Origin of the sequence: Providencia sp. PROV205 (assembly GCF_028479505.1) — a bacterium.
In the GTDB taxonomy this organism is placed as follows: domain Bacteria; phylum Pseudomonadota; class Gammaproteobacteria; order Enterobacterales; family Enterobacteriaceae; genus Providencia; species Providencia huaxiensis.
In genome coordinates this window covers 57,672-105,576 of sequence record NZ_JAMPNU010000023.1, presented here as the reverse complement: position 1 = coordinate 105,576, position 47,905 = coordinate 57,672, and the positions used below count along the sequence as shown (strand labels likewise).

General features: G+C 42.2%; 42 protein-coding genes and 8 tRNA genes (1 of these 50 running past the window's edge). 19 read left to right on the top strand and 31 right to left on the bottom strand.

What is annotated here, in order from left to right; all coding sequences use genetic code 11:
- Window positions 1-6: 6 nt before the first annotated feature.
- From PR800_RS14720 to sdhC, 21 genes are all read right to left on the bottom strand, one after another.
- Window positions 7-82, bottom strand: a tRNA-Lys gene (locus PR800_RS14720).
- 31 nt (window positions 83-113) lie between these two features.
- Window positions 114-189: transfer RNA gene (locus tag PR800_RS14715), tRNA-Lys, on the bottom strand.
- A gap of 196 nt (window positions 190-385) precedes the next feature.
- Window positions 386-1,177, bottom strand: coding sequence for a cell division protein CpoB (cpoB, locus tag PR800_RS14710; RefSeq protein ID WP_166266340.1), 792 nt, complete (start codon window positions 1,175-1,177; stop codon window positions 386-388).
- A 22-nt stretch (window positions 1,178-1,199) separates the two neighbouring features.
- Entirely contained in the window at window positions 1,200-1,697 is a 498-nt protein-coding gene (gene pal / locus PR800_RS14705; RefSeq protein WP_004909091.1) for a peptidoglycan-associated lipoprotein Pal, read from the bottom strand.
- Between the two features lie 44 nt (window positions 1,698-1,741).
- A complete protein-coding gene (tolB, locus tag PR800_RS14700) occupies window positions 1,742-3,034 on the bottom strand; it encodes a Tol-Pal system beta propeller repeat protein TolB (protein WP_102138337.1) in 1,293 nt (430 codons plus the stop codon).
- Window positions 3,035-3,180: 146 nt separating this feature from the next.
- The gene (gene tolA, locus PR800_RS14695) at window positions 3,181-4,299 is read right to left on the bottom strand and encodes a cell envelope integrity protein TolA (RefSeq protein ID WP_272531092.1); all 1,119 of its coding nucleotides are present in this window, start codon (window positions 4,297-4,299) and stop codon (window positions 3,181-3,183) included.
- A 51-nt stretch (window positions 4,300-4,350) separates the two neighbouring features.
- Window positions 4,351-4,773 carry a colicin uptake protein TolR gene (tolR, locus tag PR800_RS14690; protein WP_102138335.1) on the bottom strand — a complete coding sequence of 141 codons (423 nt, stop codon included), beginning with the start codon at window positions 4,771-4,773 and terminating at the stop codon, window positions 4,351-4,353.
- 17 nt (window positions 4,774-4,790) lie between these two features.
- Window positions 4,791-5,474: a Tol-Pal system protein TolQ gene (gene tolQ, locus PR800_RS14685; protein ID WP_004256787.1), complete on the bottom strand. Its 684-nt coding sequence runs from the start codon at window positions 5,472-5,474 to the stop codon at window positions 4,791-4,793.
- Window positions 5,471-5,866 carry a tol-pal system-associated acyl-CoA thioesterase gene (ybgC, locus tag PR800_RS14680; RefSeq protein WP_004256789.1) on the bottom strand — a complete coding sequence of 132 codons (396 nt, stop codon included), beginning with the start codon at window positions 5,864-5,866 and terminating at the stop codon, window positions 5,471-5,473. Before ybgC ends, tolQ begins: the two co-directional genes overlap by 4 nt.
- A 134-nt stretch (window positions 5,867-6,000) precedes the next feature.
- Complete coding sequence (gene ybgE / locus PR800_RS14675) at window positions 6,001-6,288, bottom strand: cyd operon protein YbgE (RefSeq protein ID WP_102138334.1); 288 nt, start codon at window positions 6,286-6,288, stop codon at window positions 6,001-6,003.
- 5 nt (window positions 6,289-6,293) lie between these two features.
- Window positions 6,294-6,407: a cytochrome bd-I oxidase subunit CydX gene (gene cydX, locus PR800_RS14670; RefSeq protein ID WP_004909083.1), complete on the bottom strand. Its 114-nt coding sequence runs from the start codon at window positions 6,405-6,407 to the stop codon at window positions 6,294-6,296.
- A gap of 11 nt (window positions 6,408-6,418) precedes the next feature.
- Window positions 6,419-7,558 carry a cytochrome d ubiquinol oxidase subunit II gene (cydB, locus tag PR800_RS14665; protein ID WP_102138333.1) on the bottom strand — a complete coding sequence of 380 codons (1,140 nt, stop codon included), beginning with the start codon at window positions 7,556-7,558 and terminating at the stop codon, window positions 6,419-6,421.
- Between the two features lie 13 nt (window positions 7,559-7,571).
- Complete coding sequence (gene cydA / locus PR800_RS14660; protein WP_102138332.1) at window positions 7,572-9,140, bottom strand: cytochrome ubiquinol oxidase subunit I; 1,569 nt, start codon at window positions 9,138-9,140, stop codon at window positions 7,572-7,574.
- Window positions 9,141-9,969: 829 nt separating this feature from the next.
- The gene (gene sucD, locus PR800_RS14655; RefSeq protein WP_102138331.1) at window positions 9,970-10,842 is read right to left on the bottom strand and encodes a succinate--CoA ligase subunit alpha; all 873 of its coding nucleotides are present in this window, start codon (window positions 10,840-10,842) and stop codon (window positions 9,970-9,972) included.
- Window positions 10,842-12,008 carry an ADP-forming succinate--CoA ligase subunit beta gene (gene sucC, locus PR800_RS14650; protein WP_004909077.1) on the bottom strand — a complete coding sequence of 389 codons (1,167 nt, stop codon included), beginning with the start codon at window positions 12,006-12,008 and terminating at the stop codon, window positions 10,842-10,844. Before sucC ends, sucD begins: the two co-directional genes overlap by 1 nt.
- A 132-nt stretch (window positions 12,009-12,140) precedes the next feature.
- The gene (odhB, locus tag PR800_RS14645) at window positions 12,141-13,352 is read right to left on the bottom strand and encodes a 2-oxoglutarate dehydrogenase complex dihydrolipoyllysine-residue succinyltransferase (RefSeq protein ID WP_102138330.1); all 1,212 of its coding nucleotides are present in this window, start codon (window positions 13,350-13,352) and stop codon (window positions 12,141-12,143) included.
- Window positions 13,353-13,366: 14 nt separating this feature from the next.
- On the bottom strand, window positions 13,367-16,180 hold the full coding sequence (gene sucA, locus PR800_RS14640) for a 2-oxoglutarate dehydrogenase E1 component (RefSeq protein ID WP_102138329.1): 2,814 nt from the start codon (window positions 16,178-16,180) through the stop codon (window positions 13,367-13,369).
- 496 nt (window positions 16,181-16,676) lie between these two features.
- Window positions 16,677-17,393, bottom strand: a complete 717-nt coding sequence (locus PR800_RS14635) for a succinate dehydrogenase iron-sulfur subunit (RefSeq protein WP_004256824.1) — start codon at window positions 17,391-17,393, stop codon at window positions 16,677-16,679.
- Window positions 17,394-17,428: 35 nt separating this feature from the next.
- Window positions 17,429-19,195, bottom strand: a complete 1,767-nt coding sequence (gene sdhA / locus PR800_RS14630; RefSeq protein ID WP_102138328.1) for a succinate dehydrogenase flavoprotein subunit — start codon at window positions 19,193-19,195, stop codon at window positions 17,429-17,431.
- Window positions 19,196-19,540 (bottom strand): succinate dehydrogenase membrane anchor subunit, encoded by a 345-nt coding sequence (gene sdhD, locus PR800_RS14625; protein ID WP_004256832.1) that lies wholly within the window; start codon window positions 19,538-19,540, stop codon window positions 19,196-19,198.
- Window positions 19,534-19,923 (bottom strand): succinate dehydrogenase cytochrome b556 subunit, encoded by a 390-nt coding sequence (gene sdhC / locus PR800_RS14620; protein ID WP_004909059.1) that lies wholly within the window; start codon window positions 19,921-19,923, stop codon window positions 19,534-19,536. Before sdhC ends, sdhD begins: the two co-directional genes overlap by 7 nt.
- 671 nt (window positions 19,924-20,594) lie before the next feature.
- Between sdhC and PR800_RS14615 the strand changes: the two genes are divergently transcribed.
- On the top strand, window positions 20,595-21,881 hold the full coding sequence (locus tag PR800_RS14615) for a citrate synthase (protein WP_004909058.1): 1,287 nt from the start codon (window positions 20,595-20,597) through the stop codon (window positions 21,879-21,881).
- A gap of 81 nt (window positions 21,882-21,962) precedes the next feature.
- Here the strand turns inward: PR800_RS14615 and PR800_RS14610 are convergent, their stop codons facing one another.
- Window positions 21,963-22,724 carry an AraC family transcriptional regulator gene (locus tag PR800_RS14610; protein ID WP_102138327.1) on the bottom strand — a complete coding sequence of 254 codons (762 nt, stop codon included), beginning with the start codon at window positions 22,722-22,724 and terminating at the stop codon, window positions 21,963-21,965.
- A gap of 130 nt (window positions 22,725-22,854) precedes the next feature.
- Between PR800_RS14610 and PR800_RS14605 the strand changes: the two genes are divergently transcribed.
- Window positions 22,855-23,982, top strand: coding sequence for a multidrug effflux MFS transporter (locus PR800_RS14605; protein WP_102138326.1), 1,128 nt, complete (start codon window positions 22,855-22,857; stop codon window positions 23,980-23,982).
- 180 nt (window positions 23,983-24,162) lie between these two features.
- Here PR800_RS14605 and PR800_RS14600 read toward each other — a convergent pair whose 3' ends face one another.
- Window positions 24,163-24,906, bottom strand: a complete 744-nt coding sequence (locus PR800_RS14600; protein WP_102138325.1) for a type 2 GTP cyclohydrolase I — start codon at window positions 24,904-24,906, stop codon at window positions 24,163-24,165.
- A gap of 232 nt (window positions 24,907-25,138) precedes the next feature.
- A complete protein-coding gene (locus PR800_RS14595; protein WP_036957942.1) occupies window positions 25,139-25,345 on the bottom strand; it encodes a YbfA family protein in 207 nt (68 codons plus the stop codon).
- A 440-nt stretch (window positions 25,346-25,785) separates the two neighbouring features.
- On the opposite strand from PR800_RS14595, the gene kdpF reads away from it, so the two are divergent.
- The 7 genes from kdpF (at window position 25,786) to PR800_RS14565 (ending at window position 34,151) form a co-directional block, all read left to right on the top strand.
- Window positions 25,786-25,875 (top strand): K(+)-transporting ATPase subunit F, encoded by a 90-nt coding sequence (kdpF, locus tag PR800_RS19680; RefSeq protein WP_102138324.1) that lies wholly within the window; start codon window positions 25,786-25,788, stop codon window positions 25,873-25,875.
- A 1-nt stretch (window position 25,876) separates the two neighbouring features.
- The gene (gene kdpA, locus PR800_RS14590; protein ID WP_210844584.1) at window positions 25,877-27,580 is read left to right on the top strand and encodes a potassium-transporting ATPase subunit KdpA; all 1,704 of its coding nucleotides are present in this window, start codon (window positions 25,877-25,879) and stop codon (window positions 27,578-27,580) included.
- Between the two features lie 13 nt (window positions 27,581-27,593).
- Entirely contained in the window at window positions 27,594-29,657 is a 2,064-nt protein-coding gene (kdpB, locus tag PR800_RS14585; protein WP_102138322.1) for a potassium-transporting ATPase subunit KdpB, read from the top strand.
- Window positions 29,658-29,667: 10 nt separating this feature from the next.
- Window positions 29,668-30,261 (top strand): potassium-transporting ATPase subunit KdpC, encoded by a 594-nt coding sequence (gene kdpC / locus PR800_RS14580; protein ID WP_272531091.1) that lies wholly within the window; start codon window positions 29,668-29,670, stop codon window positions 30,259-30,261.
- Between the two features lie 8 nt (window positions 30,262-30,269).
- Complete coding sequence (kdpD, locus tag PR800_RS14575; RefSeq protein WP_210844583.1) at window positions 30,270-32,957, top strand: two-component system sensor histidine kinase KdpD; 2,688 nt, start codon at window positions 30,270-30,272, stop codon at window positions 32,955-32,957.
- 15 nt (window positions 32,958-32,972) lie between these two features.
- Window positions 32,973-33,659 carry a two-component system response regulator KdpE gene (gene kdpE, locus PR800_RS14570; protein WP_102138319.1) on the top strand — a complete coding sequence of 229 codons (687 nt, stop codon included), beginning with the start codon at window positions 32,973-32,975 and terminating at the stop codon, window positions 33,657-33,659.
- A 204-nt stretch (window positions 33,660-33,863) separates the two neighbouring features.
- Window positions 33,864-34,151 carry a DUF5329 family protein gene (locus PR800_RS14565; protein ID WP_272531090.1) on the top strand — a complete coding sequence of 96 codons (288 nt, stop codon included), beginning with the start codon at window positions 33,864-33,866 and terminating at the stop codon, window positions 34,149-34,151.
- Window positions 34,152-34,383: 232 nt separating this feature from the next.
- On the opposite strand, the gene glnS is transcribed toward PR800_RS14565, so the two are convergent.
- The 7 genes from glnS to nagE form a co-directional block, all read right to left on the bottom strand.
- On the bottom strand, window positions 34,384-36,051 hold the full coding sequence (gene glnS, locus PR800_RS14560; protein WP_148241592.1) for a glutamine--tRNA ligase: 1,668 nt from the start codon (window positions 36,049-36,051) through the stop codon (window positions 34,384-34,386).
- A 169-nt stretch (window positions 36,052-36,220) separates the two neighbouring features.
- Window positions 36,221-37,036 carry a sulfite exporter TauE/SafE family protein gene (locus PR800_RS14555; protein WP_272531089.1) on the bottom strand — a complete coding sequence of 272 codons (816 nt, stop codon included), beginning with the start codon at window positions 37,034-37,036 and terminating at the stop codon, window positions 36,221-36,223.
- Between the two features lie 173 nt (window positions 37,037-37,209).
- Window positions 37,210-37,977 (bottom strand): SEL1-like repeat protein, encoded by a 768-nt coding sequence (locus PR800_RS14550; protein ID WP_166266316.1) that lies wholly within the window; start codon window positions 37,975-37,977, stop codon window positions 37,210-37,212.
- Window positions 37,978-38,012: 35 nt separating this feature from the next.
- The gene (locus PR800_RS14545) at window positions 38,013-39,266 is read right to left on the bottom strand and encodes a hypothetical protein (protein ID WP_166266313.1); all 1,254 of its coding nucleotides are present in this window, start codon (window positions 39,264-39,266) and stop codon (window positions 38,013-38,015) included.
- 182 nt (window positions 39,267-39,448) lie between these two features.
- A complete protein-coding gene (locus PR800_RS14540) occupies window positions 39,449-39,583 on the bottom strand; it encodes a colicin E3-like toxin immunity protein (RefSeq protein WP_256372929.1) in 135 nt (44 codons plus the stop codon).
- Window positions 39,580-39,675, bottom strand: a complete 96-nt coding sequence (locus PR800_RS14535) for a colicin E3-like toxin immunity protein (RefSeq protein ID WP_256372928.1) — start codon at window positions 39,673-39,675, stop codon at window positions 39,580-39,582. The genes PR800_RS14540 and PR800_RS14535 overlap by 4 nt, the downstream gene beginning before the upstream one ends.
- 263 nt (window positions 39,676-39,938) lie before the next feature.
- On the bottom strand, window positions 39,939-41,966 hold the full coding sequence (gene nagE / locus PR800_RS14530; RefSeq protein WP_102138315.1) for an N-acetylglucosamine-specific PTS transporter subunit IIBC: 2,028 nt from the start codon (window positions 41,964-41,966) through the stop codon (window positions 39,939-39,941).
- Between the two features lie 417 nt (window positions 41,967-42,383).
- On the opposite strand from nagE, the gene nagB reads away from it, so the two are divergent.
- From nagB to PR800_RS14480, 10 genes are all read left to right on the top strand, one after another.
- Window positions 42,384-43,187, top strand: a complete 804-nt coding sequence (nagB, locus tag PR800_RS14525) for a glucosamine-6-phosphate deaminase (RefSeq protein WP_102138314.1) — start codon at window positions 42,384-42,386, stop codon at window positions 43,185-43,187.
- 74 nt (window positions 43,188-43,261) lie between these two features.
- Window positions 43,262-44,425, top strand: a complete 1,164-nt coding sequence (nagA, locus tag PR800_RS14520) for an N-acetylglucosamine-6-phosphate deacetylase (RefSeq protein WP_272531088.1) — start codon at window positions 43,262-43,264, stop codon at window positions 44,423-44,425.
- Between the two features lie 11 nt (window positions 44,426-44,436).
- Window positions 44,437-45,660 carry a DNA-binding transcriptional regulator NagC gene (nagC, locus tag PR800_RS14515; RefSeq protein WP_102138312.1) on the top strand — a complete coding sequence of 408 codons (1,224 nt, stop codon included), beginning with the start codon at window positions 44,437-44,439 and terminating at the stop codon, window positions 45,658-45,660.
- 370 nt (window positions 45,661-46,030) lie between these two features.
- Window positions 46,031-46,107: transfer RNA gene (locus tag PR800_RS14510), tRNA-Met, on the top strand.
- 7 nt (window positions 46,108-46,114) lie between these two features.
- Window positions 46,115-46,199 (top strand) — tRNA-Leu (locus PR800_RS14505).
- A gap of 30 nt (window positions 46,200-46,229) precedes the next feature.
- Window positions 46,230-46,304, top strand: a tRNA-Gln gene (locus tag PR800_RS14500).
- 32 nt (window positions 46,305-46,336) lie between these two features.
- Window positions 46,337-46,411 (top strand) — tRNA-Gln (locus PR800_RS14495).
- A 48-nt stretch (window positions 46,412-46,459) separates the two neighbouring features.
- Window positions 46,460-46,536 (top strand) — tRNA-Met (locus PR800_RS14490).
- A gap of 11 nt (window positions 46,537-46,547) precedes the next feature.
- Window positions 46,548-46,622: transfer RNA gene (locus PR800_RS14485), tRNA-Gln, on the top strand.
- Window positions 46,623-47,209: 587 nt separating this feature from the next.
- Window positions 47,210-47,905, top strand: the 5' portion of a protein-coding gene (locus PR800_RS14480) for a dicarboxylate/amino acid:cation symporter (protein ID WP_242685803.1). It continues 648 nt past the right edge of the window; 696 of the gene's 1,344 nt are visible here — the first part of the coding sequence; the start codon lies at window positions 47,210-47,212; its stop codon lies beyond the right edge, outside the window.

Sequence of the window (47,905 nt, the reverse complement as noted above, 5' to 3'; positions counted from 1 at the left end):
TTGAGATGGTGGGTCGTGCAGGATTCGAACCTGCGACCAATTGATTAAAAGTCAACTGCTCTACCGACTGAGCTAACGACCCATCTTGGAATTCTGATTTTATACTGCTTAGATGGTGGGTCGTGCAGGATTCGAACCTGCGACCAATTGATTAAAAGTCAACTGCTCTACCGACTGAGCTAACGACCCATCTAAAACAACATTTCTAACTAAATTTCTTTTTGTATCTCGAGATTTTTGGCTAACCACATTCTCGTCTCAACGGCGGCCTATATTACTGATTTCTGACGAGGGTGCAACGATTTTTTTAAAAAAAAAGTTTAAATGCACACTTATCATACTGATAACCCCGAAATATTCGGTAATATTGCTTCGGGGCTATAAATTAAAGTGTACTCAGCTTTTTTTCGGCTAATTTTGAACCAGCACTGTTTGGATATTGTTTCAATACCTGTTGGTAAACAGCTTTTGCTTTATCTTTTTGTCCCTTATCTTGCATGATCAGCCCAACTTTATATAAGGCTTCGCTGCTTTTTTGGGATTTAGGATACTGCTTAACTACAGTGGCAAAATAAAAAGCAGCATCGTCTTTGCTACCTTTGTTGTAGTTTAACTGCCCCAACCAATAGTTGGCATTAGATTGATACCCAGACTTAGGGTAGGCTTTAATAAAACCTTGTAATGCACCGATTGCTTGGTCAATTTGAGCTTTGGATTTGCTTTCCATTGCTAATTTGACTGCCGCATTGTAATCATCTTTCTCATTTCCACCCGTATTGGCCGCTGCCGTAGGTGTCGTAGAGGAAGATGTTCCATTTGATGCGCTAGTGTCTGGTGTTGCTGTATCGCCTGAGGTTGCTGAATTACCACCGCCTGCATTGTCTAATTGCATGTATAAATCTTTCTGGCGCTCAATGACTTGATTCAATTTGTATTCACTTTCTTGAATCTGGCCACGTAACATATCGATGTCGCGTTGGTTGTCAGCGAGTTGCTGTTGGATTTGATACATAATTTGACCTTGAGAGCTAACTGCTGTCTCAAGTTGGGTAAGGCGGTCTGTTGTTGAACCAGATCCGACATTGTTGATTGGCGCTTGGGCAATAGCGGCCCAAGGGGCCGCTACGCCAACCAATAACGACAGACCGACTAGTAAGTGTCTGAAGTTACTGTTCATAATAGATAATTTCGCTTATCTATTAGTATGCAATGACTGCACGACGGTTTTTCGCGTAGTCTGCTTCAGTGTGACCTAACACAGCTGGTTTTTCTTTACCGTAAGAAACCAGTGAAACTTGGTCACCAGAAACACCTTTGCTTTGCAGGTACATTTTAACTGCATTAGCACGACGCTCGCCCAGCGCGATGTTGTATTCTGGAGTACCACGCTCATCCGCATGACCTTCAACAACAACACGTACAGATGGGTTGCTACGCAGGAATGCTGCGTGTGCATCTAACATTTCAGCGTACTCTGGAGATACGTTGTATTTGTCAAAGCCAAAGTAAACAGTGTTGTTTTGTTGCAGCTGTTCCATTTGCTGACGTGCCAGCTCTTCCGCAGACAGACCAGTGTTAGTTTGGTTAGTAGAAGTATCTACGCCATCTTGGTCATTGTTTTTGTTAGAGCTACAAGCTGCGACTGCCATGATTGGTAACGCGATCATCAGCCCTTTAAGCACTTTATTCAGTTGCATCGTTTTGATCCTTAATATTTTTTGCCACACATTATTATTATGCATCACAGATACGGCGACCAGGCAGGGAATTTAACCTGTCCATCGGTAGCCGGAAGACGCGCTTTGAAACGCCCGTCGGTCGAAACTAGCTGCAATATAGTCCCCAAGCCTTGAGAGGAGCTATAAATTACCATAGTGCCGTTAGGTGCGATACTCGGCGTTTCATCTAGGAACGTTTTCGTTAAAAACTCAACGTTATTCGTTGCCAGATCTTGTTTGGCGACATGTTGCTGACCGCCGCCGGAGCTGACCATCACTAAGAAAGTACCATCCGGGCTAACATCAGCGTCCTGATTTTGTGTTCCTTCCCAAGAAACACGTTCAGGACTGCCACCATTAATATTGATTTTATAAATCTGCGGACGTCCCGCCTGATCTGAAGTATAGACTAAAGTTTGGCTATCTGGCATCCAACTTGGCTCGGTATTGTTACTACGACCATCGGTTACCTGACGAATTTGCCCACTCGCTAAGTCCATTATATATAAGTTCAAGCTGCCTGTTTTAGACAATGCAAATGCCAGTTTAGTCCCATCAGGAGAGAATGCAGGTGCCCCATTGTGACGTGGGAATGATGCTACCTGACGAACTGCTCCTGTCGATAAGGTTTGAATGACAAGTGCTGAACTACCGCTTTCAAATGTAACGTAAGCCAGTTTTTCACCATCTGGTGACCAAGCTGGCGACATCAAAGGTTCTGGTGAACGGTGAACCGTAAATTGGTTAAAACCGTCATAGTCAGAAACACGTAATTCATATGGATACTGACCGCCTTTGTTGACAACAATATAAGCAATACGTGTACGGAATGCGCCACGAATACCTGTCAATTTTTCAAAGACTTCATCACTTGCAGTATGCGCTGCATAGCGTAACCATTCTTTTGTTACTTTATATTGGTTCTGAGATAAAACAGCACCTGGGTTAGCCGCGACATCAACTAACTGATAGCTAACGACAAAGCTGCCATCTGCAGCAGGCTGCACCTGGCCCACAACCACTGCGTTAATACCTAACGCTGTCCACGCTTCAGGGATCACTTCAGAAGCGGTACCCGGTTGTTGAGGCATACGGCTTGGCTCAATAGGGTTAAATTTTCCGCTATTGCGTAAATCAGCGCCTACTATTTGGCCAACTTCTTGTGGTGGAGCACCCGCACCTGACCATTTAAACGGCACAACACCAATAGGTTGAGCTGAGTTAACACCTTCAGTGATCTCAATACGTATTTCAGCCTGAGCCACTGTCGCCCATAGCATTAGGAACCCTAAAACTACTTTAAAAGCCTGCTTCATTCTTATCTCCCTTACTGCGGATTATTTACTACCGCAATAATTCGCTGAATTTTAACAAAGGTATAATAACAAAACTAGATACCACACAAACTATTTATTCTATTGCCTTAATAATATCAATACAGACTGGTCTGAGTTATTGAAAATTAAGGTTTAAACACAACTGTGCTACCTGCTTTATTAAACGTATCATAGACTTCTCTGCTAGGTGGTTTAGGCATCGTTGCAAGTTTTGCTGCTCGGATTGCGGCGTCACAAAGCGCTGCGTCATTGGCTGGGCTATTTTTTGGTGTAATACTCACTAATAGCCCATCAGGTGCGAGCTTCAATTGAAGTTCACAAGTACGCCCACGAAAAGTATCTGAATCATAAAACTTACTTTGGATAGCCGCTTTCACCTTACCAGCATAGCTGTCTACATCAGCATTCGATGCGCCCGATTTTTTACCGCCACCTTTTCCAGCTGCAGCTTCGCCACCTTGCTTGCTAGGGCCTGATGCCGTTAAATCGCCGAGTAAATCGTCAACAGAAGCGGCATTTTTTGCTGCCTCAGCTTTGGCTTTTGCTGCTTTTGCTTTCGCTTCTTTGTCAGCCTTTTCTTTGGCTTCTTTATCGGCTTTAGCTTTAGCTTCTTTTTCAGCTTTTACTTTCGCGTCCTTTTCTGCTTTTACTTTCGCGTCCTTTTCTGCTTTTTCTTTAGCTTCTTTTTCTGCTTTGGCTTTCGCTGCTTCCGCTTCTTTCTGAGCTTGCGCCTCAGCTTTCGCCTTTTCAGCAGCCTGCTCTTTAATTAATTTTTCTTTTTCTGCTTTCGCTTTCGCGGCAGCTTCTTCGGCTATTTTTTGCTCTTCCTTCGCTTTTTTAGCCGCTTCTAATGCTATTTTCTGTTGTTCTTCGGCTTGCTTTTGTTGCTCCGCCGTTGCACGCTCAGTTTTAATACGCTCTTCTTCAAGCTGCTGAAGACGCTTTTGTTCCTTTTCTTGCTGCTCTCTGAGCTCAGCCTCTTGCTTTTGTTCTTGCTCTTTGCGCTCTTTCGCCGCTTGTCTGACGTTATTTTGCTGCCTTTGCATTTCTTCATACTGCTCAACAACCACGCCCGGGTCAACCATCACCGCATCGATGACAGTTCCCTCTTCCCCGCCACCACCAAGTTTGACGACGGAAACTAAAGAGCCTATAACAATCAACCCAATCAATAGGATGTGCAATACGATTGACATCACTAACGAGCGATTTAAGTTATCTTTTTTCTCTTTTGTCTTTCCCACTCTGGTATCCAAAAAAAGAATTGTGACTTATTCAAACGACAATAACCCAGCCTATATAGGCTGAGTCATCAAGCCAACTGATTTTATCCCTGCGCTGTGTAATATATTCAGCGCTTTAATCACTTCTTCATAAGGGACTTCTTTTGCTCCACCAATCAAGAAAACTGCTTTGGGGTTTTTCTCTAATTGAGATTTTGCCTCTGCAGCAATTTGCTCTGGTGGTAGCAATTCTAAAACCTCACCATCAAGGCGCATGTTATATTGGCCAACCCCCGACACTTCTAAAATAATCGGTGGGTTATCACTTGATGATACGGTTTGTGTATCTGTTGCATCCGGCAGCTCAACTTCCACACTTTGAGAAATAATCGGTGCTGTTGCCATAAATATCAGCAACAGTACCAACAATACGTCCAGTAATGGAACTATGTTGATTTCGGATTTCAGCTCACGTCTGCGACTTGTGCGCGCCATTCGCTTATCTCCCCGTCTTATTTCTTATCAGCAGAGAAGGCTTGACGATGCAAGATGGCCAAAAACTCTTCCATAAAGTTATCGTAATTTTGCTCTAATTTGCTAACACGTAAGTTCAAACGGTTGAATGCCATAACGGCAGGGATCGCTGCAAATAAGCCAATTGCGGTTGCAATAAGTGCTTCGGCAATACCCGGTGCAACCATTTGTAATGTTGCTTGTTTTACCGCTCCCAATGCAATAAACGCATGCATAATCCCCCAAACGGTACCAAATAAACCAATATATGGGCTAATTGAACCAACAGTACCTAAAAATGGGATATGCGCTTCAACTGATTCAAGCTCACGATTCATTGAAATACGCATTGCTCGAGAAGCACCTGTCACGACCGCATCTGGTGCATGAATATTCGCTTGGTGTAAACGAACAAACTCTTTAAAACCAGAATGGAAAATTTGTTCGGCACCACTCAATTCATCACGGCGAGCTTGGCTTTCTTTATATAAGCGCGATAGCTCGATACCTGACCAGAACTTATCTTCAAATGCTTCCGCCTCACGCGTTGCCGCATTTAAAATTTTCGTTCTTTGAATAATGATCGCCCATGATGCGATAGAAAAACCGATCAAAACGAACATAATGAGCTGAACCAAAAGGCTCGCTTTAAGGAATAAATCCAGGATATTCATGTCAGTCACTGTTTAAACTCCGCGACAATAGACTTAGGAAGCGCAATCGGCTTCATTTTTGATGTGTCCACACAAGCAATAAGGGCATTTGCCCCACAAAGCAGGTTACCTTGCGAATCAACTAACCTTTGCTGAAAAGTGAGTGAAGCACGTTTCATTTCAATAATTTGTGTTTCAACTTCCAGCAGGTCATCCAGCTTCGCCCCTTTGACAAAATCAATTGTCATGCTTCGCACAACGAAGCCAAGGTTCTCAGCAAGCATACTTTGTTGATTGATACCTTTATTTCGCAGCATTTCGGTTCTTGCTCGCTCAAAAAAGGCTAAATAGCGTGCATGATAAACAACACCGCCCGCATCTGTATCTTCATAATACACGCGAACAGGCCAGCGAAATAACATAACAATCACTCCGTCTTAGGTTAAATTAATTAACGGTGCCACTATACGCAAGACAGTGCCAGTTTGGAATCACTTTGAAAGTAAAGATATCAAAAATAATTATGGGTCCATTGACCCATAATTAGCAATTAGAATTATCTAAAGACCTGAAAAAGTCCCCAAATAAGAATGATGGCAGCAGGTAATGGGTGAAAAATTGCACGAAAGATAACTTTTTGGGGTTTAAAACCAACACCAAAAATCATCGCGGTACACGTTGCCCATATTAATAATAACCCTTGCCATATTTGAAATGAGCTGGTCTTCGCAGCAAATAGGGTTGGATCCCACATGACTGCACCTGCTGTGACTAAAGCTAAAATAAGGATAAGGGCCCTTATCGGCCCCTTATCCAATAGCTGATAGGTTTTATCCACCAGCATTTTTATTACTCACCATCTTTAGCGGCTTTAGAGTCTTCAGAGTGCTCTAACGCTAATGCTGCAATCACTGCAAAACTACAAGCTAACAGCGTGCCGAGGATCCAGGCGAAATACCACATAGTTATGCTCCTTAATACAGTGAGTGCTTGTTGCCTTCGATGAAGTTTTTGTCCAAACGACCGAACATTTTGTAGTAACACCATGCGGTGTATGCCAGTACGATTGGTACAAAGATAATAGCAACAACAGTCATCACTTGCAGAGTAAACAGGCTAGATGTTGCATCCCACATGGTCAAACTTGCGTTTGGCATGATGCTTGAAGGCATGATGAATGGGAACATTGCTACACCACAGGTTAAAATGATACAAGCGATAGTTAATGAAGAACTCACAAACGCCCAACCATTTTTGTCTGCTTTACTAAACAGCATTGTGATTAACGGCAATCCTACACCCAGAGCAGGCAATGCCCACAGGATTGGGTAAGTATTGAAATTAGTCAACCAAGCACCTGATTCAACTGCAACTGTTTTGTTCAGTGGGTTTGACACCGCCAGAGTATCAATAGTTGAAGTGATAACATAACCATCAATGCCCATGACTAACCAAACACCTGCACCCGCAAACGCTAACAATGTAACTAACGCACAGATATAGGTTGCTTTACGCACACGTAAGTACAGTTCGCCAGTGGTACGCATTTGCAGATAAGTTGCACCTTGGGTAACAATCATCATTAAGCCAACGACACCCGCCAACAGACCATATGGGTTTAGCAGACCAAACAGGTTACCCGTGTAGGTCAAATACTGTTGGTTATCAATTTGCAGTGGAACACCTAATAACAGGTTACCAAACGCAACACCGATAACTAATGGTGGAACGAAACCACCGATGAACAGACCCCAGTCCCACATATTGCGCCATTTTTGGTTCTCCAGTTTTGAACGGTAGTCGAAACCAACCGGACGGAAGAACAATGCTGCTAGCACTAAAATCATCGCGATATAGAAACCGGAGAATGATGCAGCATAGACCTGTGGCCAGGCAGCAAACATCGCACCACCAGCTGTGATTAACCAAACTTGGTTACCATCCCAGTGAGGTGCAACAGCGTTAATCATGATACGGCGTTCAGTATCCGTTTTACCTAAAATAGGTAATAAGAAGCCAACGCCCATGTCAAAGCCATCTGTGACAGCAAATCCAATCAGTAATACACCGATAAGGATCCACCACACAAACCGAAGAACTTCATAATCAAACATAAGTGGCTCCTATTTACTGAACGTCGTGTGCAGAAGGGTTTTTCTGTTCAAAGTGATAGCGGCCAGTTTTCAGGCTGCTTGGCCCTTTACGAGCGAATTTGAACATTAAGAACATTTCAGCAATTAAGAACAGTGTGTACAGACCACAGATCAATACCATAGAGAAGATCAGGTCATGAGTCGTCAAGTTGGAGTGTGCAACCGAAACAGGTAACACTTCACCGATTGCCCATGGCTGACGACCATACTCCGCAACGAACCAACCTGATTCAATTGCAATCCATGGTAGTGGAATACCGAATAGTGCAATACGCAGCAATAGTTTATTTTGACCAATACGGTTACGAACTACTGACAGGAATGCCCAGCCAATAATCAACAGTAATAGGAAGCCAACACCAACCATGATACGGAATGCCCAGAACAGCGGCCCAACGTTAGGAATACTATCTTTCACTGCTTTTTGGATTTGAGCTTCAGTTGCATCAACAACATTTGGTGCATATTGTTTTAACAGAAGGCCATATCCGAGATCTTTTTTGTTTACTTCAAATGCCGAACGCAGTTCAGGATCTTTATTACCTGCAAGAAGCTCTTGTAACTGACCGTATGCAATCATACCGTTACGAATACGAACTTCGTGCTGTTTCATTAAGTCTTTCAGACCTAATACAGGCGTATCGATTGAACGGGTTGCAATAATACCCATCGCCCAAGGAATCGAGATAGCAAATTTATTTTCTTGCTTTTCAGTATCCGGCCAAGCGATTAAGTTAAACGCAGCTGGTGGAGCATGGGTTTCCCACTCTGCTTCAACAGCAGCCAGTTTGGTTTTCTGAACGTCACCCATTTCGTAACCTGATTCATCACCAAGAACGATAACAGACAGAACAGCAGCAATACCAAAGCTTGCAGCAATAGCAAAAGAACGTTTAGCAAAAGCAACATCACGACCTTTAAGCAGGTAGTAAGAGCTAATACCAAGGACAAACATTGCACCGGTACAATAACCCGCAGCAACTGTGTGGACGAACTTAACCTGCGCAACTGGGTTTAAGACTAGCTCAGAGAAGCTAACCATTTCCATACGCATTGTTTCGAAGTTGAAATCAGCAGCGATTGGGTTTTGCATCCAACCGTTCGCAACCAAGATCCACAAAGCAGAGAAGTTAGAACCTAAAGCAACTAACCATGTTACAGCTAGGTGTTGTTTTTTGCTTAAACGATCCCAACCAAAGAAGAATAAACCGACAAACGTTGATTCTAAGAAGAACGCCATCAGACCTTCGATTGCAAGAGGTGCACCGAAGATATCTCCAACATAGTGCGCGTAGTAAGACCAGTTAGTACCGAATTGGAACTCCATGGTCAGACCCGTTGCAACACCCAGAGCAAAGTTAATACCAAATAACTTACCCCAGAACTTAGTCATATCTTTATAAATTTGCTTGCCTGACAGTACATATACCGTTTCCATGATCGCAAGCAAAAACGCCATACCTAGCGTTAATGGTACGAACAGGAAGTGATACATCGCAGTTAAGGCAAACTGTAATCGTGACAGTTCGACAATATCAAACATCTTGACTCCTTGCTCCTAGCAGGAAGACACCGACTTGCGGCAACCCAGCTTCCAGTTTTAAATACTTAGAAAGCCTCTTAACTACCAGCAAAAAATGCCTCAAAACAACAAAAAATTAACAAAATTAAAAGAACAAACGTTACCATAATAATAGTACGCTTATCTTCACACACAATAAACTTCTTTTACGTGACTCAGATTTGAATTCTGAATTTACATCAATAATTATACCCTTTAATAGAAAATCGAGTATTTGATCGAGCACCAATTTAAGCAATTTGAACAAATAAAGCCAGAGGCAATGAATTGATTTGCGTCAATTTTTTTCCTGTTGTTAATTGCTATACCTGTCAGTCAATTAATGGTTATTTACTTGTTAAATTGCTGTTATTGATAATGATATAAATGTTCTTAATTTTTCCAAAGATTAACAAAAAATATAATCATTGAATTAACGACTCGAAAAAAGAATATTTAATTTGTAATAGTATCTTATTTTAAACTTATTATGAATTTTATTAATATAGCCGTTTTCTCAACTAAACTGTTATATTGGCTTAATTGAATTACCGTCAATATTATAAAATTGATATGCCGCAATTTCGCTTTTTTTTGCATAAAGTGCTATTAGCACTACCCTGCTCACCTAAATTGCCTTTTTATTATCAATTTTCCTTCATATAAGCCTATAGAACGCACTTTTAAGTATAGACACACATTTCAAAAAACCGCATAACCCTATAAAAATATTTAAAAGGCATAAAAAAACCCGTGCTCACATGAGCACGGGCTTTCGTCTCTTACTCTTGCTAGTTGCCTAGCGAATTACTTATTTATTCAGCAGAGATTTGACTGCATCACCGATGTCTGCAAGGCTACGAACGGTTTTCACGCCAGCAGCTTCTAATGCAGCAAATTTCTCATCAGCAGTCCCTTTACCACCTGCGATGATTGCACCTGCGTGGCCCATACGTTTGCCTTTTGGTGCAGTTACACCTGCGATATAGCCTACAACAGGCTTAGTAACATGCTTTTTAATATATTCAGCTGCTTCTTCTTCTGCGTTACCACCGATTTCACCGATCATCACGATAGCTTCAGTTTGTGGATCTGCTTGGAATAACTTCAGGATATCAATGAAGTTTGAACCTGGAATTGGGTCACCACCGATACCTACACAAGTCGATTGGCCTAAGCCTGCATCTGTTGTTTGTTTAACTGCTTCATAAGTCAACGTACCTGAACGTGAAACGATACCGACTTTACCTGGCATATGGATATGGCCAGGTTGGATACCAATCTTACATTCACCCGGCGTGATAACACCAGGGCAGTTAGGGCCAATCATACGAACGCCTGCTTCGTCTAATTTCACTTTAACTGTCAGCATATCCAGAGTTGGAATACCTTCAGTGATAGTGATGATCAGCTTAATGCCAGCATCGATAGCTTCTAAAATAGAATCTTTACAAAATGGTGCTGGAACATAGATAACAGAGGCTGTTGCGCCCGTTGCTTCTACAGCTTCACGAACAGTGTTAAATACAGGCAGACCTAAGTGAACAGTGCCACCTTTACCTGGCGTCACACCACCGACCATTTGCGTGCCATAAGCAATCGCTTGTTCTGAGTGGAATGTACCTTGGCCACCAGTGAAACCTTGGCAAATTACTTTGGTGTTTTTATCGATTAAAATAGACATTATTTAGCCTCCGCTGCTGCTACTGCTTTCTTAGCTGCATCAGTCAGGCTGTTTGCAGCGATAATATTCAAGCCGCTATCTGCCAGTTTTTTAGCACCTAACTCTGCATTGTTACCTTCTAAACGCACAACGACTGGTACATTTACGCCAACTTCTTCTACTGCACCAATGATGCCGTCTGCAATCAGGTCGCAGCGAACGATACCACCAAAGATGTTAACAAAAACGGCTTTCACGTTTTCATCAGAAAGAATGATTTTAAATGCTTCAGTTACACGCTCTTTTGTCGCGCCACCGCCAACATCTAAGAAGTTAGCCGGTGCACCACCGTGCAGCTTAACGATATCCATAGTACCCATTGCAAGGCCCGCACCGTTAACCATACAGCCGATGTTGCCGTCTAACGCAACGTAGTTCAGTTCCCACTGAGCGGCTTGTGCTTCACGTGCATCTTCTTGTGATTCATCACGTAGTTCACGGATCTCTGGTTGACGATATAACGCGTTGCTATCGATACCTAATTTACCATCTAAGCAAACTAAATCACCCGCAGTGCTGATAACCAGTGGGTTGATTTCCGCTAATGCTAAATCGCGTTCTAGGAATAATGTAGCCAGACCCATGAAAATTTTCGCGAATTGACTAACTTGTTTGCCAGTTAAGCCTAATTTAAATGCTAACTCACGGCCTTGGAAAGGCATTGGGCCAGTCAGTGGGTCGATAATCGCTTTGTGAATTAACTCTGGAGTCTCTTCTGCGACTTTCTCGATTTCCACGCCACCTTCGGTAGATGCCATGAATACAACGCGGCGAGTACTACGGTCTACAACCGCACCTAAATAGAGTTCTTTAGCAATATCAGTTGCCGTTTCAACCAGAATTTGGTTAACAGGCTGGCCGTTTGCATCTGTTTGATAGGTAACTAAGTTTTTACCTAACCAGTGTTCTGCAAATGCTTTCACTTCGTTGATATCACTAGTGACTTTTACGCCGCCAGCTTTACCACGTCCACCTGCGTGAACTTGGCATTTAATTACCCAAGGGCCGTCACCAATTTTTTTAGCAGCATCGACGGTTTCAGCGACTGATGAACAGGCATAACCTGTCGGTGCAGGCATCCCATAACGTGCAAACAACTGTTTTGCCTGGTACTCGTGTAAATTCATGATGTTCTATCCATAATTGAGTCTGAAGAGGCGTTTATTCGCCTCCTGCAATTGTTACTGATTTAGCAACCCGCGAACGGGTTGCATCGGTTACTTCAGACCGGGCAAGTTGTACCCTGCCCTGTTATGTTGCTATACGTCCAGCAGTAAACGAGTTGGATCTTCCAGCATATCTTTGATAGCGACTAAGAAGCCAACTGACTCACTACCATCGATTAAACGGTGGTCGTAAGACAGTGCTAAATACATCATAGGAAGAATCTCTACCTTACCATTTACAGCCATAGGGCGGTCTTTAATGGCATGCATGCCTAAAATCGCGCTCTGTGGTGGGTTAATGATAGGTGTAGACATCAGAGAACCAAATACGCCACCGTTAGTGATAGTGAAGTTACCACCACTTAAGTCTTCGACAGTTAATTTACCGTCACGACCTTTAACAGCCAGTTCTTTAATTTTCTTCTCGATATCTGCCATGCTCATTGCATCGACATCACGCAGAACTGGTGTTACCAAACCACGTGGTGTTGAAACCGCAATACTGATATCGAAATAGTTATGGTAAACCACATCATCGCCATCAATAGAAGCATTCACTTCTGGGTAGCGCTTCAGTGCTTCAACCGCAGCTTTCACATAGAAAGACATAAAACCTAAACGAACACCATGACGTTTTTCGAATACTTCGCCATATTGTTTACGTAAGTCTTTGATTGGTTGCATATTGACTTCGTTAAAGGTCGTCAACATGGCGGTCGTGTTTTTCGCTTCTAACAGGCGCTCAGCAATACGTTTACGTAAACGCGTCATTGGAACACGTTTTTCGCTACGGTGTGCTAAAGGCGCTTGTGGAGCCGCTGGGGCTTTCGCCGCAGGTGCCGCAGATTTATTTGCAGCTAAATGTTTTTCAACATCTTCACGCGTTAAACGACCACCAACACCCGTACCTTTGATGTCAGCTGGATTTAAGTCGTGCTCTGCAATCAAACGACGGATCGCAGGGGTCAGAGCATCATTGCTTTCAGTTTCTAAACTTGCCGTTTGACGCTGTGCAGGTGTTGACTCTTGTGCTTCTTTCACTTCAGCAGGAATACCTGTGCTATCGCCTAAACGAATGCGACCCAGTAATTGCTTAGACAATACCGTTGCACCTTCATCTTCAACGATAGCTTCTAATACACCAGCTTCACTTGCAGGAACTTCTAATACGACTTTATCTGTTTCGATCTCAACCAGTACTTCGTCACGCTGAACACTGTCACCTGGTTTTTTATGCCATGTGGCAACCGTAGCATCTGCAACGGACTCAGGAAGATCGGGAACAAGAATTTCTACGCTACTCATTTTCTATCCTTTAATTATTCAATGTTCAAAGCGTCATTAACCAGGGCTTTCTGTTGTTCCTGGTGTACGGACGTATAGCCAACTGCTGGAGATGAAGAAGCAGCTCGACCTGCATAACGTAAAGTTGCCCCTGTTGGGATAGCTTCACGGAAGTTATGTTGACTGCAATACCAAGCACCTTGGTTTAATGGCTCTTCTTGACACCATACAAAGTCTTTTACATCAGTAAATTGCGCCAACGCTTTTTGGATATCTTCGTGTGGGAACGGATATAACTGTTCGATACGCACGATAGCCACGTCAGTTTGTTCATTTTTACGACGTTGTTCTAACAGATCGTAATAGACTTTACCTGAACACATAACGACGCGTTTCACATTTTTCGGATTGATATCATCTATTTCACCGATAACTGGCTCGAATGTACCGTTTGCCAATTCTTCCATGCTAGAGACCGCTAATGGGTGACGTAGCAGAGATTTTGGTGACATCACAATCAGAGGACGGCGCATGCCACGTAAGGCTTGGCGACGCAACATGTGATAAACCTGAGCAGGTGTTGACGGCACACACACTTGCATGTTTTGGTCAGCACACAGTTGCAGGTAACGTTCTAAACGTGCAGATGAGTGCTCTGGCCCCTGACCTTCATAACCATGAGGCAGTAGCATTACCAGACCACACATACGACCCCATTTTTGCTCACCAGAGCTAATAAATTGGTCGATAACCACTTGAGCACAGTTAGCAAAGTCACCAAATTGGGCTTCCCAAATAGTCAGTGCACGAGGCTCAGTAGTGGCATAGCCATATTCGAATGCTAATACCGCGTTTTCAGTCAGAACAGAGTCCCAAACATTAAAGACGCCTTGGCCGTTATGGATATTTTGCAGTGGAACGTAAACTGAACCATTTGTTTGGTTGTGAATAACTGCATGACGGTGGAAGAATGTACCACGGCCTGCGTCTTCACCGGACAAACGCACAGGAATACCTTCATCAACTAACGTTGCGTACGCTAAAGTTTCAGCCGCGCCCCAGTCGAGTAATTTCTCACCTTTTGCCATTTCGGCACGGTCGGTATAAATTTTCTCAACACGAGATTGCGCAACCACGCCTTCTGGGATAGTGCTGACTTTAACAGCCAGATCCGTTAAGCGTTTAATATCAACTGTTGATTTATAGGATGCATCCCATTCATGGTTTAAATATGGAGCCCATGTATATGAGTTCAGCCCCATTTCACGGTACTCTTCAACCACACAGTTACCTGCATCTAACGCATCGCGATACAGATTAACCATTTCAGTAACATCATTAGCACTTAATACGTTTTCTGCAATTAAACGATCTGCATAAATTTTACGTGGTGTTGGGTGCTGTTTGATTTTTTGATACATCACAGGCTGAGTTGCACTTGGCTCATCCGCTTCGTTATGGCCATGGCGGCGATAACAGACTAAATCAATCATAACATCGCGTTTGAACGTGTTACGGAAATCAAGCGCTAAACGAGTCACGAAAGACACTGCTTCTGGGTCATCCGCATTCACGTGGAAAATTGGTGCCTGCACCATCTTCACGATATCTGTGCAGTATTCTGTTGAACGTGTATCTTTTGGATTTGAAGTCGTGAAACCAATTTGGTTGTTAATCACGATACGCATCGTACCGCCAACTTCATAACCACGAGCTTGAGACATGTTCAGTGTTTCTTGTACAACACCTTGGCCAGTTACTGCTGAGTCACCATGAATGGTAATTGGCAGAACCATGTTGCTGCGGCCTTCATCCAGACGGTCACGACGTGCGCGCACTGAGCCGATAACCACTGGACTAACAATCTCAAGGTGAGACGGGTTAAATGCTAACGCTAAGTGAACACGAGAGCCTGCGGTTTCAAAGTCAGAGGAGAAACCTTGGTGATATTTAACATCACCCGCGCTTGAGTGGTCTTTATGTTTACCCGCGAACTCATCAAATAATTCGCCCGGTTTTTTACCTAAGATATTAACTAGAACGTTTAAACGACCACGGTGAGCCATACCCAAAACAACTTCACGGGTATCTTGCTTGCCTGCGTGGTGGATTAAATCTTTCAGCATTGGGATCAGTGAATCACCACCTTCCAATGAGAAACGTTTTGCACCTGGGAATTTAGCCCCGATGTAACGCTCAAGCCCTTCAGCTGCCGTTAATTCAGCTAAGAAGCGTTTTTTCTCTTCTACTGAGAAAATTTTAGAAACATCAACAGACTCAAGACGCTGTTGGATCCAACGTTTTTCTTCTGTATTCGTGATATGCATATATTCTGCACCAATAGAACCGCAATAAATACGTTTCAGGTGGTCATATAGCTCACTCAGCTTCATGGTTTCTTTGCCAATCGCAAATGAACCCACGTTGAAGGTTTCGTTGAAGTCTTCTTTCGTCAGGTTGTGGAATGCTGGGTCTAAATCTGGAACAGATTCACGTTTCCAAAGACCTAACGGATCAAGATTCGCATTTTGGTGCCCGCGGAAGCGGAACGCATTGATTAATTGCAAAACTTTAACTTGTTTTGCGTCGATAGCTGGATCGCTAACAGAGGTGTGATAACGTGTAGAGTCTTTTGCTAAGCGGCGGAAGTAATCGCGCGCTTGGGAGTGGAATTGTTCACCGCTAGTGCCTAGTGCTGCACCAGGAAGTTGCTCAAAAATTGCTTTCCACTCGGCATCGACAGAGTTAGGGTCAGTCAGATAATCTTCATAGAGCTGTTCTATATAAGTCTGGTTCGCGCCTGCCAGAAAGCTTGAATCCAGCCAGTCCTTCATTACGCCGTTCTGCATTGTGATCCCTTAAGCTTTTAAAGCTTTAGTTTTCGCCGTGGTTAACTAATTGCCGCATTTAAGCGACCTCGATAAAGGTTCTCTTGGACGTGCTTTATGCATGTTCTCTCTTTGGGAGGCCCTTTATCAGTAAGGGTTTCCCTTTTAAGGAACCTTTAAAAACTGGCTGCGGTTTTTAAAGGCCCCTATGCTTGGGCTGTCGTCTTCATCTTTTGCAGTTGGCTATTTTTTCTACTTTTTACTGTTACTTTCTTTGCTTTCACTTTTTTACGCTTTTGTAATGACAACGTTTTAATAAGTACTACTTTTTATGGGTGACAATGTTACTTTCTGACGCCCTTTGTTGGTATTTCGTTTTCGTGCTTTTGTGAGCTTCCGCGCATTAAAAACCTATTACTGCTTTTACTTTACGCGTTTCTTTTTACTTATGTTTTTATTTTGTGCTATTTCTCTTTTAACCCACAGCACCTGAGCACTGTGGGTTAAATATGCATAATTAAGCGCTATGTTTTAGTAACATAGATTTAATATGACCGATAGCTTTCGTTGGATTTAGCCCTTTAGGGCATACATTGACACAATTCATGATGCTATGACAGCGGAAGACACTAAAAGCGTCGTTCAGATCATCTAATCGTGAATCGGTTTCAGTATCACGGCTATCAATTAAGAAGCGATACGCTGCCAACAAGCCTGCAGGCCCGATAAACTTGTCTGGATTCCACCAAAACGATGGGCAAGAAGTCGAACAACAAGCACACAAAATACACTCATATAAACCATCGAGTTTTTCACGTTGTGCAGGAGTTTGTAAATTCTCACGCGCTGGTGGGTTCTTGTTATCATTAATCAGATATGGACGAATTTTTTCGTATTGGGTATAGAACTGAGTCATATCGATAATCAGGTCACGCACAACAGGCAGACCCGGTAATGGACGAATGACAATTTTCTTCCCACCACGGATTAAAGCAGATAATGGCGTAATACACGCCAACCCGTTTTTACCGTTCATGTTCAGGCCATCGGAACCACATACCCCTTCACGACAAGAACGACGGAAAGAGAGTGTTGGGTCTTGCTCTTTGATTTGGATTAACGCATCCAGCAACATCATGTCACGCCCTTCAGGAACTTCTAGCGTGTAATCTTGCATACGTGGTGCGTTGTCCACATCAGGATTGTAGCGATAAATCGAAAATTGTAATTTCATAGTTTATTTCTCCGCAACTGGATTAACACCACGCATTAGTAGGTACGAATTTTCGGTGGGAAGGCTTCACGCAGTTTTGGCTGCATGTTGACTTCACGACGCGTCATCGTTTCAGATTGCGGTAAATATAATGAGTGACATAACCAATTCGCATCATCTCGCTCTGGGTAGTCAAAGCGGCTATGCGCACCACGACTTTCTGTACGGAAGTTTGCAGCTTGTGCCGTTGCATAAGCCGTTTCCATCAGGTTATCCAGTTCTAAACATTCGATACGCTGAGTATTAAATTCAGTCGAAGTATCATCAAGGCGTGCATTTTGCAGACGCTCACGGATCACTTTCAGCTCTTCTAAACCTTTCGCCATTGCATCACCCTCACGGAATACCGAGAAGTTATGCTGCATACAGGTTTGCAGTGCTTTACGGATTTCAGTTGGGTCTTCACCCGTACGCGCACCTTCCCAACGGTTAAAACGTGTCATCGCTGCATCAATATCAGATTCAGATGCATCACGCATTGAACCTTGCTCCATAATGGATTCTTTCAAATGCAGACCCGCTGAGCGACCAAATACCACTAAGTCGAGAAGTGAGTTACCCCCTAAGCGGTTAGCACCATGTACTGATACACAGGCAATTTCACCGACCGCAAACAGACCAGGAATGACTTCATCTTCGCCTTTTTCGTTATAACGCAGAGCTTGACCCGTCACTTTCGTTGGAATACCGCCCATCATGTAATGACAGGTAGGAATAACAGGGATTGGCTCTTTGATTGGGTCAACGTGAGCAAAGGTACGAGATAATTCAAGGATACCCGGTAAACGAGATTCCAGAACGTCTTTTCCTAAGTGATCCAGTTTCAGCTTGGCGTGTGGACCCCATGGGCCATCACAACCACGACCTTCACGAATTTCAATCATGATTGAGCGCGCAACAACGTCACGACCCGCAAGGTCTTTCGCGTTCGGCGCATAACGCTCCATGAAACGCTCGCCGTCTTTATTCAACAGGTAACCACCTTCACCACGACAACCTTCTGTCACGAGAACACCCGCGCCAGCGATCCCCGTAGGGTGGAATTGCCACATTTCCATATCTTGCAGTGGAACACCTGCACGAGCAGCCATTCCCACGCCATCACCCGTATTGATGTGTGCGTTAGTGGTTGATTGGTAAATACGACCCGCACCACCCGTTGCTAAAATAGTTGCTTTCGCTTTGAAATAAACCAGTTCGCCTGTTTCCATACAAATTGCAGTACAACCTACAACATCGCCGTCTTGGTTTTTAACTAAATCAAGGGCATACCATTCAGAAAAAATGGTTGTGTGGTTTTTTAAGTTCTGCTGATACAAGGTATGTAACAGTGCATGGCCAGTACGGTCAGCTGCAGCTGCAGTACGCGCAGCTTGCTCACCACCGAAGTTTTTAGACTGACCACCAAATGGACGTTGATAAATACTTCCATCATCAAGGCGCGAGAACGGTAACCCCATATGTTCTAATTCGAGGATAGCTTCTGGCCCTGTTTTACACATGTATTCGATAGCGTCTTGGTCACCAATGTAGTCGGAACCTTTAACGGTGTCATACATGTGCCATTCCCAGTTATCAGGATGCGTGTTACCTAAAGCAACCGTGATACCACCTTGCGCTGATACAGTATGAGAACGAGTTGGAAAAACTTTTGACAGAAGCGCACAAGATAGGCCCATCTGTGAAATTTGAAGTGCTGCGCGCATACCTGCGCCACCCGCACCGATAACGATAGCGTCAAACTCTCTGATTGGCAGATTCATTTATGCACCCCACACAACAATTGTTCCGTAAATTAAATAAGCCAACAGACCTACAACGATAGCCAGTTGCAATACTAAACGAATTGCTAAAGGTTTAACGTAGTCAGTCAGCACTTGCCACATGCCAATCCACGCATGAACAAGAATCGAGAACAACGTGAGGATAGTGAATACTTTCGTCACAGAAGAGGCAAAAAAGCCACGCCAGACGTCATAGGTAATGTCATTAATAGCAACAAAACCAACAATGTAGAGTACGTAGAGCGCGATGACAATCGCAGAACCACGGATTAATAGCCAGTCCTGGATACCAGTACGGCCTAAAGCTGAAGCATTACTTACCATACTAAAATCCCCGCCAGAATTGCTAAAATCACGGTAATGACAAATGTAATTTTTGCAGATGAGTTACCAGCAGCAAGCGTTTCATCAACACAACCGAAATCCATTAGCATATGACGAATACCACCACAGATGTGGTAAGCCAAAGCTGTCAAGATGCCCCAAAGAATGAACTTAGCAAAAAAGCCAGTCATTATTTCAGACGCGTATTGAAAACCTTCTGGAGAGGAGAGAGATGTCCCTAACAACCAAAGCAGAATACCAACTGCGATGAGAGTAATGACGCCAGAGACACGGTGCAAGATCGAAGATATTGCAGTGATCGGGAAGTGAATCGTCTGCAAATCAAGGTTGACAGGTCTTTGTTTTTTCACAATTTTGCCCACACAGCTCTTTATTATTTTCCATCCTCCGGACCTGGGGTGGAAATCAGACAGCGACAGGGGTACAAAATGCAACTTAACACAAACTCTAATCCATCATGTTTAAATAAAGTTGCATACTGATCACGCTGGGAACTCCTACTACAGGGTAATCCGGAGACCTGCCGCTAGTATAAAGTCTTCACAATGCCATTACAATTCCCACACAAAATGTTTGGAGACATTTAGCCCGAACAGTGAGAGGGATCACGATTTAAACATTTTGTATAAATGTGCTTATCTTATTTGACAATGATTCAACATTTATCTTACATATAGGTCTGGCAGAATTATCTTAACGGTGCTGTTGACACTTCATCGTAAAAGAAAAAAACGTGAATGTTGCAATGTTAAGTACTCTTCAATTTGAACTATGATGGGTATTAATAACAAAAGTTATGAAAGTTGTTCCCCTTACCACAAATAATGATATTGTAGGGAAAACAACAAAAAGAACATAACATCTACACACTCATAAACAACCTAATTACATTGTCGTCGGTCTCAGATTTCAGGTTTTATGTGATAGCGAGCTGATTTCCAAAGCATACCGGTAGAACAATGCATGAAGACACAGTATAACGCTGAGCTTCTGGGTTGTTGGGTGTCGATTATCAAGCGCTAAGGAGACCGTAATGGCTGATAACAAAGCTAAGCTAACGACTGGTAGTAAGGGTGATATTGACCTAGATATTTTAAGCCCAACGATTGGTCAAGACGTTATCGATGTCCGAACTTTAGGTTCTAAAGGGTTTTTTACCTACGACCCTGGTTTTACTTCTACTGCATCCTGTGAATCAAAAATCACCTATATCGATGGTGATCAAGGCATCCTGTTGCACCGTGGTTTCCCTATCGATCAACTCGCCACTGAAGCCTCTTATCTCGAAGTTTGTTATATCCTGCTATACGGTGAAGCACCAACTCAAGAACAATATGACGTATTTAAAAATACGGTGACTCGCCATACCATGATCCATGAGCAAATTACTCGCATGCTTAATGGTTTCCGCCGTGACTCACACCCAATGGCTGTATTATGCGGTGTTACTGGCGCACTAGCAGCTTTCTATCACGATGCATTGGATGTTAACAACCCACGCCACCGTGAAATTACGGCTTATCGTCTGCTGTCGAAAATGCCAACAGTCGCAGCGATGTGTTACAAATATTCAATTGGCCAACCTTTTGTTTATCCACGTAATGACCTGTCATACGCGGGTAATTTCTTGCATATGATGTTCTCGACACCATGTGAAGAATACACAGTTAATCCTGTTTTAGAACGCGCAATGGATCGTATCTTAATCCTACACGCTGACCACGAACAAAACGCTTCAACCTCGACTGTACGTACTGCGGGTTCATCCGGTGCAAACCCATTTGCTTGTATCGCGGCAGGTATCGCTTCACTGTGGGGGCCTGCTCACGGCGGTGCTAACGAAGCTTGCTTACGTATGTTGGAAGAGATCCAAACTGTTGAGCACATTCCTGCATTTATCGAGCGCGCTAAAGACAAAAATGACTCTTTCCGCTTGATGGGCTTCGGTCACCGTGTTTATAAAAACCATGACCCACGTGCAACGGTAATGCGTGAAACTTGCCATGAAGTTCTAAATGAACTTGGCTTGAATGACAGCTTGCTGGAAGTCGCTATGGAGCTGGAACGTATCGCATTGAACGACCCGTATTTCATTGAGAAAAAACTGTACCCGAACGTTGACTTCTACTCAGGTATCATCTTGAAAGCAATGGGTATTCCATCTTCAATGTTTACTGTTATTTTTGCCATTGCACGTACCATTGGCTGGATTGCACATTGGAATGAAATGCACGATGACGGCCTGAAAATTGCTCGTCCTCGCCAGCTATATACCGGCTATGACAAACGTGAATTCAACTCTGAATTAGCAAAAAAATAATATTTAATTAAATCTGAACCCTACATATGCTAAGGCCTCGAATTTTCGGGGCTTTTTTCTTTTTTATTAATGTCATTTAGCTTACTGCTGTTGATATTCCCTTGGTGTCATTCCGCTCATTTTGCGGAAAAAACTGATAAACGCGCTATCACTTGTTAGACCAAGCTCTTGAATAATATAGTGATAAGGTTTTTCTTGTGCAAGCAACTCAATCGCTTTAATAAACCGCCATTGTTGTCGCCATGTTTGAAATGTCATGCCTGTTTCTTTCAAGAAAATACGCGTGATTGTTTTCTCACTCGCACCGATAGTCTGCGCTAACTGGTTTAAATTCGGTGGTAATTGCTCGATATCAATCCCTTTAAAGCGTCTATCTTGCGGTAATGGCAACAGTGTTGGCTCTAAAGCTGCACTTTGTAGCTCATCGATAAATACCGGTAATAAGTTGGCCAAACGCCCCTGCTGCCAATCACTCTCAAACGGCGCAATAGCAATACGTTCTAGCACTTCCCTTAGTAATGGGGAAATATTCAAAATAACCACATCGTTCCCGATTTTTTTGGCATATTCTTCTGATAAATAAACCGATCGATACCCCACGGATGCCTGCATTTGTGCCCGATGAAGAACAAATGGAGGGATCCAAGCCACTCTACCAGGGGGAAGCAAAGACAGGCGATTTTCCAGTGAAATTCGTATACACCCTTGTTGTGTAAACAAAAGCTGCCCCATTTCATGTTTATGAAAACCAGAGTCATGCTGCCCCATTTTTGCCGCGATCCCCAATACTGGCGCACGATACCAATGAGTTTGAAATTTATCTGTTTGATTTAGCCAAGCCATAATGTCTCTTTTTTGATATTTATAGTCTTTATTATTGTAATAAGACAATGAAAATAACACTAAACTACCTGCTATTAAATCGTTGTATCTAATTAGACCCTTTATTTTTAGTCGATTGGTAGGAAAAAGTATGAAACACCCTCTTTCATTATGGCTTGCTGTTGCCTTAATGATGTTTCCTCAAATTGTGGAAACCATATACAGCCCCGCACTCACTGATATTGCCAGCGCTTTCTCAGTAAATGCGGAACAAGCTTCACAAACACTGTCGCTTTATTTCTTTGCTTTTGCATTAGGCGTGGTGTTTTGGGGACGTATGTGTGACACCTTAGGGCGTCGCCCGACTATTTTGGCGGGTTTATTGATTTACGGTATTGCGTCTATTGGTGCGTTATTTGTCACACATTTTTATTTATTATTATTAATGAGAATGTTGTCTGCATTTGGCGCTGCCGTCGGTTCAATCGGTACACAAACCGCTATGCGTGATAGCTACCAAGGCCATGAATTAGCAAAAGTTTTTTCTATCATGGGTGTTGCTTTAGCAATCAGCCCCGCGTTGGGAATGTTATCTGGTGCTGGACTCGTCAGTTTTGGCGGTTATCGAACCGTTTTTATCGGCTTAGCTATTTTAGCTGTGGTGCTTTTTCTCTGGTCAGCCTGTCGTTTACCTGAGACCAAGCCTGAAAACGTGACGCAAGTCTCATTTATTGAGACATTTTTACGCATGATCGCTGATAAAGAAATTGCTAGAAATGTGATCTTGATTGCATTTTTCAATATTAATTTATTTAGCTATTATCAGCTGGCTCCATTCAGTTTTGAACAATTAATGCTCACTCAACAACAGTTTGGATTAACAGGGATATTATTAGCGCTTGGGGTTGGTTTAGGTTCGATATCAAATCGCTATTTATTGGCTAAAAAACACACATCTGAGCAGCTTGTAAAACTGTCTAGCGTGATTTCCTTAGTGAGTGGCTGTTTGGTTTTTGTGCTAATGGATTCAATTTGGTTCGTTTTACCCGTTATCGGAGTCGTTATTGGTTACGGAATTGCGATCCCGAACATACTTGCCCATGCATTAAACCGTTATGGTGACAGAAAAGGCACCGCTGGCGCAATTTTAGGTTTATTTTACTACATCGGACTCGCCATCGGTCTAATGGTCGCTGGCTGGAGCCAACACTTAGGTTTAGTGTTAACTATTTCAAGTGCAGTATTAGTTTTCGCATCGTTAAAATACCGAACCCAATAGCTATTTTTATTTTTATTTTTATTTTTATTTTTATTTTTATTTTCAATAGATTATCAATCTTCTAAGTATTTCGAATCACAGCTAGGCGGCAAAAGAGTGAAGCCCTAGGAACATACACAAGTATGTGACTAGGGTTCACGAATGCAGCCAACAATGCTATGGTTTGAAAGACGAAGAAGATTAGGCAGGGTTATCGATATCGATAAATTCGGCATCTAACCCATGTTCATCTACGAGCCACTTAGTCAACGCCTTGATCCCATAACGCTCCGTTGCGTGATGCCCTGCGCTGTAGAAATGGATCCCCATTTCCCTTGCTATATGAATGGTTTGCTCAGAAACTTCCCCTGTTACAAAGGCATCTACACCAAATTCAGCTGCTTGTAGAATGAAGCCTTGCCCTCCCCCTGTACACCATGCGATTTGGCGAATTTCTTCTTTTGCATTATCACCACAATGCAGGACTTTACGGCCAAGACGAGTTTCTAAACGAGACGTTAACTCTGAAGGCGTAATGGGTTGGTCAAAAAAACCAAATGGCATTAATGGGTCGATTTGGCCATTCACCTGCACCCCCATAATATAAGCAAGCTGGGTATTATTACCTAATTTGTGGTGCGCATCTAATGGGAGGTGATAACCATATAGGTTGATATCATTCGCTAATAATGTTTTTAAGCGATTTTTTTTCATCCCTTTGATAATGGCTGGCTCATTTTTCCAAAAATAGCCATGGTGAACAATGATGGCATCGGCTTTCTTTTCAACAGCGGCATCTAGCAATGCTTGGCAAGCTGTCACACCGGTGATGATTTTATGTACATGTGGCCGCCCTTCAACTTGCAATCCATTCGGTGCAAAATCTTGGAACTCACTAACTTTCAATTCATCATTAATGATTTCTTCTAATCTTAAGTTATGCATTATATTGTCCTTTTTACTGCACAGCTAAACTGTTTACCCACCAGTTTGAACGTAATTAACTGATAATCAATAAGCATAAACGGAAACATGATTTTTTTCTGTGTTATTTAGAGCAAATCGCGGGTATTGCCCCATGGAAAATAACTGGCCATGAAATAAAGAATGGAAGATAAAAAACAAAACCCCCACAATTCAACATTGTAGGGGTTATTACTAGGCACTCAACTCTAAATTAGCGATGACTTTCCAGTGTTGTCTCTGAGCGTTCTAACCAAACGGGTTTATCGCTAGTCTTAGCCCAAACCTTATGTAAATGGCTATAAAATTTTGCTCTTTTTGGATAAAAAACCATAACCGGAAACGCAATAATGCCAGCTGTTACAGCAGCAGTGCGGCGTGCAAGTACCTGATTACGGGAATATTCGCGATATGTGGACATCGATATCCTCCTTCAGTTGCCACTTTATTTGTCGATCCCAGCGTTGCTCTATCATTCCCCATTAACACACATTTCCCATTAACACAGTAGTAAAGAGCGACTAAAACCGAGCAGATAATATGAAAAATATTGACTGTGAATAGAATATCGCAAATTGTGTAATAAAACCACTCATCTGACCACTTTAAATGTAAATATGACTAAAAAAACGGACCATTCCGTATTTTTACTACATAATTTAACCGAATTATGTTTTATATAAACATAAAAATCACAATCACATAACAATTGGCAATTCCCTTCAGAGATAACCACGTACTCTTTCAAGCAAATAAATCGTCATTTTTATACTTTTTTTACACCCAGCCCGTGCTTTTTATCAGCTTCTTTACAGTGAACCCTTTAGCCTTATCACATGGAAATAATAAGGAGAAAACACTGTGTCATTACTTTCCATTACTGGGGCAGTTCTCGTCGTTTTACTGCTAGCGTATCTGATTTATGCCCTGCTTAACGCGGAGGATTTCTGATATGGCGACTACCACATTGCTATTTTTAGGTAGCTTTTTACTGATCCTATTCATCTTAGCAAAACCTTTAGGTAATGGTATTGCTCGGTTAATCGACAATGACATTCCCCGTCGATTAGAAGCCAGTGAATCCCTACTTTGGCGTTTAACAGGTGTCAAACAGCCGGGAAGGCACATGGCTGAGATGAATTGGCAGCAATATGCCTTAGCGATCGTATTATTTAATTTTTTAGGTTTTATTCTATTATTCGCTATTTTAATGAATCAAGGCTATTTACCGCTTAATCCACAACATTTTGGGGGAATGAGCTGGGACTTAGCCTTCAATACCGCGGTTAGTTTTATTACTAATACAAACTGGCAAGCCTATAGTGGCGAAAATACATTAAGCTATTTAAGCCAAATGGCAGGACTGACAGTCCAAAACTTCCTGTCTGCTGCCACAGGGCTTGCCGTTGCCTTCGCAATTATTCGTGCTTTTTCACGCCATGGCAGTAAAACTGTCGGCAATGCGTGGTTAGATATTTACCGAATTACGGTGTATTTACTCTTCCCTTTAGCGGTTATTTTTGCGCTCTTTTTTGTCAGCCAAGGTGTTATTCAAAATTTTTCCAGTTATTTACTTATTCATCCTTTAGATAGCAGTGAACAGCTACTCCCTATGGGGCCCGTTGCATCACAGGAAGCGATAAAATTGCTCGGCACAAATGGCGGTGGATTTTTTGGCTCTAACTCATCACATCCTTTTGAAAACCCAACGGCACTCAGTAATTTTGTACAGATGTTAGCGATTTTCCTCATTCCTACCGCGCTTTGCTTTGCTTTTGGCCGTGTTGTTGGTAACAACAAACAAGGCCACACTTTACTCTGGGTTATGGGGATCATTTTTGTAGTTGCTGCCATCGTCGTGGTTAAAGCGGAATATGTGGGAAACCCATTTTTAACCGAACTACACGCAACGAGCTCCGCCAATATGGAAGGAAAAGAGAGTCGCTTCGGTATTGTTGGCTCCGCTTTATTTGCCGTCGTTACCACCGCGGCATCTTGTGGTGCGGTTAACGCAATGCATGACTCCTTTACCGCAATGGGCGGGATGGTACCAATGTGGTTAATGCAAATTGGTGAAGTCGTATTTGGTGGTGTCGGTTCAGGTTTATACGGTATGTTGCTATTTGTGCTACTTGCTGTATTCCTTGCTGGCCTGATGATTGGCCGAACCCCTGAATACCTCGGTAAAAAAATCGAAGTGCGTGAAATGAAAATGGTTGCACTGGCAATTTTGGTCACCCCAACCTTAGTGCTGCTAGGTACAACTATTTCATTAATGAGCGAAGCTGGGCGGGCAGGGATTTTAAATCCAGGCGCTCATGGGTTTAGTGAAGTGTTATATGCTTTTTCTTCTGCTGCCAATAATAATGGTAGCGCTTTTGCAGGTCTCAGCACAAATACCCCGTACTACAATGTGCTACTTGCAATAGCTATGTTTATCGGTCGCTTTGGTGTCATTCTTCCTGTTCTAGCGATCGCGGGGTCTATGGCCAATAAAAAACCACAAGCCCAAAGCCACGCCACTTTACCAACGACAGGCCCTTTATTCATTGGGTTACTGATTTTCACTGTGCTTCTCATTGGTGCCCTAACCTTTGTACCAGCCCTTGCTTTAGGTCCAATTGCTGAACAATTACACATTGGTTTTGCGGGTTGATGAGGAGGAAAATATGAACAATAAAAATATTAAATTATTCGATAATAAGCTAATCAAGCAGTCTATTTTTGAGTCTATCAAAAAATGTACACCACAAGCACAATGGCGTAACCCGGTGATGTTTGTAGTTTTTATTGGCAGTATTATCACTACGTTTCTCTGGTTAGCCATGGTAATGGATTACACACAAGGCAGTGCTTGGTTCAGTGGAATGATCACCCTTTGGCTATGGTTTACAGTTATTTTTGCCAACTTTGCAGAAGCACTTGCTGAAGGGCGAAGTAAAGCACAAGCCCAAAGCTTAAAAGGCGTTAAACAACAAAGTAGCGCAACGCGTTTAGCTTTGCCCTCACTGGATGCGAGCCAAGAAATAGTGAGTTCAGACCAGTTACGTAAAGGCGATATAGTGTTGATCCGTGCAGGAGAAACCATTCCATGTGACGGTGAAGTCATCGAAGGCGGTGCTTCGGTGGACGAAAGCGCAATCACTGGGGAGTCCGCCCCTGTGATCCGTGAATCCGGTGGAGATTTTTCCTCTGTAACAGGGGGAACTCGCGTACTTTCCGATTGGCTGATCGTGGAATGTACCGTTAACCCCGGTGAAACCTTCTTAGATAGAATGATTTCCATGGTTGAAGGTGCGCAACGCCGTAAAACACCCAATGAAATCGCACTCACTATTTTGTTAACTGCACTCACGATAATTTTCGTCCTCGTTTGTGCAACTTTGTACCCTTTTACCCTTTTTGCCGCAGATTATGCAGGTGCTGGCGATGCGGTTTCTATTTTAGTATTGATTGCCCTATTAGTCTGTTTAATTCCAACCACCATTGGCGGCTTGCTTTCATCTATCGGCGTGGCAGGGATGAGCCGCATGTTAGGGGCAAATGTGATTGCCACCAGCGGTCGCGCAGTGGAAGCAGCAGGAGACGTTGACGTTCTATTACTCGATAAAACGGGGACAATTACACTGGGAAACCGCCAAGCCTCCGAATTTTTACCGCTAACGGGTATCACTGAACAGCAACTGGCTGATGCCGCACAATTGTCTTCTTTAGCCGATGAGACACCTGAAGGGCGCAGCATTGTGGTGCTAGCGAAACAAAAGTTCAATTTACGCGAAAGAGACATTCATGCCCTGAATGCAACCTTTGTTCCTTTCTCCGCGATGACACGTATGAGTGGAGTCAATATTGGCGAACGGATGATCCGCAAAGGTTCTGCTGATGCGATCCGCCGTTATATTGAAGCTAACCAAGGTAAATTCCCTGTTGAAGCGGATCAACTGGTCGAAAAAGTAGCTCATTTAGGTGGAACTCCACTTGTGGTGGTTGATAATAAGACGGTTTTAGGTGTTGTTGCATTAAAAGATATCGTCAAAGGGGGTATGAAAGAACGCTTTGCCCAAATGCGCAGTATGGGTATCAAAACTGTGATGATCACGGGGGATAACCATTTAACAGCCGCGGCAATTGCAGCAGAAGCAGGAGTGGATGATTTCCTTGCAGAAGCCACACCGGAAGCCAAACTCGCGTTGATCCGCCAATATCAAACTGAAGGCCGTTTGGTTGCCATGACAGGTGACGGCACCAACGATGCGCCAGCACTGGCGCAAGCGGATGTCGCAGTGGCAATGAACTCTGGTACCCAAGCAGCAAAAGAAGCCGGTAATATGGTGGATTTAGATTCTAACCCAACCAAGCTGATTGAAGTGGTGCATATTGGTAAACAAATGCTGATGACCCGTGGTTCATTAACGACGTTCAGTATTGCCAATGATATTGCTAAATACTTTGCGATTATTCCTGCGGCCTTCGCCGTAACATGGCCACAACTTAACGCATTAAATGTAATGCATTTGCACTCACCTGCCTCTGCAATTCTTTCCGCAGTGATCTTTAATGCATTAATTATTATTTTCCTGATCCCTCTAGCAATTAAAGGGGTTAATTATCGCCCAATGAGCTCACAATCATTATTGCAACGTAACTTAGGTATTTATGGTTTAGGCGGGCTGATCGTGCCATTTATTGGGATCAAGCTCATTGATCTATTTATTAGTCTCTTTGGGATTTAAGGTATTGATTATGAATATGATCCGTTCATCGATTATTATGCTATTAATACTCACTCTTTTTACCGGTATAGCCTACCCATTAATGGTAACGGGCCTCGCTCATGTTTTCTTTCCATGGCAGGCTAATGGCTCTTTGCTCACTCAAGATGAGCGTGTTGTTGGCTCAGCTTTGGTCGGGCAAAATGTGAGTAACGTCCGCTACTTTCACGGTCGCCCCTCCTCAACTATTGATAGCCCCTACAATGCATTAGCTTCTGGTGGAAGTAATTTAGCGGTCAGCAATCCATTATTACAACAAGTTATGACTGAACGCAGTGAACAACTGCGCGCAGAAAATCCCGATGCCAGTCGTGCAATTCCCGTGGATTTACTCACAACGTCTGCCAGTGGCTTAGACCCCAATATTGCTATTGATGCAGCGTTATACCAAGCGCCACGCATTGCAAAAAGCAGGCAAATTCCATTAGATGCGGTAAAATCATTGATAGAAACACATACTGAACAGGCACTGTTACCCTTTTTAGGCGAACCAGTCATTAATGTGCTAAAACTGAACTTAGCACTTGATGAATATCAACAACAAATAAATAGTCAAACTCACTAGGGGCTATGATGAACAATCAGGAACCTCTCCGCCCTAACCCCGATGAACTCTTGGCCAAAGCCAATGAAATTGGACGAGGCAAATTAAAGATTTTTTTCGGGGCCTGTGCAGGCGTTGGAAAAACGTATGCCATGCTCCAAGAAGCACAAAGACTCAGAGCACAAGGGCTAGATGTGCTGATTGGCGTAGTAGAAACCCATGAAAGAGAAGAAACGGCCGCGCTACTTGACGGCCTTTCTCTATTGCCACCCAGACGCATTATTCATCACGGTCGTCGCCTAAATGGCTTCGATATTGATGCTGCAATTGCTAGACATCCAGCCATAATTTTAATGGATGAGTTAGCATTTAGTAACCCCAATGGCAGCCGCCATCCTAAACGCTGGCAAGATGTCGAAGAATTGCTTGATGCCGGAATTGATGTGTTGACAACCATTAACGTTCAACACATTGAAAGTCTGAATGATATTGTTGGAAGCATTACAGGTATTCGTGTACGTGAAACGGTTCCAGATCATATTTTTGATGCTGCTGACGAGGTGGTATTAGTTGACCTTCCTCCTGACGATCTACGACAGCGCCTTAAAGAAGGCAAAGTGTACATACCAGGGCAAGCCGAACGCGCCATTGAACATTTTTTCCGCAAAGGAAATTTAATTGCACTTCGTGAGCTCGCACTTCGCCGTACAGCTGACCGAGTTGATGACCAAATGCGTGAATTTCGCGGCGGTAAAGGCCAAGCACCTGTTTGGCATACCCGCGATGGGCTATTGCTATGCATCGGCCATAATAGGGGAAATGAAAAGTTAGTTCGTACAGCTGCTCGGCTTGCTGCAAAATTCGGTAGTGTCTGGCATGCTGTTTATGTTGAAACCCCTGCACTTCATCAGCTACCTGAAACCCAGCGCAGAGCTATCTTAAAAGCGTTACGCCTTGCTCAAGACTTAGGGGCAGAGACGGCAACGTTATCCGACCCTTCAGAAGAAAAAGCGATATTACGTTATGCACGAGAACATAATTTAGGAAAGATATTAATTGGCCGACGTGATAAATCAAACAAATGGTTTAAGCTCAATTGGCGCCCCGGCTTTGCCGATCGCCTTGGTAAGCTCGGCCCTGATCTGGATTTAGTGATCGTCGCACTTGAAGAGAAAAGTGAGTGGGATAAAGAACCGGAAAGAAAGCCGTTCTCTGAAAAATGGCGATCAGATATGAATGGCTATTTAATGGCTATTGTAATGTGCGCCACTATCACTTTATTTTCTCGCACTTTTTTATTGGCTCTCGACAAAGCCAACCTCGTGACACTCTATCTATTAGGTGTCGTGTTAATCGCATTATTTTATGGCCGACGCCCTTCTGTCTTTGCCGCGCTGGTCAACGTGATCAGTTTTGACCTATTCTTTGTTCAACCCCATTTTTCCCTTGCTATCATGGACATGCAATATTTAGTCACTTTTACGGTGATGCTAATTGTTGGGGTTGTTGTGGGAAATCTAACTGCGGGTATGCGATACCAAGCACGTATCGCTCGGTATCGCGAACAACGGACACGTCATCTATATGAAATGACAAAAGAATTAGGACAAGCTATCACCACAGATGATATCGGTAAAACAGGGTATCATTTCCTTAATAATGCCTTCCAAGCCAAAAGTTGCTTATTATTACCTGATGAGGATGGCCAATTAACACCGTTACAATGTGATGGCTACACTGCAATGCAAATTGATAAAGCCATTGCTAAGTGGAGTTTTGATAAACGCCAGCCCGCCGGTGCTGGTACGGATACTTTGCCAAGTGTTCCTTATCAATTACAACCGATCACTACAGCAGATCAAACTCTTGCCGTTCTTGCCATTGAGCCAAGAAATATGCGCCAGTTATTGATCCCAGAGCAGCAACGCATGCTGCAAACCTTCACGGGGTTAATTGCTAGTGCTCTTGCTCGTCTACAACTGACCAAACAAGCTGAGTCTGCCAAATTAGATATTGAACGTGAACAACTGAGAAATTCGTTACTTGCTGCACTTTCTCATGACCTAAAAACACCGCTTACCGTTTTATTCGGTCAAACTGAAATTTTAATGTTGAATTTATCTGCGGAAAACTCACCACTTACAGAGCAAGTTAACCAAATGCGCCAGCAAGTGCTTAGCACCTCGCGCTTAGTGAATAATTTATTGGATATGGCTCGCTTGCAATCTGGTAGTATTCAGCCCAATTTAGCGTGGGAATCGCTGCAAGAAATTACCAGTAGTGCCGTTAGAACTTTGGATTACACCTTACACAGTCACCCTTTAGAAATTGATATTCCAGCCGATTTATTACTTTATTGTGATGCTAATTTGATTGAACGGGTTCTAATCAATCTATTAGAAAATGCTGTAAAATACAGCCATAACGATACCCCGATTGGTATTCGAGCTGCCGTTGAAGGTCAAAAAATTCACATTGAAATATGGGATGCCAGCAATGGGATCCCAAACGGGCAAGAAAAAAATATTTTCGACAAATTTTCTCGAGCGCAAAAAGAGTCAGCGATCCCAGGGGTTGGCTTAGGGCTCGCTATTTGCCGTGCTATAATTCAATTACATGAAGGGGAAATTTGGGCGCAGAATAATAATAAAGGTGGAGCCAGCTTCCACTTTGTCTTACCCCTAAAGCAACTACCTGATATCGAAGTAGAAACATAAAGGATTAGCAATATTGTGAGTACTAGCCATCAAATTCTAGTTGTTGAAGATGAAAAAGAAATCCGTCGCTTTGTTCGCTTGGCGCTGGAAGGTGAAGGCTGGAAGGTCTTTGAGGCGGAAAATTACCAACGCGGCCTCATTGAGTCCGGTACGCGGCAACCTGATTTATTGATTTTAGACCTTGGCTTACCTGATGGCGATGGACTCAATTTGATTCGTGAACTACGCCAGTGGAGTAGTATCCCTATCATTGTTTTATCCGCTCGTGAAGAAGAATCACAAAAGGTGGCTGCATTGGATGCAGGCGCTGATGATTACCTGACAAAACCCTTTGGTATTAGTGAATTACTGGCTCGTGTTAGGGTCGCTTTACGGCGTTTTGGTAAAGTTACTCAAGAAAACTCAAAATGCCAGTTTGGGGATATCACTATCGATTTTATTAATCGAATTGTTACCAAACAAGGTGAAGAGCTCCACCTTACCCCAATTGAGTTTCGTTTACTCAGTGAACTGGTGGCTAACAGTGGCAAAGTATTGACTCAACGGCATTTGTTACTACAAGTGTGGGGGCCTAATTATGTGGAACATAATCATTACCTACGTATCTATATGGGTCATCTACGACAAAAACTGGAGAATGACCCTGCTCGCCCTATTCACTTATTAACCGAAACAGGGATTGGTTATCGCTTTATGCCTTAATCAACTATCAATAATTGAATTCTAAGAATCTTACCGATAGTTTAAATTAAAAGTCTGCTTATAATTTTCTCACCTTTATTTCTATGGAGAGAAATTCGTGCAAATGCTTACTACCCAGCTATCAAACCGTTTTTCATCTGCATTAGTACTTTTTTAAGTGTTTTTGTTACCACTCAAGCCCTTGCATTAAGCCCTGAAGAAAAAATGCGTACTGAATCATTATTAGCAGCACTTGGTAAACAGCAAAATCTTACATTTACCCGTAATGGTACTGAACATTCCGCTGTCGATGCAGAGTCTCACTTGAGATTAAAATTACGCAAAACAGAGAAACGCCTCAATACTGCAGAACAATTTATTGATAACGTTGCTTCAAAGTCATCAGTTACGGGTGAAGAGTATCAAGTCAAAGATGCACAAGGAAATGTGACTTCCGCGAATGAATATCTGCATGAATTATTAAAAGAAAAAGTGGATAACAAACCTCAGTAAGTCGTATTATCCATAGAAAAAGCCGTGATATTAACTAGAAATATCACGGCTTTTTTTGTTCTAATGCTCTCGAACAGCCCTCTAAATAATTTATTTGTCAGGGGCAATCCTCTAAATCATTCGTGTTGTAGGAAGGCAGCAAGACCGCTAGACCCTAGGAGCATACATAAGTATGTGACTAGGGCTGGTGGGTGAAGCTAACACACCTACAGCGCGAAGGATAACGAGGATTTTAGTTAGACTCGAGCTTCGCCCAAGTATCACGCAACCCCACAGTCCGATTAAACACTAAATGATCTGCACTGCTTAAACGGTTGTCAGCACAGAAATAGCCTTCACGTTCAAATTGGTACGCCTTTTCTGCCACAGCACCTTTCAGGCTCGGCTCAACAAAGCCTTGGCGAATAACCAGCGACTCAGGGTTGATAACCGATAAGAAATCGTCTTCTGCACCTGGGTTTGGTACTGTAAACAAACGGTCATACAGACGAATTTCTGCCGGTAATGCATGAGCGACGCTAACCCAATGAATAACGCCTTTGACTTTACGGCCATCTGCTGGGTCTTTATTCAATGTGCCTGCATCATAAGTACAGTAAATAGTTGTGATATTACCATCAGCGTCTTTTTCAACACGCTCTGCCTTAATGATGTATGCATTACGCAAACGAACTTCTTTACCTAAGACTAAACGTTTATATTGACGATTCGCTTCTTCACGGAAGTCCGCGCGGTCAATATAGATTTCATTGCTAAATGGTACTTGGCGCGTACCCATCTCCGGTTTATTTGGATGGTTTGGCGCTGTTAAAATCTCTTCACCAGCAGGCATGTTTTCAATCACCACACGAACTGGGTCGATAACCGCCATTGCACGCGGTGCTGACTCATTCAGGTCATCACGGATACAAGACTCTAAAGAGGCCATTTCAACGTTGTTGTCTTGTTTAGTAACACCAATACGTTGGCAAAATTCACGAATAGAGGCTGCGGTATAGCCACGACGACGTAAACCTGAAATGGTTAACATACGTGGGTCATCCCAACCATTTACATGTTTTTCAGTGACTAATTGGTTCAGTTTACGCTTAGACATCACCGTGTATTCCAAATTCAGACGAGAAAACTCGTACTGACGTGGATGGCAATCAATCGTGATATTGTCTAGAACCCAATCATATAAACGACGGTTATCTTGGAACTCTAGCGTACATAAAGAATGCGTAATGCCTTCTAATGCATCAGAAATACAATGCGTGAAGTCATACATTGGATAAATACACCATTTGTTGCCAGATTGGTGATGTTCCGCAAACTTAATACGATATAAAACTGGGTCACGCATCACCATAAATGGGGATGCCATATCGATTTTCGCGCGTAAACACGCTTTTCCTTCTTCGAAACCACCTTCACGCATTTTTTCGAATAATGCTAAGTTGTCTTCAATTAGGCGCTCACGGTATGGGCTATTTTTACCCGGCTCTTTGAGTGTCCCACGGTATTCGCGAATTTCGTCTGGGCTGAGTTCGTCGACATAAGCTAAGCCTTTTTTGATCAGCTCGATCGCGTACTGATACAAGGTATCAAAGTAATCAGAGGAATAACGGACATCACCGCTCCACTCAAAACCAAGCCATTTAACGTCTTCTTGAATGGAGTTAACGTATTCGACATCTTCTTTTACCGGGTTAGTGTCATCAAAACGTAAGTTACATTGGCCCTGATAATCCTTGGCAATGCCAAAATTCAAGCAGATTGATTTCGCATGACCAATATGTAAATAGCCATTCGGTTCAGGTGGAAAACGCGTATGCACTGACGTGTGTTTTCCGGTCGCCAGATCTTCATCTATGATCTGACGGATAAAATTTGTTGGGCGAGCATCTGCCTCATTCATTGTCATCATTCCTCAATGCCAAAAGCGCGCTAAAAGCGTGTGGTAATTAAATATATTCTACCATAATCAATCAGGAAACAACCGTTTGATTGCGCCAAGTGCAGCAAAAGCGATGATCAGTAGGAATTTAGGACAAAAACCTCATCTTTACTCACCAATATACGCGATCCTAAGCCAGTATCATGACAGCTAAAACCACGAGTAACAGTAGCGGATAGCTTTGGGCATGGCGTTTATCGCTCAGGTAAGGCATTAATAAAGAAGCAAAACGGATCCCTAACCACGATGTCGCAATTAAAATTAACGCCCCTTTGATATAGATCATCCCCAGAAAACCCGCTCCAAGGTCAATATGTTTATCAATGGCGAAATAAAAATAAGTTAATGTACCCGTGATTGCCATTGGTAATGTTAATGGGTTCGCAAATGCAGCAGCTTGGATCATACTCGCGCCTCTACGTCGCATTAAAGGGACTGTCATCACACTGCCACCAACCCCAAGAAATGCCGCAACAGCACCAATCACCACACCAATAGGCGTATCGGCAAAAATACCGCCACGGGAGTCTTGTATACCTGTAGATCCTGTATTCATAAAGCCGGGACGAATAAAACAATCTAAAATAGTGATGACGAGATAACCAATAAATACCCAACGAATTAATGCACTATCTACGGATAACGCCACTATTGCCCCTAGAATTCCGCCAATTGAAATAGGGATAATAAAAGGGCGAATAATTGGCCAACTCAGGTTGCCTTTAAGGTAATGAGCACGACTAGAAAGCGTCGATGAAAAGATCATCACACAGGTTGATGTTGCCACCGCAATTTGCATTGCCACACTGCCTGCATCGCTTTGCGGCCCCCACACTAAGGTAATCAAGGCATATAACAGTGGAACCGTAATAAAACCGCCACCGAAGCCGAATAGTGCGGTGGTGATCCCCGAAATAAAGCCAAATAAACACAAAAGCAGTTCCACAGATAAACCCTCTCAAGTTATTGAGAAAATATTTTATCGATGAAAAAAGCCCCTTGCTTATGCAAACTTGACAACCTTGTTTGAGATTTCGCCAATGTTATTAATAAATGCAATTTTTAACGTATTATTCATAACTACCTTTCATATTAGTCATAAAATAAAATTTTGATAAATTAACCAATCGCATCTTTCTCTTTCTGATTTCCTCTATGTTTTTTTAAGTACGCTTCTATTTTCTTTTCTACTTTATCATTACATTCTTTTACCCAGATACGGTTATTCGGGTTTTGTTGCTTACATTTATCACCTTCATTTGATATTTTGAGTAAATCAACATATGTATCAAAATTCTTGAGGTAATATGCATCTTGCCCCTTTGGGTTATCTCTTGCGGCCATTTCTAAATAGTATTTAGCTTTATTAAAGTCCTGAGGGATCCCGCCGAGTCCATGTAAATAAATCGTCGAAAGATTTTTTCCTGCGACAAGTACCTTATTACCATGAAGGTGGTAAGCTCGTTCATAATATGAAATTGCTTCTGGCATATTTATTTCCCCCCCATTACCATGCTGATAGTTTACCCCTGTAAATAACAGAGCTAACCCATTGTTAGAATTAATTTTTAATACTCTCTTCAAAAAGAAATTTGCCAGTGCACACTCTTCTTTTGCAGCTTTCACATTATGTAAATGCTTAAAATCGGTGCAACCAATTCTGAAAAAAGAAAACAAAACATAATTATCATCTTCATTATTATTTTTTAATGCCCGATGATATAACTCAAGCACTTGCTGTTGGTTTGCAGGATAAGAAACTTTTTTAGGTAGGTCTGGGTCATAACGTAGTTCTGTTTCATTATACCCAATGGTATATAGACGATCTCTTACAGTTGGAATTAAAGGAGGATTTGTATTTCCTCCCCAAGTTGGAGTCCCTATCATGAACGCTCCTATAACGATAGACCATGAAAGCAACCTCACGAGATTTTTCCTAAATCATTGGTAGAAAGTGAAGTTGCATGAGGATAGCTTGTTATGGTGTCTGCAATTAAAAAGATACAGTCATCATTTGAGGGGAATGAAAAACCAACGATATTATCAATAAGTTGATTAAAATTTTGTTGTAAATTAATCGTATTCGTTCGCTGGTGAAATAATACATCAACGATTTCAGTTTGCTTATTATTATCCCAACTTACCTTAGCCATTAATTTATGGAAATTACCATTCTCATCATAAAAATTGAGCTCATTTGCATTCAACTCAATTGCGTTAATGCCCATATTACTTAAATTTGTTAATTCATGGAATTGACTAATACCATCCGAATTTTTATCTTGCCAGACTTTTAACTCCAACCAAAACTTATCACTTGAATTAATAGTTCTATCAGTATTACTGTCCAATTCAGATAAAGCAGAAAAGCCATCTTTCAGTTGTGTATTACTAATCTGTAGGCTATTGTTACCAAACAATTCGTTACCTGAATTAATCATGCCATCTTTATTTTTATCCCACACCAGTAATCCATCATCTGGGTGTACCCAGCCTGTTCGCGACTTAATTGCATTTCCTTTAAAATCGAATTCAACGCCAAAACTTTCTACTAAAGTTTGTACACCATTACCACCTAAGTCAATTACTAATGGTGTTTCGTAATCATCAGCCAAATTGTCTAAGTTCTCATAAACATCATCAGGCCAAAAAGGGATATTAATGCCTTGCATGCCTGCTTTTTCTAGCTCTGACTGAACAAATTTACCGCACGTTTTTTCCCCAGTTAAACTAAATGGATTATAATTCGGAGGCTGCGTTTTTCCTGTTTTATAATCATGCATAGCCGTATACAGATTATTGAAATGACTAAAAAACTGTTGATTATTTGATGTTATCGTCAATGTGGAAGCACTTTTATAACGAACATGATCATTAAAAGACAAATTATCTTTTGATGACCCCCAATCTTCTCCTGGACTAAGTCCCATGCTAATTTGTTCATAACTATGTGTCACAGGATTAATGCCTCGAATACTAATATAGGTATGTCCCCATTGTGATGTATTCCCCGTGTCTTCTCCTAACTGATTGTAAATTGGACTACCTTTAGGCGCCACATGAATGGTTATGCTGGGTGGCCCTATCTGCATCGGGTCATGACCTGCGCCTAAGTTTCTATGTATATTCATATCTTCTAGTTTATGGATCTGTAGGTGCTTTATTGACTCTGTCATAATACATATTCCTTATGTTATTACTTTGAATAAATCCCTAATATTTCCACAGATTTTTATCTTTATTTTAAATAAATAAATTACCAATTATTTTAAATAGCCCCCATTTTTATGGGGAAATATTAACCTGCATAAAAACAAGCAAATTAAATGATTTACTAATAATTTATAAATATAAATAATTACCATTCTTCTCGATAATCTAATGAAACTTGATAATCATATTTATTAAATTTAACTTTATGTTTTATATGCTTTTGAAGATTAGAGACCCAATCAGAAAGTACATCAAAACAACCATTATAATAATATTTTATTCAGGGTTAATAGTTTTTTCTATAATGCTACCATCATCCCCTAAGTCAAGAGAATACTCTTCACCAACATATTCATTTGGTTTGTTTATCAAACCAAATGAATTTTAAATCCCATTTTTCTCCGTATAGATTCTTTGTTATATTGCTTTTAGGCACTTTTATTTTAATTACTCTCGTATTTCAGCCTCTCCACAAAGCTAACAATTAATTATATTTAATTTATAAACCAAACTCAATTTATACTGATTATCATTATTTGTTATGCCCTATATGATTATCTTTTTCTTATTTAAACTACATAAATAAAGAGGGTGGCCTAAGCCACCCTCTTACTCACTTATAATATTAAGCTGAATTATTTCAGAACATTATAAATAACCGTTTCGCCTGCTTTCACGTCGCCTTCAACTAAAATCTCGACACCCGCGAAGTCATCGATATTGCTGATGATAACTGGGCTAATCATTGATTTAGCATTCGCTTCAAGGAACGCGAGGTCGAGGTTCAGAATTGGTGTTCCGGCAGTCACTTCCGCACCTTCTTCCACTAAACGTGCACAACCTTCGCCTTTCAGTGCAACGGTATCAATACCCATATGGACAATGAGTTCGACGCCATTTTCTGTTTCAAGGCAGAATGCATGGTTAGTTTCGAAAATTTTCACTACCGTACCTGATGCAGGGGCTAACACTTCACTACTTGTTGGTTTGATGGCAATACCATCACCCACAATACGGCTAGAGAACGCTTCATCTGGCACATCATCAAGTGAGAAAACTTGACCACTCACTGGCGCAACCAGAGATAAAATCACATTACCTTTTGCTTTTGCAGGCTCTGCGGCTTTTTTCTCTTCAGCTACTGCAACTGGAGCAGAGCCTGCAATTGGGCCTTTTGCAATCACTTCAGTCATTGCTTTTGCCACCAATTCAGCACGTGTACCGACAATCACTTGAACATTTTGTTTGCTTAAGCGGATAACACCTGAAGCCCCTAAACGTTTTGTCATGGCGTCGTTAACAACCGCTGAATCTTTAACACCTAAACGTAAACGAGTGATACAGGCATCAATACTGACGATGTTGTCGCTACCACCCACCGCTGCAACATATTGGCGAGCTTCTTTTTGAATATCGCTGTCACTGCTATCAGCAGGGCTAATGCTTTCGTCATAACCATCAATCGTTTCATCACCTGCGCTCTCTTCACGGCCTGGTGTTAACAGGTTGAATTTGCGGATCATGAAGCGGAAAATGACATAGTAGATGCAGAAGAAGACTAAGCCTTGGACAATCAACATATACCACTGAACAGCTAGTGGGTTACGTGATTGCAATAGCATATCGACTAAACCAGCACTGAAACCAAATCCTGAGATCCATTCCATTGTTGCTGCGATATAAACCGAAATACCGGTTAACAATGCGTGGACTACATACAGAATCGGTGCCACGAACATGAAAGAGAATTCGAGCGGTTCAGTGATCCCGGTGAAGAATGCAGCAAACGCACCAGCAATCATAATACCAGCAACTTTTGCCTTATTTTCTGGACGTGCGCAGTGGTAAATCGCTAATGCCGCACCAGGTAGACCAAACATCATAATTGGGAAGAAACCAGCTTGATAACGACCCGTGATCCCCACCGTTGCCAGGCCTGCATCAATTGACTTAGCACCGCCTAAGAAATTTGGAATATCATTGATCCCTGCAACGTCAAACCAGAACACTGAGTTAAGTGCATGGTGAAGACCAACAGGAATTAATAAACGGTTGAAGAATGCGTAAATCCCCGCACCCACTGAGCCTAAGTCTTTAATGCTTTCACCGAAAGACACTAAACCGTTATAGACCACTGGCCACACATACATCAGTATGAAGGCTAAGATGATCATTAAGAATGATGTCAGAATTGGTACAAGGCGACGGCCGCTAAAGAAAGACAACGCTTTTGGTAGCTCTACGCCACTATAACGGTTGTACAATTCCGCAGACAAAACCCCAACTAAAATACCCACGAACTGGTTATTTATTTTACCGAATGCCGCAGGAACGCTTTCCAACGGAACATTCATGATCATGGAATAAGATGCAGGAGAACACAGTGTTGTCACCACTAAAAAGCCGACAAAACCGGTCAGTGCAGCCGCACCGTCCTTATCTTTTGACATCCCATAAGCAACACCAATAGCAAATAGCACGGACATATTATCAATAATAGCCGCGCCCGATTTAATCAGTAACGCCGCGATTGCACTATTGGCTCCCCAACCATCTGGGTCAATCCAATAGCCAATCCCCATCAGGATTGCTGCGGCTGGTAGTACTGCAACTGGCACCATAAGTGCCCTACCAATCCGCTGTAAGTAGCTAAGAATATTCACAAACTCCCCCTTTATAGCCCTATTTTTGCCCCATTTACGGGATCTTATTGTTCACACACCTAAATCATAATTTAGGTTATTGAGAGTATCAATTTTATAGTCTAAATTAATTGTTTCGCGATGCAAAATAAATAGGTTCGATTTGTGATAAATGTCAACGAAAGAGTTACCGATATGACTAAATTACTAGCTATTATTGAAAACTTATTTTATGATTAAAAATAACTTTTTTATACTATTAACCTGTATATTCTCAGCGCGTTTAAAATGCAGGTGTCGCCGTTAAAACGGCACTGTATACCAACACCAGCGCGTAATAAATTTGTAGTATAACGAGTATTCCTATATCTAATGAATAACATCAGGGATACATATATATATGAAAGATTTCACAGACTTATTAGAGGTAATTGAGACATGAGGCTAATTCCACTTAACAATGCGCATGATGTCGGCATTTGGTCCGCACAGTATATCGCTGATAAAATCAACGCATTCAACCCTACTGCTGAGCGCCCTTTCGTTCTTGGGTTACCAACAGGCGGTACCCCTCTTGCTACTTATAAAGCTCTGATTGCTTTATATAACGCAGGAAAAGTCAGTTTTAAGCATGTGGTCACATTTAATATGGATGAATATATTGGTATTCCAGCTAATCATCCTCAAAGCTATCACACATTTATGCATGAGAATTTCTTTAACCACATCGATATTCAAGCGCAAAATATCAATTTACTGAATGGCAATGCCCCAGATGTTGATGCAGAGTGCCAACGCTATGAAGATAAAATTAAATCTTACGGCAAAATTAATTTATTTATGGGCGGCGTAGGTAACGACGGCCATATTGCTTTTAATGAACCCGGTTCTTCACTGAACTCTCGTACCCGTATTAAGACATTAACACCCGAAACACGCCAAGCGAACTCACGCTTCTTTGATAATGATATCAACCAAGTACCAAAATTCGCTTTAACTGTGGGGGTTGCCACATTAATGGACGCTGAAGAGTTAATGGTACTCGCGACTGGTGCGAATAAAGCAAATGCAGTTCATGCTGCGGTAGAAGGTTCAATCAACCATATGTGGACAGTAAGCTGCGTGCAAATGCACCCAAAAGCACTGATCGTCTGTGATGAACCCGCAACACTCGAATTAAAAGTCAAAACGCTTAAATATTTCAAACAGCTAGAATCTGAAATTATTGAAAAGTTTAACTAATATTATGTTTATCAATCACCCGATCAGCGAAGGCTGATCGGTGACCCACCTTACAGAGGTCAGGAGTTTAAGCCATGTATGCATTAACAAATTGCATTATTTATACAGGTCATGAAAGACTGGATAACCATGCGGTCATCATCGATGGTGAAATCATCAAAGATGTTTGTCCTGTCTCTGAAGTACCTTCCGATATTCCACAACATGACCTACAAGGTGCAACCCTATCTGCTGGTTTTATTGACTTGCAAGTCAATGGCTGTGGTGGTGTCCAATTCAATGATAATAAAGAAAATGTCACATTAAAGAATTTGGATATCATGCAAAAAGCCAATGAGCGTACGGGATGTACCAGTTACCTGCCAACGTTAATTACGTGCTCTGACGAATTAATGAAGCATGGTATTGAGGTCATGACCGAATACTTAAAAGACCATAAGAACCAAGCTCTCGGGCTTCATTTAGAAGGCCCATATATTAATGTTATTAAAAAAGGCACACATAACCCTGAATTTATCCGTCAACCATCCGGGCAGATGATTGATTATTTAGCTGCTCATGCAGATGCGATTACGAAGATCACATTAGCGCCTGAAATGGTTGAGCTTGATTACATTCATCAACTGAAAGACTCCGGCATTGTTATTTCAGCTGGACATTCAAATGCGACATATGAAGAAGCCAAACTGGGTTTTAAAGCCGGAATTCGCTTGTCAACGCACCTTTTCAATGCCATGCCATATATTTCAGGCCGTGGTCCGGGTTTAGTCGGGGCTATTTATGACACTCCTGAAGTGTATGCAGGAATTATCGCTGATGGCTTACATGTCCAATGGGCAAATATCCGTAATAGCAAACACTTGAAAGGTGATAAATTAATTTTAGTGACTGATGCCACCGCGCCCGCAGGAATAGATCCTCAAACTGGTGAAATGGATCATTTTATCTTCGCAGGTAAAACCATATACTACCGCGATGGATTATGTGTAGATGAAAATGGCACACTCAGCGGCTCATCACTCACCATGATAGAAGCAGTGAGAAACAGTGTAGAGTACGTGGGTATTCCATTAGATGAAACACTGAGAATGGCAACGCTCTACCCCGCAAGAGCCATAGGAGTTGATGAGACTTTAGGGTCTATCGCTCCGGGTAAAATTGCGAATTTAACCGCGTTTAACCACGACTTCGACGTCCTCGCAACCTATGTTAACGGAGCAGAAGTCTACAAAAAATGAGTAACTAGCTAATGAATCAAAGCCACTCGCTGAAGCAAATTGGTAATATTGATCTCGTCAAACAACTAAATAGCGCTGTTGTCTATAGTTTAATTGACCAACATGGCCCGATATCAAGAATTCAAATCGCGGAGCAAAGCCAACTTGCCCCAGCCAGTGTAACTAAAATCACTCGCCAGCTACTCGAACGTGGTTTAATTAAAGAAGTTGACCAACAGGCCTCCACTGGGGGCCGTCGTGCCATATCTATTGTTTCTGAGCACAAAAATTTTCATACGATTGGCGTCCGCTTAGGCCGCTATGATGCCACCATCGCCTTGTACGACTTAGGTGGCAAAATGATTATCGATGCTCATTACCCTATCACTGAACCCTCTCAGCAAGCGGTGGAACAAAAGCTGATTGCCGCCCTTGAAGATTTTATCGAACACAACCAAAAACGCTTAAAAGAGTTGATCGCAATTTCAATTATTCTCCCTGGGTTAGTTAACCCAAATAGTGGAATTGTCTACTACATGCCGCATATTAAAGTCGACAATTGGCATCTCATCGACAATTTACAAGCACACTTTAGAATAACGTGTTATGCAGGGCATGATATTCGCAGCCTAGCGCTCGCTGAGAGCTATTTTGGGGCAACCCGTGATTGCGAAGACTCACTTCTCGTACGTATCCACAGAGGCGCAGGAGCTGGTTTAGTCATCAATAAAGAGATATTGCTCAACCATAGAGGTAATCTCGGAGAAATCGGCCATATCCAAGTTGACCCACTTGGTGAGCTTTGCCACTGTGGCAATTTTGGTTGTTTAGAAACCATTGCCTCAAACCAAGCAATTGAAGCTCGCGTAAAACAACGTTTAGAACAAGGCTATTCAAGCGCCCTTACACTGGAAACTTGCACGATCTCCCATATTTGCCAAGCCGCCAATAAAGGAGACCCGCTTGCCACGGAAGTTATTCAACACGTTGGTCGTCAAATTGGTAAAGCGATTGCTATCACAATCAACTTATTTAACCCTGAAAAAGTTGTTATTGCGGGGGATATCACGGAAGCGGAACAAATTCTATTACCCGCGATTCAAAGCTGCATTGACACACAAGCCTTAAAAGGGTTTCGGGAAAATCTCCCTATCGTGACATCACAGTTGGTTCACAACTCGGCAATAGGCGCTTTCGCTCTCACAAAACGCGCGATGCTCAATGGTGAATTATTACAAAAACTGTTTGAAAGCTAATTTTTACCGTTGTTTTCTTTAAAGCAGGTCGAGATACCTGCTTTTTTATTAGCAATAATTTGAACGTTTCGTTTCATAGGCTATTTTTCAATCGCTTCGTATTCTTCCTGCTTTGTTCCTGTTACAAATTTTTGCGCCCTTTCACTGTATTACTTCACGCGTCACCAAATTACATTTATCTAACAGGTAAGATAAAAAGTGATTTTTTTCAAATATGGGCTTGTTTTTTGCTGGCTTTATCGACAAAATGATTATTCATCAAACAAACAGACGCATTTTCTGAAAAATAGTGCAAAAAGCTGTTGACTGTCGTGTCTGTAATTAGCATAATGCGCCCCGCAACGCCGACGAAGGTTATGCAAAAAAAGATGGCTATGTAGCTCAGCTGGTTAGAGCACAACACTCATAATGTTGGGGTCACAGGTTCGAATCCCGTCATAGCCACCATTATTTTGCGGGAGTGGCGAAATTGGTAGACGCACCAGATTTAGGTTCTGGCGCCGCAAGGTGTGCAAGTTCAAGTCTTGTCTCCCGCACCATTTCCTTCTCGGTAGTATTGAATTTAAGATTGGGGTATCGCCAAGCGGTAAGGCACCAGGTTTTGATCCTGGCATTCCCAGGTTCGAATCCTGGTACCCCAGCCATCTTAATACAATCAATAGTAGAATTTCCCGGATGGGGTATCGCCAAGCGGTAAGGCACCAGGTTTTGATCCTGGCATTCCCAGGTTCGAATCCTGGTACCCCAGCCATCTACTTTCCCTTCTTGTTGCAAACAATCATTTCAAAGAAATTATAATGGCTATGTAGCTCAGCTGGTTAGAGCACAACACTCATAATGTTGGGGTCACAGGTTCGAATCCCGTCGTAGCTACCATTTCTTTTTGTTGGGGTATCGCCAAGCGGTAAGGCACCAGGTTTTGATCCTGGCATCCCCAGGTTCGAATCCTGGTACCCCAGCCATTCTCTCTTTAATCCCCCATAAATTAGATTTCCCTTAATACCCCGCAGTGCATTTAGGCATAACGTATTTATGTACAAAACCCTACCTCTAATCTCTCTTATCACTTTTATTGATAAATGAAATAAAAAATAAAAAAACAGCAGACACGTTCGTTTTTTAATAAACAGGGGATTCATTTCCACTGTTTTCTATATTTTCACCTCTGTTTTTTAGCTTAACTGATTATTTTTTGGCGATATCTTTATTTATTTAATCCCAACACCACTAAATAAGTAGCAACTTAATCGCTAAAAGTGATCTTAGGGCAACATTTACCCTATAAAATTTACGTTTGGGTAACTTTTCTATCAAATATGTGACTTCAATCATTTCTATGTAACCATTTAAAGTGGTAACCTTCCCTAGAATTGTAGTTAGGTATGATTATTACCAGTCAAATTATTATCACCCCCTGGTACTAATGAATTCAGCCCCTTCCTCCATTCCAACTAAATTAGCTCCCAAAAACTCTAATAAAAGTTTTAAACCTAATAATTATAAATTACCAAACGCAACATTTTTACAGAGAAAATTTATGCGAAACATGATAAAGCAACCAATATATAAAATATTATATGTTCAAGTGATAGTAGCCATCGTTCTGGGTATAGCACTTGGTCACTTTTTTCCAGACATTGGAGAGTCATTAAAACCGCTTGGTGATGCATTCATCAAAATCGTTAAAATGATTATCGCGCCAGTTATCTTCTTAACTGTTGTCACTGGTATATCAGGGATGTCAAACATGAAGGCCGTGGGAAGTGTCGCAGGTAAAGCAATGCTCTACTTCATCACTTTCTCGACAATTGCTCTCATCATCGGTCTTATCGTCGCGAATATCATTCGTCCAGGCTCGGGGCTTAATATTGACCCTGCGACTTTGGATAGCAGCAAAGTTGCCACCTACGTTGAAAAAGCACACGAATCCTCGATTGTCAGCTTTTTGATGAATATCATCCCTGATACCGTCATTAGTCCATTGGTCAACGGTAACATCCTACAAGTTCTGTTTATTTCTATCATTTTCGGATTAGCACTCGCAGCAACAGGTAAACACGGTGAGCCAATAGTAAAACTGCTACAAAACTTCTCAGAGCCTGTATTCAAGATGGTGGCGATGCTAATGAAACTCGCCCCTATCGGGGCATTCGGTGCAATGGCATTTACCATTGGTAAATATGGAATATCCTCTATCGGCAACTTAATGATGCTGATTATGACTTTCTATATAACATCACTGCTA

Coding starts and splice junctions, on each gene's coding strand:
- cpoB (WP_166266340.1), bottom strand. CDS start 1,177: ATGAACAGTAACTTCAGACACTTACTAGTCGGTCTGTCGTTATTGGTT.
- pal (WP_004909091.1), bottom strand. CDS start 1,697: ATGCAACTGAATAAAGTGCTTAAAGGGCTGATGATCGCGTTACCAATC.
- tolB (WP_102138337.1), bottom strand. CDS start 3,034: ATGAAGCAGGCTTTTAAAGTAGTTTTAGGGTTCCTAATGCTATGGGCG.
- tolR (WP_102138335.1), bottom strand. CDS start 4,773: ATGGCGCGCACAAGTCGCAGACGTGAGCTGAAATCCGAAATCAACATA.
- ybgC (WP_004256789.1), bottom strand. CDS start 5,866: ATGTTATTTCGCTGGCCTGTTCGCGTGTATTATGAAGATACAGATGCG.
- ybgE (WP_102138334.1), bottom strand. CDS start 6,288: ATGCTGGTGGATAAAACCTATCAGCTATTGGATAAGGGGCCGATAAGG.
- cydX (WP_004909083.1), bottom strand. CDS start 6,407: ATGTGGTATTTCGCCTGGATCCTCGGCACGCTGTTAGCTTGTAGTTTT.
- cydB (WP_102138333.1), bottom strand. CDS start 7,558: ATGTTTGATTATGAAGTTCTTCGGTTTGTGTGGTGGATCCTTATCGGT.
- cydA (WP_102138332.1), bottom strand. CDS start 9,140: ATGTTTGATATTGTCGAACTGTCACGATTACAGTTTGCCTTAACTGCG.
- sucD (WP_102138331.1), bottom strand. CDS start 10,842: ATGTCTATTTTAATCGATAAAAACACCAAAGTAATTTGCCAAGGTTTC.
- sucC (WP_004909077.1), bottom strand. CDS start 12,008: ATGAATTTACACGAGTACCAGGCAAAACAGTTGTTTGCACGTTATGGG.
- odhB (WP_102138330.1), bottom strand. CDS start 13,352: ATGAGTAGCGTAGAAATTCTTGTTCCCGATCTTCCTGAGTCCGTTGCA.
- sucA (WP_102138329.1), bottom strand. CDS start 16,180: ATGCAGAACGGCGTAATGAAGGACTGGCTGGATTCAAGCTTTCTGGCA.
- PR800_RS14635 (WP_004256824.1), bottom strand. CDS start 17,393: ATGAAATTACAATTTTCGATTTATCGCTACAATCCTGATGTGGACAAC.
- sdhA (WP_102138328.1), bottom strand. CDS start 19,195: ATGAATCTGCCAATCAGAGAGTTTGACGCTATCGTTATCGGTGCGGGT.
- sdhD (WP_004256832.1), bottom strand. CDS start 19,540: ATGGTAAGTAATGCTTCAGCTTTAGGCCGTACTGGTATCCAGGACTGG.
- PR800_RS14615 (WP_004909058.1), top strand. CDS start 20,595: ATGGCTGATAACAAAGCTAAGCTAACGACTGGTAGTAAGGGTGATATT.
- PR800_RS14610 (WP_102138327.1), bottom strand. CDS start 22,724: ATGGCTTGGCTAAATCAAACAGATAAATTTCAAACTCATTGGTATCGT.
- PR800_RS14605 (WP_102138326.1), top strand. CDS start 22,855: ATGAAACACCCTCTTTCATTATGGCTTGCTGTTGCCTTAATGATGTTT.
- PR800_RS14600 (WP_102138325.1), bottom strand. CDS start 24,906: ATGCATAACTTAAGATTAGAAGAAATCATTAATGATGAATTGAAAGTT.
- PR800_RS14595 (WP_036957942.1), bottom strand. CDS start 25,345: ATGTCCACATATCGCGAATATTCCCGTAATCAGGTACTTGCACGCCGC.
- kdpA (WP_210844584.1), top strand. CDS start 25,877: ATGGCGACTACCACATTGCTATTTTTAGGTAGCTTTTTACTGATCCTA.
- kdpB (WP_102138322.1), top strand. CDS start 27,594: ATGAACAATAAAAATATTAAATTATTCGATAATAAGCTAATCAAGCAG.
- kdpC (WP_272531091.1), top strand. CDS start 29,668: ATGAATATGATCCGTTCATCGATTATTATGCTATTAATACTCACTCTT.
- kdpD (WP_210844583.1), top strand. CDS start 30,270: ATGAACAATCAGGAACCTCTCCGCCCTAACCCCGATGAACTCTTGGCC.
- PR800_RS14565 (WP_272531090.1), top strand. CDS start 33,864: ATGCGTACTGAATCATTATTAGCAGCACTTGGTAAACAGCAAAATCTT.
- glnS (WP_148241592.1), bottom strand. CDS start 36,051: ATGAATGAGGCAGATGCTCGCCCAACAAATTTTATCCGTCAGATCATA.
- PR800_RS14550 (WP_166266316.1), bottom strand. CDS start 37,977: ATGATAGGGACTCCAACTTGGGGAGGAAATACAAATCCTCCTTTAATT.
- PR800_RS14545 (WP_166266313.1), bottom strand. CDS start 39,266: ATGACAGAGTCAATAAAGCACCTACAGATCCATAAACTAGAAGATATG.
- nagB (WP_102138314.1), top strand. CDS start 42,384: ATGAGGCTAATTCCACTTAACAATGCGCATGATGTCGGCATTTGGTCC.
- nagA (WP_272531088.1), top strand. CDS start 43,262: ATGTATGCATTAACAAATTGCATTATTTATACAGGTCATGAAAGACTG.
- nagC (WP_102138312.1), top strand. CDS start 44,437: ATGAATCAAAGCCACTCGCTGAAGCAAATTGGTAATATTGATCTCGTC.